The 57,194-nt window shown below is 62.9% G+C and carries 51 protein-coding genes; 26 read left to right on the top strand and 25 right to left on the bottom strand.

Features of this window, described 5'->3' with window-relative positions:
- The first annotated feature begins 25 nt into the window (after positions 1–25).
- The 5 genes from CO655_RS21030 to CO655_RS21010 all read left to right on the top strand — a co-directional run bounded on the left by CO655_RS21030 (position 26) and on the right by CO655_RS21010 (position 6,124).
- Positions 26–694 (top strand): methyltransferase domain-containing protein, encoded by a 669-nt coding sequence (locus CO655_RS21030; protein WP_010029318.1) that lies wholly within the window; start codon positions 26–28, stop codon positions 692–694.
- A gap of 291 nt (positions 695–985) precedes the next feature.
- Positions 986–1,867: an aldo/keto reductase gene (locus CO655_RS21025; protein WP_097666348.1), complete on the top strand. Its 882-nt coding sequence runs from the start codon at positions 986–988 to the stop codon at positions 1,865–1,867.
- 571 nt (positions 1,868–2,438) lie between these two features.
- Positions 2,439–3,716, top strand: coding sequence for an alpha/beta hydrolase (locus CO655_RS21020; protein ID WP_097666346.1), 1,278 nt, complete (start codon positions 2,439–2,441; stop codon positions 3,714–3,716).
- A gap of 84 nt (positions 3,717–3,800) precedes the next feature.
- Positions 3,801–5,051: an FAD-dependent oxidoreductase gene (locus CO655_RS21015; protein ID WP_097666344.1), complete on the top strand. Its 1,251-nt coding sequence runs from the start codon at positions 3,801–3,803 to the stop codon at positions 5,049–5,051.
- A gap of 35 nt (positions 5,052–5,086) precedes the next feature.
- The gene (locus tag CO655_RS21010) at positions 5,087–6,124 is read left to right on the top strand and encodes a proline racemase family protein (protein WP_097606908.1); all 1,038 of its coding nucleotides are present in this window, start codon (positions 5,087–5,089) and stop codon (positions 6,122–6,124) included.
- Between the two features lie 52 nt (positions 6,125–6,176).
- On the opposite strand, the gene CO655_RS21005 is transcribed toward CO655_RS21010, so the two are convergent.
- On the bottom strand, positions 6,177–7,709 hold the full coding sequence (locus CO655_RS21005) for a winged helix-turn-helix domain-containing protein (RefSeq protein ID WP_097606967.1): 1,533 nt from the start codon (positions 7,707–7,709) through the stop codon (positions 6,177–6,179).
- Between the two features lie 118 nt (positions 7,710–7,827).
- Between CO655_RS21005 and CO655_RS21000 the strand changes: the two genes are divergently transcribed.
- Positions 7,828–8,262, top strand: a complete 435-nt coding sequence (locus CO655_RS21000; protein ID WP_097606909.1) for a cupin domain-containing protein — start codon at positions 7,828–7,830, stop codon at positions 8,260–8,262.
- Between the two features lie 81 nt (positions 8,263–8,343).
- Entirely contained in the window at positions 8,344–8,826 is a 483-nt protein-coding gene (locus tag CO655_RS20995; protein WP_097606910.1) for a RidA family protein, read from the top strand.
- 61 nt (positions 8,827–8,887) lie between these two features.
- Here CO655_RS20995 and CO655_RS33495 read toward each other — a convergent pair whose 3' ends face one another.
- Both CO655_RS33495 and CO655_RS20990 read right to left on the bottom strand, forming a co-directional pair.
- On the bottom strand, positions 8,888–9,052 hold the full coding sequence (locus CO655_RS33495; protein WP_010027657.1) for a hypothetical protein: 165 nt from the start codon (positions 9,050–9,052) through the stop codon (positions 8,888–8,890).
- Positions 9,053–9,219: 167 nt separating this feature from the next.
- Positions 9,220–10,767, bottom strand: a complete 1,548-nt coding sequence (locus CO655_RS20990; protein ID WP_097666342.1) for an EAL domain-containing protein — start codon at positions 10,765–10,767, stop codon at positions 9,220–9,222.
- A gap of 593 nt (positions 10,768–11,360) precedes the next feature.
- On the opposite strand from CO655_RS20990, the gene CO655_RS20980 reads away from it, so the two are divergent.
- From CO655_RS20980 to CO655_RS20970, 3 genes are all read left to right on the top strand, one after another.
- Positions 11,361–12,221 (top strand): alpha/beta hydrolase, encoded by an 861-nt coding sequence (locus tag CO655_RS20980; RefSeq protein ID WP_097666340.1) that lies wholly within the window; start codon positions 11,361–11,363, stop codon positions 12,219–12,221.
- A gap of 33 nt (positions 12,222–12,254) precedes the next feature.
- Positions 12,255–13,259, top strand: coding sequence for an NADP-dependent oxidoreductase (locus CO655_RS20975; RefSeq protein ID WP_010030365.1), 1,005 nt, complete (start codon positions 12,255–12,257; stop codon positions 13,257–13,259).
- A gap of 76 nt (positions 13,260–13,335) precedes the next feature.
- Positions 13,336–14,457, top strand: a complete 1,122-nt coding sequence (locus tag CO655_RS20970) for an alkene reductase (RefSeq protein WP_097606913.1) — start codon at positions 13,336–13,338, stop codon at positions 14,455–14,457.
- Between the two features lie 113 nt (positions 14,458–14,570).
- Here the strand turns inward: CO655_RS20970 and CO655_RS20965 are convergent, their stop codons facing one another.
- From CO655_RS20965 to CO655_RS20955, 3 genes are all read right to left on the bottom strand, one after another.
- The gene (locus tag CO655_RS20965; RefSeq protein WP_010029896.1) at positions 14,571–15,152 is read right to left on the bottom strand and encodes a TetR/AcrR family transcriptional regulator; all 582 of its coding nucleotides are present in this window, start codon (positions 15,150–15,152) and stop codon (positions 14,571–14,573) included.
- A gap of 228 nt (positions 15,153–15,380) precedes the next feature.
- Complete coding sequence (locus tag CO655_RS20960; RefSeq protein ID WP_097666423.1) at positions 15,381–15,857, bottom strand: RbsD/FucU domain-containing protein; 477 nt, start codon at positions 15,855–15,857, stop codon at positions 15,381–15,383.
- A complete protein-coding gene (locus CO655_RS20955) occupies positions 15,841–17,088 on the bottom strand; it encodes an ROK family transcriptional regulator (protein ID WP_097606915.1) in 1,248 nt (415 codons plus the stop codon). Before CO655_RS20955 ends, CO655_RS20960 begins: the two co-directional genes overlap by 17 nt.
- A 327-nt stretch (positions 17,089–17,415) precedes the next feature.
- On the opposite strand from CO655_RS20955, the gene CO655_RS20950 reads away from it, so the two are divergent.
- From CO655_RS20950 to CO655_RS20920, 7 genes are all read left to right on the top strand, one after another.
- On the top strand, positions 17,416–18,435 hold the full coding sequence (locus CO655_RS20950) for a sugar ABC transporter substrate-binding protein (protein WP_097666338.1): 1,020 nt from the start codon (positions 17,416–17,418) through the stop codon (positions 18,433–18,435).
- Positions 18,436–18,587: 152 nt separating this feature from the next.
- Positions 18,588–19,652 (top strand): ABC transporter permease, encoded by a 1,065-nt coding sequence (locus CO655_RS20945; protein WP_097606917.1) that lies wholly within the window; start codon positions 18,588–18,590, stop codon positions 19,650–19,652.
- Between the two features lie 2 nt (positions 19,653–19,654).
- Positions 19,655–20,437, top strand: a complete 783-nt coding sequence (locus CO655_RS20940) for an ATP-binding cassette domain-containing protein (protein WP_010030521.1) — start codon at positions 19,655–19,657, stop codon at positions 20,435–20,437.
- Positions 20,434–21,066 carry a nucleoside triphosphate hydrolase gene (locus CO655_RS20935; protein WP_097666336.1) on the top strand — a complete coding sequence of 211 codons (633 nt, stop codon included), beginning with the start codon at positions 20,434–20,436 and terminating at the stop codon, positions 21,064–21,066. The genes CO655_RS20940 and CO655_RS20935 overlap by 4 nt, the downstream gene beginning before the upstream one ends.
- Positions 21,067–21,138: 72 nt before the next feature.
- A complete protein-coding gene (gene pyrC, locus CO655_RS20930; protein WP_097666334.1) occupies positions 21,139–22,185 on the top strand; it encodes a dihydroorotase in 1,047 nt (348 codons plus the stop codon).
- 178 nt (positions 22,186–22,363) lie between these two features.
- Positions 22,364–23,542, top strand: coding sequence for a GGDEF domain-containing protein (locus tag CO655_RS20925; RefSeq protein ID WP_097666332.1), 1,179 nt, complete (start codon positions 22,364–22,366; stop codon positions 23,540–23,542).
- A 190-nt stretch (positions 23,543–23,732) separates the two neighbouring features.
- Positions 23,733–24,269, top strand: a complete 537-nt coding sequence (locus CO655_RS20920) for a glyoxalase superfamily protein (protein WP_097666330.1) — start codon at positions 23,733–23,735, stop codon at positions 24,267–24,269.
- Positions 24,270–25,111: 842 nt separating this feature from the next.
- Here CO655_RS20920 and CO655_RS20910 read toward each other — a convergent pair.
- A complete protein-coding gene (locus CO655_RS20910) occupies positions 25,112–25,594 on the bottom strand; it encodes an anthrone oxygenase family protein (RefSeq protein ID WP_097666421.1) in 483 nt (160 codons plus the stop codon).
- 2 nt (positions 25,595–25,596) lie between these two features.
- Positions 25,597–26,421: an NmrA family NAD(P)-binding protein gene (locus CO655_RS20905; RefSeq protein WP_097666326.1), complete on the bottom strand. Its 825-nt coding sequence runs from the start codon at positions 26,419–26,421 to the stop codon at positions 25,597–25,599.
- A gap of 101 nt (positions 26,422–26,522) precedes the next feature.
- Between CO655_RS20905 and CO655_RS20900 the strand changes: the two genes are divergently transcribed.
- From CO655_RS20900 to CO655_RS20890, 3 genes are all read left to right on the top strand, one after another.
- A complete protein-coding gene (locus tag CO655_RS20900; RefSeq protein ID WP_010034042.1) occupies positions 26,523–27,179 on the top strand; it encodes a TetR/AcrR family transcriptional regulator in 657 nt (218 codons plus the stop codon).
- Between the two features lie 71 nt (positions 27,180–27,250).
- Positions 27,251–27,940, top strand: coding sequence for an orotate phosphoribosyltransferase (locus CO655_RS20895; RefSeq protein WP_097666324.1), 690 nt, complete (start codon positions 27,251–27,253; stop codon positions 27,938–27,940).
- 62 nt (positions 27,941–28,002) lie between these two features.
- Positions 28,003–28,929, top strand: a complete 927-nt coding sequence (locus tag CO655_RS20890) for a carbohydrate kinase (protein WP_097666322.1) — start codon at positions 28,003–28,005, stop codon at positions 28,927–28,929.
- Positions 28,930–29,194: 265 nt separating this feature from the next.
- Here CO655_RS20890 and otsA read toward each other — a convergent pair whose 3' ends face one another.
- The 3 genes from otsA to CO655_RS20875 form a co-directional block, all read right to left on the bottom strand.
- The gene (gene otsA / locus CO655_RS20885; RefSeq protein WP_097666320.1) at positions 29,195–30,598 is read right to left on the bottom strand and encodes an alpha,alpha-trehalose-phosphate synthase (UDP-forming); all 1,404 of its coding nucleotides are present in this window, start codon (positions 30,596–30,598) and stop codon (positions 29,195–29,197) included.
- A gap of 504 nt (positions 30,599–31,102) precedes the next feature.
- Positions 31,103–32,728 (bottom strand): glucose-6-phosphate isomerase, encoded by a 1,626-nt coding sequence (gene pgi, locus CO655_RS20880; RefSeq protein ID WP_097666318.1) that lies wholly within the window; start codon positions 32,726–32,728, stop codon positions 31,103–31,105.
- Between the two features lie 139 nt (positions 32,729–32,867).
- Entirely contained in the window at positions 32,868–34,568 is a 1,701-nt protein-coding gene (locus tag CO655_RS20875) for a long-chain fatty acid--CoA ligase (protein WP_097666316.1), read from the bottom strand.
- Between the two features lie 253 nt (positions 34,569–34,821).
- Here CO655_RS20875 and CO655_RS20870 point away from each other — a divergent pair, with 253 nt between their 5' ends.
- Positions 34,822–35,214: a PRC-barrel domain-containing protein gene (locus CO655_RS20870; RefSeq protein ID WP_097606928.1), complete on the top strand. Its 393-nt coding sequence runs from the start codon at positions 34,822–34,824 to the stop codon at positions 35,212–35,214.
- Positions 35,215–35,732: 518 nt separating this feature from the next.
- Here the strand turns inward: CO655_RS20870 and CO655_RS20865 are convergent.
- The 6 genes from CO655_RS20865 to CO655_RS20840 all read right to left on the bottom strand — a co-directional run bounded on the left by CO655_RS20865 (position 35,733) and on the right by CO655_RS20840 (position 40,446).
- Positions 35,733–36,128: a VOC family protein gene (locus CO655_RS20865; RefSeq protein WP_097666314.1), complete on the bottom strand. Its 396-nt coding sequence runs from the start codon at positions 36,126–36,128 to the stop codon at positions 35,733–35,735.
- Positions 36,129–36,172: 44 nt separating this feature from the next.
- Positions 36,173–36,922: an ABC transporter permease gene (locus tag CO655_RS20860; RefSeq protein ID WP_097666312.1), complete on the bottom strand. Its 750-nt coding sequence runs from the start codon at positions 36,920–36,922 to the stop codon at positions 36,173–36,175.
- Entirely contained in the window at positions 36,919–37,863 is a 945-nt protein-coding gene (locus tag CO655_RS20855; protein WP_097606931.1) for an ABC transporter ATP-binding protein, read from the bottom strand. The genes CO655_RS20860 and CO655_RS20855 overlap by 4 nt, the downstream gene beginning before the upstream one ends.
- The gene (locus CO655_RS20850) at positions 37,860–39,026 is read right to left on the bottom strand and encodes an ABC transporter permease (RefSeq protein WP_097606932.1); all 1,167 of its coding nucleotides are present in this window, start codon (positions 39,024–39,026) and stop codon (positions 37,860–37,862) included. The genes CO655_RS20855 and CO655_RS20850 overlap by 4 nt, the downstream gene beginning before the upstream one ends.
- Before the next feature lie 58 nt (positions 39,027–39,084).
- Positions 39,085–39,993, bottom strand: coding sequence for an ABC transporter substrate-binding protein (locus CO655_RS20845; RefSeq protein ID WP_010027117.1), 909 nt, complete (start codon positions 39,991–39,993; stop codon positions 39,085–39,087).
- A gap of 186 nt (positions 39,994–40,179) precedes the next feature.
- Positions 40,180–40,446 carry an acetyltransferase gene (locus CO655_RS20840; RefSeq protein ID WP_245423866.1) on the bottom strand — a complete coding sequence of 89 codons (267 nt, stop codon included), beginning with the start codon at positions 40,444–40,446 and terminating at the stop codon, positions 40,180–40,182.
- Here CO655_RS20840 and CO655_RS20835 point away from each other — a divergent pair.
- Both CO655_RS20835 and CO655_RS20830 read left to right on the top strand, forming a co-directional pair.
- A complete protein-coding gene (locus CO655_RS20835; RefSeq protein ID WP_097666308.1) occupies positions 40,414–41,643 on the top strand; it encodes a LysR family transcriptional regulator in 1,230 nt (409 codons plus the stop codon). The two genes, CO655_RS20840 and CO655_RS20835, sit on opposite strands and share 33 nt — an antisense overlap.
- On the top strand, positions 41,640–42,365 hold the full coding sequence (locus CO655_RS20830) for a copper homeostasis protein CutC (RefSeq protein ID WP_097666306.1): 726 nt from the start codon (positions 41,640–41,642) through the stop codon (positions 42,363–42,365). The genes CO655_RS20835 and CO655_RS20830 overlap by 4 nt, the downstream gene beginning before the upstream one ends.
- Positions 42,366–42,654: 289 nt before the next feature.
- On the opposite strand, the gene CO655_RS20825 is transcribed toward CO655_RS20830, so the two are convergent.
- The 7 genes from CO655_RS20825 to CO655_RS20795 form a co-directional block, all read right to left on the bottom strand.
- Positions 42,655–43,674, bottom strand: a complete 1,020-nt coding sequence (locus CO655_RS20825; protein ID WP_097666304.1) for a zinc-binding alcohol dehydrogenase family protein — start codon at positions 43,672–43,674, stop codon at positions 42,655–42,657.
- Positions 43,675–43,897: 223 nt separating this feature from the next.
- Complete coding sequence (locus CO655_RS20820) at positions 43,898–44,872, bottom strand: ABC transporter permease (protein ID WP_097606937.1); 975 nt, start codon at positions 44,870–44,872, stop codon at positions 43,898–43,900.
- Positions 44,873–44,899: 27 nt separating this feature from the next.
- A complete protein-coding gene (locus tag CO655_RS20815; RefSeq protein WP_097606938.1) occupies positions 44,900–46,453 on the bottom strand; it encodes a sugar ABC transporter ATP-binding protein in 1,554 nt (517 codons plus the stop codon).
- 117 nt (positions 46,454–46,570) lie between these two features.
- Positions 46,571–47,560 carry an ABC transporter substrate-binding protein gene (locus tag CO655_RS20810; RefSeq protein WP_097606939.1) on the bottom strand — a complete coding sequence of 330 codons (990 nt, stop codon included), beginning with the start codon at positions 47,558–47,560 and terminating at the stop codon, positions 46,571–46,573.
- Between the two features lie 208 nt (positions 47,561–47,768).
- Complete coding sequence (locus tag CO655_RS20805) at positions 47,769–48,215, bottom strand: RbsD/FucU domain-containing protein (protein WP_097666302.1); 447 nt, start codon at positions 48,213–48,215, stop codon at positions 47,769–47,771.
- Positions 48,216–48,225: 10 nt separating this feature from the next.
- Complete coding sequence (locus CO655_RS20800; RefSeq protein ID WP_097606941.1) at positions 48,226–49,245, bottom strand: aldo/keto reductase; 1,020 nt, start codon at positions 49,243–49,245, stop codon at positions 48,226–48,228.
- A gap of 40 nt (positions 49,246–49,285) precedes the next feature.
- Entirely contained in the window at positions 49,286–50,788 is a 1,503-nt protein-coding gene (locus tag CO655_RS20795; protein ID WP_097666419.1) for an altronate dehydratase family protein, read from the bottom strand.
- Between the two features lie 239 nt (positions 50,789–51,027).
- Here CO655_RS20795 and CO655_RS20790 point away from each other — a divergent pair, with 239 nt between their 5' ends.
- The 3 genes from CO655_RS20790 to CO655_RS20780 all read left to right on the top strand — a co-directional run bounded on the left by CO655_RS20790 (position 51,028) and on the right by CO655_RS20780 (position 55,562).
- Positions 51,028–51,927, top strand: coding sequence for a GntR family transcriptional regulator (locus tag CO655_RS20790; protein WP_097666300.1), 900 nt, complete (start codon positions 51,028–51,030; stop codon positions 51,925–51,927).
- Between the two features lie 445 nt (positions 51,928–52,372).
- Entirely contained in the window at positions 52,373–53,500 is a 1,128-nt protein-coding gene (locus tag CO655_RS20785) for a hypothetical protein (protein WP_097666418.1), read from the top strand.
- Positions 53,501–53,600: 100 nt separating this feature from the next.
- Positions 53,601–55,562, top strand: coding sequence for an ABC transporter ATP-binding protein/permease (locus tag CO655_RS20780; RefSeq protein WP_097666298.1), 1,962 nt, complete (start codon positions 53,601–53,603; stop codon positions 55,560–55,562).
- 12 nt (positions 55,563–55,574) lie between these two features.
- On the opposite strand, the gene CO655_RS20775 is transcribed toward CO655_RS20780, so the two are convergent.
- Positions 55,575–57,065 (bottom strand): MDR family MFS transporter, encoded by a 1,491-nt coding sequence (locus tag CO655_RS20775; protein ID WP_097666296.1) that lies wholly within the window; start codon positions 57,063–57,065, stop codon positions 55,575–55,577.
- Positions 57,066–57,194 lie beyond the last annotated feature (129 nt).

Raw genomic sequence — 57,194 nt, 5'->3', positions numbered from 1 at the left:
TGAATTTCAGACAGGTGGAACAGTCATGACCGCAAAGGCTGCATGCTCCGATTTCCTGCATTTTTTCCGCTCCTGGATCAGCAACCCGCTTCGGGTGGCGGCCATCGCGCCGTCGGGGGATTCCCTGGCCAGGATCATGACCAGCGAAATTGCCGCACTGGATGGGCCGATCATCGAGCTCGGCCCGGGCACCGGCGTGTTCACCCGGGCGCTGCTCGCCCGCGGCGTCAGCGAGGCGGATCTCACCCTGATCGAATATGGGCCTGAATTTATCGATGCGCTGCAGGCGCGGTTCCCGGCGGCGCGCGTATTGCAGATGGATGCCGCCCACCTTGCCCAGGCCGATATTTTCGAGGACGAACCGGTCGGCGCCGTCATCAGCGGCCTGCCGCTTCTGTCCATGTCACCGCGCAAGATCGCCTCGATCCTTGCCGGCGTCTTCACCTATATGCGGCCGGGTGGGGCGGTCTATCAGTTCACCTATGGCCCGCGCTGTCCGGTGCCGCGGCCGATCCTCGACCGCCTCGGCCTGAAGGCCGTGCGCATCGGCGGCACGGTGCGCAATCTGCCGCCCGCCTCCGTCTACCGCATTTCCCGCCGCAAGCCGCTGGACCTTTCCCGCGAGCGCCTGCGATACCGCGACAGCGACGCGGAACTCGACGTCGCCGCCTTTTCCGGCGAAACGGGCGCCTGAACGGCAGGCGTTAACATAGGAGCGCCGGCATCCGCTCCGGCGGCGCCTTGACACCATGTTTCCGGCGCCATCCCTGTTATGTCAGTGGCACCATCCTATATCTCAAGCGTTGCAGCGCCCGCATTGCCGATACCGCGGCGACGGGCGGCTCACCATCAGCTTGCCAGCGCCAAGGGCAGGGCGGACAGTCGTGCTTCGAAAGCCGCTTCCAGCCGCGGCAACCGGGGGGCGGGCAGCGTTCCGCCGTCCCGCAGACTTCAAACCATTTCATTGACCAAGAGAGGAAAGATCATGGCCAGTTACAACGCAGCCAAGTCAGGCACCTTCAGGATCGGCGGCGAGATCGAGGTCAATCGTCTCGGTTTCGGCGCCATGCGCGTCACCGGCAGGGGCATCTGGGGCGAGCCCGAAGATCACGCCGAATCGATCCGCACGCTGAAGCGCCTGCCGGAGCTTGGCGTCAATTTCATCGATACGGCCGATTCCTACGGTCCCGACGTCTCCGAATGGCTGATCAGGGAGGCGCTGCATCCCTATGGCGGCAAGTCGGTCGTCGCCACCAAGGGTGGCCTGACCCGGCACGGCCCCGACATCTGGCTGCCGGTCGGCCGTCCCGAATATCTGATCCAGCAGGTGCATAAGAGCCTGCGCAATCTCGGGCTCGAGCAGATCGCTCTCTGGCAGCTTCACCGCATCGATCCGAAAATCCCGGCCAGGGAACAGTTCGATGCGATCAGATCGCTGCTCGATGCCGGCCTGATCCGCCATGCGGGCTTGAGCGAAGTCTCCGTCGCCGAAATCGAGGCCGCCTCGAAACACTTCAAGGTCGCCACCGTCCAGAACCGCTACAATCTCGTCGATCGCACCAGCGAGGACGTGCTCGATTATTGCGCCAAGCACAATATCGGCTTCATCCCCTGGTATCCGCTGGCCGCTGGCGATCTTGCCAAGCCCGGCTCGCTGCTCGATACGATCGCCAGGAAGCACAATGCCGCGCCGAGCCAGATCGCGCTCGCCTGGGTGCTGAAGCGCAGCCCGGTGATGCTGCCAATCCCCGGCACGTCCAAGGTCAAGCATCTGGAAGAAAACGTCGCGGCCGTCGACATCGCGCTCACCGACGAGGAGTTTTCGGCGCTGGATGCCGAAGGCCGGAAGCTGTTCAAGGCGGCTTGAGGGGACGACGGCAGCCGATGAGAGTGCGCTTGGCTTGCCCCTCACCCTAACCCTCTCCCCGTTTTACGGGGAGAGGGACGTGCCCTGCGAGAGGTTGGTGGGGAACGGAGAGGTCGCGGCATATCCCCTTCGCCCCGCGAGCGGGGAGAAGGTGGCGGCAGCCGGGTGAGGGGCGCCCGTCGGCGATCAACGAGGCCACATTTTTCAGCAGAATTTGACCATCCGGTCAAACATGCCGCAAAATGAGGCGGCGATCTGTTATTTTAAGGGCAAGCATTGCGCTGAATGCATTGCTGCATTGCGGTATTTTCGCTATTCCCGATCAAATGAATGGGCTATCAATATCTCCGTAAGCAGCGCACTCCTCCTCCCAGCGCTCTTACATCGGACTGACAACACTCCTCCTCCCAGTTGTCAGTCAGGATCAAGAGCCTGGCGCACCTCCTCCCGCGCCAGGCTCTTTTCTTTTTCCGCTCAAGCTTTCCAGCGCATCCGGTTTGACTCGGCAGGCGTCGTCGGACTATTTGAATGGGCGCCGCCTGTCGGTGCGCGAACCGGTTGGAGTTTGATCATGATCGGCAAATGGCGCGCCTCGTATGCGGCCCTGACAGGTCTTCTGGCTGCAGCGCTTGTGCTCACCGGCTGTGGCGGCAGGCCGGTCGGCGTCATGCAGGCGGCCGGCACCGTGCCGCCCGGCACCTCGAAGGTCGATCTGCTCGTGGCGACGACACGCGCCCCCGACAACAATCCTGCGGTGCTTTTCTCCGGCGAGCGCGGCACGGGGCTTGCCGTCAACGCCGTCGATGTCTCCATCCCGCCGGATGCCAATCGCAAGATCGGCCAGGTGCAATGGCCAAGGCGGCTGCCGGCCGATCCCTTACGCGATTTCGTCACCGTTTCCGTCGATCCGCTCGAGGGCGAGCGGGCGGGCGAGACCTGGTTGAAAACCCATATGCCGAAGAGCCGCCGTGTGCTCGTCTTCGTGCACGGCTTCAACAATCGCTACGAGGACGCCGTCTACCGCTTCGCCCAGATCGTCCATGATTCCCATGCCGACGTCGCCCCCGTCGTCTTCACCTGGCCCTCACGCGCCAGCATCTTCGATTACAATTACGACAAGGAAAGCACCAACTATTCCCGCGACGCGCTGGAGGAGCTGCTGACCCGCACCGCCACCAACCCCGCCGTCAGCGATGTCACCATCATGGCGCATTCGATGGGCACCTGGCTCACCGTCGAAGCGCTCGGGCAGATGGCGATCCGCAACGGTCATGTGGCCTCCAAGATCAACAATGTCATCCTCGCTTCGCCCGATCTCGATGTCGACGTCTTCGGCCGCCAGTTCGTCAGCCTGGGCAAGGACAGGCCGCATTTCACCATCTTCGTCTCGCAGGACGATCGTGCCTTGGCGCTGTCGCGGCGCATCTCGGGGAATATCGATCGGCTCGGCCAGATCGACCCGTCGGCCGAGCCTTATCGCAGCAAGCTCGAAGCGGCCGGCATCACCGTTCTCGATCTCACCAAGCTCAAGGGCGGCGACCGGCTGAACCATGGCAAATTCGCCGAAAGCCCCGAAGTGGTGAAGCTGATCGGCGACCGGCTGATTGCCGGCCAGACGATCACCGATTCCAATGTCGGCCTTGGCGAAGCGGTCGGCGCGGTGGCGATGGGCGCTGCCCAGACCGCCGGAAGTGCCGTCAGCGTCGCCGTCAGCACACCGATCGCGATCTTCGATCCGCGCACCCGCCGAAATTACGATGCCCAGCTGAAACGTCTCGGCCAGTCGATGGACAATACCGTCGGCTCGGTCGGCGACAGCGTCGGTGCCGGCCTGCCCGCAAGCCAGTAAAAATTCCACCTCTAGGCATCGCCGCCGATGTGATATATCAGATTCGTGACGGCGCTCTTGTCTGCCGTGCGGGCGGGTGATGGCATGGCGGATGAGACGAAGAAGAGGGTTGTTGTTGTCGGCGCCGGCGTGATCGGCGCCTCGATCGCCTTCGAATTGCAGCGGCGCGGCTTTGCGGTGACGCTGGTCGACAAGGGTGAGCCGGGACGCGGCACCTCTTTCGGTAATATGGCGAGCATCGCGCTCGATTTTGCTGCCGGTTCCGGTCCTTCGACCTGGAAGAAAATGCCCGGCTGGCTACTCGATCCCGAAGGTCCGGTCTGGCTGCGGCCCTCCTATGCAGCGAGAATCCTGCCCTGGTTTCTGCGTTTCCTCGCCGCCGGCCGCCCGTCGCGCCTCAGAGAAATCGAAGATGCCGGCATGAGCCTGTCGCAGCGCGCGCTCGGCGATTTCAGGGAGATGCTGCAGGCGATCGGCGCCTCCGAACTGATGACGGAGGAGGGGTGTCTGGCGATCTACGAGACCGAAGCGGAATTTGCCGCCGACCGCGGCCATCTTGCCATGATGCAGCGTTACGGCTTCGAATTCGAGGTGTTGAGCAACGGCGCCATCCAATATTATGAGCCGGCTCTTTCGCCTGTCATCGCCAAGGCGGTGCTGCTGCCCGACAACAAGTCGATCCGCGATCCCTATGGACTGGTGGTCAAACTGGCCGAGGCGGCCAAAGCCGCGGGCGCGGCCTTTGTCTCCGGCGCCGTCAGGAACATCGAGCGCAAGGGCGATGGCGCCGTCGTCGTCCTCCTGGACGATGGCCGCCGTCTCGAGGCCGATTCCGTCGTGCTCGCCGCCGGCGTCCACACCCGTTTTCTGGCCGAAAAGCTCGGCGAGCCGATCCCGCTCGAAACCGAGCGCGGCTATCACACGCAAATCATGAAGCCGGGCATCTCCATGCGCTATTCGGTGATCTGGCCAGCGCGCGCCTTCATGGTGACGCCGACGGCCGGCGGCATCCGCGTCGGCGGCAATGTCGAACTCGCCGGTCTCGATGCCGCACCCGATTTCCGCCGCCCCCGCGTGCTGGTGCGCCACGCCCAGCGCGCACTGCCCGGGCTGAAACTCGAGGAGGCGACGGACTGGATGGGCCATCGCCCGGCGCTGCCCGATACGATCCCGATCATTTCGCCGTCGTCGAAGATGCCGGGTGTTTTCTATGCGACCGGCCACGGCCATCTCGGCCTGACCTATGCCGCGACGACAGCGCGGCTGATCGGCGATATGGTGACCGGCATTGAGCCGCCGGTCGACCTGACCCCGTTCCGCATCGACCGATACTGAATGAGAACCGCTACCTCGGAACCGGAGTTTTCGATATGAGATGGAAGCGCACGATCCAGCTGCTGGATGTCCACGCCGAAGGCGAAATCGGCCGCGTCGCGATCGGCGGCGTGCCGAAGATCCCGGGCGAGACCATCGCCGCCCAGCTGCATTGGCTGAACACCGATCCGAAGGGCGACGAGCTGCGCCGCTTCCTCTGCCTGGAGCCGCGCGGCGCCCCGATCGGCTCGGTCAATCTGCTGCTGCCGGCGCGTCATCCGGAAGCGGACGCCGCCTTCATCATCCTGCAGCCCGACCAGGCGCATGCGAGTTCCGGCTCGAACTCGATCTGCGTGACGACGGCGCTGCTCGAAGCCGGCATCGTCGAGATGCAGGAGCCGGAGACGATCGTGACGCTGGAAACCGCCGCCGGCCTCGTCAAGGCGACGGCGACCTGCCGCAACGGGCGCTGCGAGAAGGTCAAGCTCACCATGGTGCCGTCCTTCGTGCATGAACTCGACGTCGAGATCGACACGCCGCATTGGGGCAAGATCAAAGCCGATCTCTGCTATGGCGGCATCTTCTATGCGCTGGTCGATGTCGGCCAGATCAATCTCAAGATCGAGAAGGCCAATGCCGCCGGCCTCGTCCAGGCCGGCATGATCCTCAAGGAGCTGATCAACCGCGACATCAAGGTCGTCCATCCCGAAATCCCGGCAATTTCAGGCGTCGCCTATGTGATGTTTCGCGATACCGAGGCCGACGGCACGGTGCGCACCTGCACCACCATGTGGCCGGGCCGGGCGGACCGCTCGCCCTGCGGCACCGGCAATTCCGCCAACCTCGCCGCGTTGCATGCCCGCGGCAAGGCGAAGGCCGGCGACGTCTTCACCTCGAAATCGATCATCGGCTCTGAATTCGAAGTCGGGCTGCAGGCGCTGACCGAGGTCGCCGGCCGCCCCGCGGTCATCCCCACCATCACCGGCCGCGGCTTCACCTTCGGCCTCACCCAGGTGGCCCTCGACCCCTTCGACCCGCATCCCGCAGGCTTCGCGCTGACGGATGTCTGGGGGCCGTCGGCGGGGGAGATTTGAGTGGGCAGAGGCGTAATGACCTCGCCTGCAGCTCGCTCGCCAAAGGCCCCTTTTAGCGTTCCGCCTCTTGCAACAGCCCGTTGAGGCGGGTGGCCCAGAGTTTGTTGCCCTCTCGGAACGGTCCAAGCGCATCGCCGGCAGATTCCGGAAGGCTGCTGGCGGCAGCGGCAAGACGGCGAGCCTGCTGGATATTCCCCACGGCCATGTGGCAGCAGGCCTGAATGCGCATGAGCGCCGGCCAGTCGGGCCGCGCCTTCAGCGCAGCACGCCCCACGTCGAGCGCGCCCTCGATATCGTCCGAAAAGAACCGCGCGAGCATCAGCAGACTGAACCAGACCCCGTTCTGCGGATCATGCGGGTTGAGTTCGAGGCCGCGCGACAAAGGTTTGCGTGCGCCGGCCGCATCCCCGGAAAAGAGCCGGGCCATGCCGAGGACGAGATGCCCCAGGGCGAAGCTCGAACCGAGCTCGATCGACCGTTCCGCGGCGAGGATCGCCTGGTCGGCTCTGCCCGTATAGGCCGACACGATCGCCAGCGCATAATGCGAATAGGGGTTTCGCGCGTCGAGATAGATCGCCCGCAGGGCGGCACTCAATCCCTCCTGACCGTCCGCGGCGGGATCGTCCGTCCAGCCATAGGCGATGAGGCCGGCGTTTACCCGCGCCCGCCAGATCTGCGCCTCCGGAAGCATGGGGTCGAGTTCGGCGGCCTCGCGGAAAAATCGTCTTGCCAGAAGGTGGGTTGGCTGTGAGACCTTGTGGAAATTGAATGTGCCTTGCCGGACAAGGTCCCAGGCCGTGATGTTGCCGGTGTGCGGAGCGACCGCAAGCCCGTGGCGCAACAACAACTCCGGTTCGACCGCCGCGGCGATCCGCTCGGCGATGGCGTCTTGCACCGCAAATATCTCGGCCAGCTGAAGATCGTAGTGTTCGGACCAGACGGTCGCGCCCTTGGCCGCGTCGGCGAGGTGCACCGATATCCGGATCCGGTCGCCGGCATACCGGATCGCCCCGTCCACCAGAAAATTGACACCGAGTTCGTGCCCGACGGCGCGCGGATCCCTGGAGCCGTTCCATCTTGCGAAACTCGCTCCGCGTGACGCGACGCGCAGCCATCTGAACCGGGTGAGCGCGATGATCAGGTCGTCGGCGATACCGTCGGCCAGATATTGTTTCTCAGCATCGCCGCCCAGATTTTCAAAAGGCAGGACTGCAATCCCGGGGTTGGGTTCGGCTCGCGCATGCCATCCGCTGTCGGCTCCGTCGCTTGCACTCTCCACCCGGCCGGAAAACCTGTAGCCGAGCCGTGGGACGGTGACGATCCATTCGCCGCCGTCGGACGCGGGGCCGAGCAGCTTGCGAAGGGCCGCAATCTGAACCGAAAGGTTACTTTCCTCGACGGCCAATCCCGGCCAAACGGCATCCATCAGGGCCGATTTGGAGACGACACCCCCTTGTGCCGCAAGCAGAACGGCAAGCAGCGAAGCGCCGCGGGCGCCAATGGCGACAGGCCGGTCGTCACGAAGCAGGCATCCGTTCTCGGCAATGAACTCGAAGTGGCCGAATGCAAGGTGTGGGGTGTTCATGGCCGGCCATGATACGCCGATTTCGCAGTTTTTCGGAACTTTTCGGTCTCTCTTCAGGACTTGCGCCGGCTGAGCGCGCAGGGTCTGTTTCATCGCCGCGATGGAAAAGGTGAGCGCCATGAGGAACGAAGCAGCGCAACCGAAAAATCCTCCTGCATTAACCGCGAAAGTCGTAAGCGGGAGCGGCAGCCATGTCGCCAAGCAGGGATCCGTCTACCGGTCGGGCGTCTCCGCGCAGAGCGTCGGATCGACCATGCTGTGGCTCGGGGCGATTTCGCTGCCCGCAGGCAGGCGAACCGGCGCCCATCGCCATGAGGGACACGAGACCGCCCTTCTCATGACCGCAGGCCAGGAGATCGAGATCTGGTCAGGGCCGAAGCTCGAACGCTGCGAAATGGTCCGCCCCGGTGACTACCTGTTCATTCCGGCCGGCGTTCCGCACGTGGCCGTCAATCGCAGCACGGAGGACGCCGAATTCCTCGGAGCCCGCAACGATGCCGCGGCGAACGAGAGCGTCGTTCTGATGCCGGAGCTTGACCACATCGTACCCTAAGGCGCGTCGTCATCCTTGTTCGCTTGTCGCGCACGAAGTCTTTGCTTTTATCCACGCTCCAAACAGGTCGGGAGGTGCATTATGGCCATCATCGAACAACGTCTCGCCGAAATGGGCCTGGAATTGCCCGAGCCTCTAAAGGTTCGCGATGGCCTGCTGCTGCCCTTTGTCTGGGTTCGGGTGTGCGGCGCCCGCGCTTACATCTCGGGTCACGTCGCGTGCAACCGCGATGGCACATTGGCCAACCCTCTCGGCAAGGTCGGCGCCGAGGTTTCGCCGGAGCAGGGTTACGCGTCGGCGCGGCTGGTTGCCCTGGCCCATCTCGCAAGCCTCAAGCGGGCTCTCGGAGACCTCGATCGGGTCACGGCCTGGCTGCGCGTCTTCGCCATGGTGAATGTTGCTCCAGGTTTCAATGAGACGCCCCTGGTCACAAACGGCTATTCCGATCTGATCCTGGAACTGTATGGTCCCGACATCGGCGCGCACGCCCGCTCGTCCATCGGCATGGCCATCCCATTGAATGCGCCGGTAAACTGCGAAGCGGAAGTCGAAATTGACGGTTGATCCCTAGAGCATGATGCCGAAAAGCGTGAGCGGTTTTCGGACGACATCATGCTCTAACTCTTTAATTGAGGACGAAGGGATCGATCTCGGCCTGGTGCTCTCCCTGGGATAGATCACGCCCTTGCGCAGGATGATGCTGGTCATAGGGCCTGGTCTTGCTGGTCTGGATCAGCGCATGGGCGGCCCGCACCCGGTGCGATCCGCAGGATCGGTAGCCGCCAGCCATACGGCACACCGATCAGCCCTCATCCTTCGAGGCCCTTTGGGGCACCTCAGGATGAGGACGGAGAGAGGGCGGCGTTCCGGGGTGCGAGGGGCATCCGCACAATTCGCAAAGCGCTTGATGGGAAGCGCCAACTCTCCTTCCGCCTGATAGACGAACGGATCGTCCCATCAACGGCGCTGCCAAATCCTGTTGCTGACCTGATCCGCGGCGATCTCCTCGATCGGCGCCGGTCTGCCCAGCAGATATCCCTGGCCGATGTCGCAGCCGAGAGCCTGGAGCCGCTGAAGTTGGCTCTCCTCTTCGATGCCTTCGGCCGTTATCGTCACGCCAAGCCCGGTGCCGAGAGCGATGATGGCCTTGATCACCTTGTCCTGCTTGTCATTGGTCTCGAAGGAAGCGACGAAACTCCTGTCGATCTTGATCTTGTCGAACCGGTAGTTGGACAGTTGGGAGAGGCTGGAATAGCCTGTCCCAAAATCGTCGAGGGCGATCCTGACCCCCGCATTCACCAGATCGTCGAGGACAATGCGGGCCGTGACGGCGTCTTGAATGATGGCGCTCTCCGTTACCTCAAGCTCGACCCTGTGCGCGGGCAGGCCGACATCGCCCAGTATCTTGAGAATTCTGAGGCCCAGCAGCCGGTCGCTCAGTTGGATCGGAGAAAGGTTGAACGACAGAACAAGCTCGCTCGGCCAGGAAAGCGCATCGGTGCAGGCGCAGCGCAGCAGTTGGTCCGTCAATTCGACGATCAGACCGGCTTCCTCCGCCACCGGAATAAATTCGCTCGGCGGGATGAATTCGCCGGACGCCGTCTTCCAGCGCGCCAGCGCCTCGAAGCCGATGATCTTGTTCGCCTTCAGGTCCACGAGCGGTTGATAATAGGGAACGATTTCGCCCTTCCGGATGGCTGCGCGCAGATCCCCTTCTATTCTGACCCGTTTCGCCAGCTCGTCCTGCATCGACGGCACGAAGGGCTTCACCAGATTGCGCCCCTGCTTTTTCGCCACATACATCGCACAGTCCGAATGCCGGATGACCTGACCGAGCTCATCGCCGTCCTCCGGATAAAGCGCGAAGCCGACGCTGGCGCCGAGGTCGACGGCGACACCATTGAATGTGAACGGCTTGCCGATCGCGCTGACGATGCGGTTCCCCAAAGCGACAAGATCGGGATTTCCGATGCGCCGCGCCAGAACCATAAACTCGTCGCCACCAAGGCGAAAAACGTGCTCGCGGGGAAAGAGCGACGAGAGCCGCTGAGCAACGGTCTTCAGCACCGCATCACCGTGGTCGTGCCCCAGGAGATCATTGACCTTCTTGAAGCCGTCGAGATCGATGCTGAACACGGCATAGGTTTCCTGTGCCCTTTGATCGATCATCGCCTGCGCGCATATGGACTCCAGGAATCTGCGGTTCGGCAGTTCGGTCAGCGTGTCGTGACAGGCAATCCAATCGACGTTCTTTTCGGCCTGCAGCCTGCGATTAACCTCCCGCGAGAGATCCCGGATTCTCAGCGCGGAATAAATGAGTCCGAGAAACCCGGAGATATTCAGGGCAAGCAGCGCGTGGTCCAGTGGATAGTCGTGATGCTGGTCGACGAACCCGTCCAGCCCCTCATGCCAATCGAAGCGCCAGGAGAGGCCGAAGAGAAGCAGGAAGATCGCGAGCCAGCCCAATATCTCCATCTGGGGTCTGGTTGGTCGGATGCGAGGCATATGAACAGGCTCCCGTTGAGTGAAGAGCCATCATGGCCAGTTCGCAGGACCGCACCGTCCCTGGCGGTGATCGAAGTCCGCCACAACTCATTCGGGCGGAATTATAGAGAGCCGGCTTGCCGTCATCGATCAAGCGCGCACCGACACGTCCTAGAATTTCTGTGAACCTCGAAGGTTAACGTTGGGTTGCCCGGACGAAGGTGCGGGCATTTCGCTGCGCATAACGGATAGCTTTCCCGCAATTCGGATGGGCTTCGCCACGAACAGTCGCAGCGAACATGCACCGCGGATCCGGTTCGCACGGCTGAAACGACGCAAGGCGCTGTTCTCATTCGCCGGCCACGGCAAATCGCGCCAGGGGCCGGACGATCCAAGGGCGTCCGATTTCACTCAGAAAATTCCGCTTGACAATTTTGATGATGAGTATCATTAATCTTATATGATGATGATCGTCATTAAAACTAAAATGACAGAAGCAATGGCGATGGATTGGTGCGAAGCCGCAGCGGAAAATGGCGTTTCTCACCGGGACATCGAGCGGCACTGACAAGGCTCTCAAGCCTGCCGACTTGAGTGGGAGAATGGAGTAAACGATGAACACGTCTGGATACCTGCGGTCGGCTACCTGCTACGCCGAGGCGCCAAACCTCTGGATCAATGTGGGGAAAACCCCTTTCGTCTATCGCGATCTTGGCCCCCAAGGCGGCGTGCCGATCATTCTTCTCAACCACTGGGGCGCAGTGTTGGACAATTTCGATCCCCGGATCGTCGATGGTCTCGCTGCCAAACATCATGTCATTGCGACCAATTACCGGGGGATTGGCGCCTCGGGCGGCACGGCCCCTGTGACCATCGACGAGATGGCGCGTGACGCGATTGCGTTTATCCGGACGCTTGGCTTCGAAAAGGTCGATCTGCTCGGTTTTTCCCTTGGGGGATTTGTCGCGCAGGACATTGCGCTGAAGGCGCCGGAGCTTGTGCGGAAACTCATTCTGACTGGAACAGGCCCGGCCGGCGGCAAGGGGATCGAGAAGGTCGGGGCCATGTCCTGGCCGCTGATCGTCAAAGGCCTGCTGACGCTGCGCGACCCGAAAACCTATCTGTTTTTCACGTCGACGGCCAATGGCCGCCGAGCCGCGAAAGCCTTTCTCGATCGTCTGAAAGAGCGCAAGGCCGGAAGGGACAAGGGGCCGACTCCAAGGGCATTCCTGCGGCAACTCAAGGCGATCAAAGCCTGGGGGCGGCAGGCGCCTCAGGATCTCGGTCGCATCAATATCCCGGTCCTGATCGCCAATGGCGACAATGACATCATCGTCCCGACAATAAACAGCACCGATATGGCCCGGCGCATTCCGGGCGCGCAATTGGTGATCTACCAGGACGCCGGGCATGGCGGGATTTTCCAGAACCACGCCGATTTCGTGCCGAAGGCTTTATCGTTCCTTGGCGCCTGACGCCGCAACAGACTTCGAATTGGAGAAAGCCCCGTGAAGGCATTCGTCGTTGACAAGTACAAGAAGAAGGGCGCTTTGCGCCTGACCAGCCTGCCGGAACCGGAATTGCGGGACAATGATGTCCTTGTCCGGATTCAGGCCACGGCCGTGAACCTGCTGGACTCCAAGGTCCGGGATGGAGAGTTCAAGCTTATTCTCCCCTATCGTCCGCCCTTCGTCCTCGGGCACGACGTTGCCGGAACGGTTGTCAGGACTGGATCCAGGGTCAGGCGGTTCAAGGTGGGTGACGCGGTCTATGCACGGCCGCGCGATCATCGGGTCGGCACATTCGCCGAATTCATTGCCATCGATGAAGCCGATGTGGCGCTGAAGCCGAACAACCTCGGCATGAGCGAAGCGGCGTCCATTCCGCTGGTGGGGCTGACCGCCTGGCAGGCGCTGGTCGAGGTGGGCAAGGTCAAGCCTGGCCAGAAAGTCTTCATTCAGGCCGGTTCCGGCGGTGTCGGCACTTTCGCCATTCAGCTTGCCAAACATCTCGGCGCGACGGTTGCGACGACGACGAGCGCTAAAAATGCCGAGCTGGCGAGAAGTCTCGGGGCGGATGTGGTCATCGACTACAAGACCCAGGATTTCGAGAAGCTCTTGTCGGGTTACGATCTGGTGCTGAACAGTCAGGATCCGAAGACGCTTGAAAAATCTCTGGGCGTGCTGAAGCCGGGTGGCCGGCTGATTTCCATTTCCGGTCCGCCCGATCCCGCATTCGCCAGCGAGCTCGGCCTGAACCTGTTCCTGAAACTGGTGCTGCGCCTGCTGAGCCGAGGGGTCCGCAAAAAGGCGAAGCGTCTCGGCATCGCTTATTCATTCCTGTTCATGCGCGCCGACGGCCAGCAGCTGGGTGAGATTACCCGCCTGATCGAACAAGGCGTCATCCGGCCTGTCGTCGACAAGGTGTTCCCGTTTGAAAAGACCGGGGATGCACTGGCCTATGTCGAGACCGGGCGTACCAAGGGCAAGGTGGTCATTGCGGTCGCGGACTGAGGTCGACCTGCCCGACATGGCGTGCGTTGCGAGACGAACGCCAGCAATATTTCCAAACTCTCGATGAAAGTGACAAATGACCAGCAAGACACTCTTTGAGCCCTCCGTCCTCGGCTCTCTCACCCTATCCAACCGCATCGTCATGGCGCCATTGACGCGCAACCGAGCCGGCGCCGGCTTTGTGCCAGGTGATCTCATTGCCGAATATTATGCGCAACGGGCCTCGGCAGGCCTGATCATCTCGGAGGCGACCCAGATTTCGCAACAGGGTCAGGGTTACCAGGACACGCCCGGCATTTACACGCAGGCGCAGATCGACGGCTGGCGCAAGGTGACCGCCGCAGTGCATGCCAGGGGCGGCCACATCTTCCTCCAGCTTTGGCACGTCGGCCGGGTATCGCATGTCGATCTGCAGCCGTATTGCAAGGCGCCGGTCGCGCCTTCCGCCATCAGGGCCGAGACCAAGACCTTCGTGAACAACGCCTTCGTCGATGTGTCCGAACCTCGGGCGCTCGACCTGGACGAGATCCCCGGCATCGTCGAGAATTTTCGTCGCGCCGCCGCCAATGCGATTGCCGCCGGTTTCGATGGTGTCGAAGTTCATGGCGCCAACGGCTACCTGCTCGACCAGTTCGCCAGGGACGGAGCCAACAGCCGCACCGACGCCTATGGCGGGTCGATCGAAAACCGCGCCCGGCTGATGCTCGAAGTGACGGCTGCCGTCATCGCGGAAGTTGGAGCGGGGCGAACCGGCGTTCGGATTTCACCGGTGTCGCCGGCCAATGGGATATCGGCAACCGATCCGCAGGCGCAGTTCAACCACATCGTCGAAAAGCTCGACGCGATGGGCGTTGCCTATCTCCATGTCGTGGAGGGCGCCACCGGCGGGCCACGTGACATCGCACCCTTCGACTACGAGGCGCTTCGCCGCAGGTTTAAGAATACCTATATCGCCAACAACGGCTACGATCCGGAACTCGCAACGGCCAGGCTGGAGCAGGGGCTGGCGGATCTGTTCGCCTTCGGCAGGCCGTTTATCGCCAACCCGGATTTCGTCGAGCGCCTGAAGATCGGTGCGCCGCTCGCCAATCTCGATATGGCGACGCTCTATGGCGGCGGCGCGGCGGGCTATACGGACTATCCCACCATGGCTGCGCTAGAACAGGATGATTTTATGCCGGGACGACAAAAAATCTAAATCCTGTTCTCAATTAAAGAGTTAGAGCATGATGTCGCCCGAAAACCGCTTACACTTTTCGGCATCATGCTCTGGTAAACGCCTGACGACGATAGGGCCGCACATGCGCGGCCCTATCGTTCCCGCGTCCGGTTTTCGATGGCGTCACGGCAATCCGCCCGGCAGGCCTCGAGCAGTTCGTCCGCCAGCGGTGAATCGTCCGGGCAGGCCCTTGAAAGCACGATGGCGCCGACGGCCTGAGCGAGGATGGCGATGGCTTGCGCCCGCCCGCCGGCGCCGGAAGCGTGATGTTGCGCGATGCCGCCCTCCACCGCGCGCACGAGCTTGTCTATTCCTTCAGCAAAAACGGCCTTCGTTTCTTCAGGCTGGCGAGCGGCATCGCAACCGAGCGCTGCGGCCGTACATCCCTGGCCGCGCCCATCCCGGTGTTCGCGCGCGAGATAAAGTTCCATGACGGCGAGGACGTCATGACCGGCATAGCGCTTCAAGGTCTCGCTCAAACCATTCTCGGTCGACTCCGCGATCAACTCCTCCTTGGAGCGGAAGTGATTGTAGAAGCCGCCATGGGTAAGCCCCGCGCGCTCCATCAACTCCGCCACCCCCACGCCATCGAACCCGCGCTCGCGAAACAGCTCTGACGCGGTGGCGATAATCCGCTCGTAGTTTTCCTGCTTCTTTTCCTTGGTGATCCGCACGTTGCAGCCCTTTCGACGGCCATGCCCAAGCTATGATGTCGTTTATCATTATAGCTTGGTATATTGATGATGTATATCATTAATAACGGAGGCCGGCACAAGGAGTATTTATGGCATGCATAGCGCTTGGCAGGGAATAAGCATCACGGACCTTCCCCCTGCGCGTCCTTTCAGACGCGTAGGGGGAAGGCTGTAGTGCCTTGAATGAGTCAGGAGGGAGACTCCGAGCTAGTAGACGAACGGATCCACCCCGGCCGCCGACTGTGCGCCAGGCTCTTTCGGATAGATCACGCCCTTGCGCAGGATGATGTTGGCATAAAGCCTGGGCTCGCTGGTCTGGATCAGCGCATGGGCGGCCCGCACCCGGCCGTAGAAATCCTGGCCGACGAGCGGCACCACCTGCCGGTGCGGCTCGTGCAGCGCACAGCAGTCGATCATCTCCTCATGCACCGGATCGAGCTTGTCGCGCTCGGCCTTGACGGTCGAGCGGAAGATCGCCTCGGGCACGAAGTCGTCGATCGGCAGCACGCTGAGCACGGCGTTGAGCACCGGAATGAGGCGGTGGCCGTCGAGCCGGATCAGCCGGCGGGCATGTTCGACACCGGGATAATTGCCGTCGACGATGGCGATCTCGTCGCCGTGGCCCATGGCCCGAAGCGTGAAAAGCAGCTCCGGGCTCAACAGCGGATCAAGTCCCTTCAGCATGGTCTACCTCCTTGAAGAGTACGTTCTGGTCTGTGAGGTAACGCGCAAAGATCGGCAGGCTGGCGCCGCCGATGGCGCGCGCCTGCGCGCCGACCGCGCCCTCGATGATTTCGGGCATGACGACGCCCTGCAGGTCGAGCTTGGCGGCTTCGTCGATCGTCGCCTGCACGACGCGGCTGCGCACCCAATGGGGAAAGCCGCCATCGATGACGGCAGCGCTGAAATCGACGATCGAGGCGGCCGCGACGATCGCCTGGGCCAGCGCCTTGGCGCTATCCTGGATCCAGATCTCCATCGGCGCGCCGAAATCCACCCAGTCGTCGGCGGAATACCAGAGCGGCTCGGGATCGATGCCGCGTTCGCGCAGCATGTTTTCCAAAACGAAGATCGAGGCGATCTCGAGCAACTGCTTGGTTTCGCCGTTCCTGTCGCGCACCGGCAGCGGCCCGATGGCGCCCGCCGTGCCGGTACGGCCGGAAAAGATCGCCGAATTCAACACGATGCCGCCGCCGATGAAGGAGCCGATGAAGAAATAGACGAAGTCGGGATAGGAGGGGCCGACGCCGAAGACGAGCTCGGCGCCGCAGGCGCTGGTCGCGTCGTTCTGCAGGAAGACGGGATGGGAGACACGCGCGGCGATATCGGCCTGCAGGTCGACATCCCGCCAGACCTCCATGGCGCCCGGCGGTGCGCCGACTTCCTCGGCCCAGTTCCACAGCTCGAACGGGGCGGCGATGCCGAGGCCGGCAATGCGGCCGCGCTGCTTGTCGTCGAGCCGGCTTTCGATCTCCTCGATGCCAGCCGTGACGAAGGCGAGGATTTCGTGCGGCAGCGGATAGGCATAGGTCTGGTGCAGCTGCATGCGGATGCGGCCGACGAAATCCATCAGCACCAGATCGGCGCTGCGCCGGCCCATCTTCAGGCCGAAGGAATAGACGGCGTCGGGGTTGAGATGCATCGGGATCGACGGCTGGCCGACCCGGCCGCGCACCGGCGCCCCGCGCGACAGCAGCCCTTCTTTTTCCAGCACCCGCATGATGACCGAGACGGTCTGCGCCGACAGCCCGCTGCGGCGCGCGATATCGGCCTTCGACAGCGCGCCGTAGAGGCGCACCAGCGACAGCACGAGCCGTTCGTTATAGGCGCGCACCCTGACCTGGTTCGCGCCCCCGGCCGGATTGAGAATGGGCGGCGGGACCGGTGTGTGTTCCGGCCCATCCAAAGACGACATGGCCGCTCCTCCCGAGCGTTGGCCTCTTGCATGGTTCCCCGGATCGGAAGCGATCCAAGGGGGATTATGCAGCAGCTGAAAGCGGTACTGCGGCCTTGTCTGCGTTTGAAAAGGCGCGGGTACCGTACATCCTAATGCGATTGAGCATGCCACATCGAATTAATAATTCAATTGGATTTATTTATTGACAAGCCGATTTCTTTCGCTCTTAATTGCCCTCGTCAAGGGCACGAGGCGGCTTCGGAAGCGGCAGCGACCGAAGCGAAGTGTCACATCTCGAAAATTCCGGCCCGCACGGGCGGCGCCGGCAAACTCTGGGAGGAGTTCATGAAGAAATCAGTTCTCGCTTTCGGCGCGCTCGCACTCGGCGTCGCCTTTTCCGCGCCGGCCATGGCCGCCGACGTTTCCGCCTGCCTCATCACCAAGACCGACACCAATCCCTTCTTCGTCAAGATGAAGGAAGGTGCGACGGCCAAGGCCAAGGAACTCGGCGTTTCGCTGAAGTCCTATGCCGGCAAGGTCGACGGTGACAGCGAAAGCCAGGTTGCGGCGATCGAAAGCTGCATCGCCGACGGCGCCAAGGGCATTCTGCTGACCGCCTCGGACACCAAGGGCATTGTCTCTTCGGTCAAGAAGGCGCGTGATGCCGGCGTGCTGGTCATCGCACTCGACACGCCGCTCGAGCCGGCCGATGCCGCCGACGCCACCTTCGCCACCGACAACCTGCTCGCCGGCAAGCTGATCGGCCAGTGGGCCAAGGAAACGCTCGGCGACAAGGCCAAGGACGCCAAGGTCGGCTTCCTCGACCTGACGCCGTCGCAGCCGACGGTCGACGTCCTGCGCGACCAGGGCTTCATGATGGGCTTCGGCATCGACCCGAACAACCCGGACAAGATCGGCGACGAAGACGACAAGCGCATCGTCGGCCATGACGTGACCAACGGCAACGAGGAAGGCGGCCGCAAGGCCATGGAAAACCTTCTGCAGAAGGATCCTGGCATCAACGTCATCCACACGATCAACGAGCCGGCCGCTGTCGGCGCCTATCAGGCGCTGAAGGCTGTCGGCATGGAAAAGAACGTGCTGATCGTCTCGGTTGACGGCGGCTGCCCCGGCGTCAAGTCGGTCCAGGAAGGTGTCATCGGCGCCACCTCGCAGCAATACCCGCTGCTGATGGCGTCGCTCGGCATCGAGGCGATCAAGAAGTTCGCCGATAGCGGTGAAAAGCCGAAGCCGACCGAAGGCAAGTCCTTCTTCGACACCGGCGTCTCGCTCGTCACCGACAAGCCGGTTTCCGGCGTCAAGTCGATCGACACCAAGGAAGGCACCGACAAGTGCTGGGGCTAAGCCCGATCTATTGAAAGAGAAGCCGGCCGGGGCTTGATCCCCGGCCGGTTTGGACGGACGATGTGCCGTCACCCCACCGGCTAAGCAACGAACGGATGACTATGGGTGGCGGCCTCTGCGCGGGTTCGGCGCGCGGATGCGGAGGAGGAACCATGACCGGAGCACAGGAATTCGAACGCGTTCTCGACGGCAGCGACAAGAACGTCGCCTCCTTCGAGCACCAGAACGTCCCGCTGATCAAGCGTGCGCAGCATTTTCTGCACTCGACGCCGGCCGCCGTGCCGCTGATCGTGCTGGTGCTGGCGATCATCATCTTCGGGGCAACGCTCGGCGGACGGTTTTTCTCGTCCTACACCCTGACACTGATCCTGCAGCAGATCGCCATCGTCGGCATTCTCGGCGCCGCCCAGACGCTGGTCATCCTGACGGCCGGCATCGATCTTTCGATCGGCGTCATCATGGTGATCTCGGCCGTCATCATGGGCAATGTCGCCATTACCTATGGCATCCCGACGCCGATCGCGGTCGCAGCCGGCATGCTTGTCGGCGGTCTCTGTGGCTTGCTGAACGGCTTCCTCGTCGCCTTCATGAAGCTGCCGCCGTTCATCGTCACGCTCGGCACCTGGAACATCGTCATGGCGACGAATTTCATCTATTCCGCCAACGAGACGATCCGCGACGCCGATGTCGACGCACAGGCGCCGCTGCTGCATCTTTTCGCCATGAGCTTCAGGGCCGGCACCGCCGTGCTCACCCTCGGCGTCATCGCCATGGTGCTGCTCGTCCTGCTGCTCTGGTATGTGCTCAATCACACCGCCTGGGGCCGGCATGTCTATGCGGTCGGCGACGATCCGGAAGCGGCCAAGCTGTCCGGCATCCAGACCAAGAAGGTGCTGCTCACCGTCTATACATTGTCGGGCGTCATCGCCGCCTTCGCCGCCTGGGTCTCGATCGGCCGCAACGGCTCGATCTCGCCGTCCTCGGCGGTCACCGATTATAACCTCCAGGCGATTACCGCGACCGTGATCGGCGGCATCTCGCTCTTCGGCGGCCGCGGCTCCATCCTCGGCACCCTCTTCGGCGCCATGATCGTCGGCGTCGTGTCGATGGGTCTCAACATGCTCGGCGCCGATCCGCAATGGAAAGTCCTTTTGACAGGCGTGCTGATCATCGCCGCCGTCGCCATCGATCAGTGGATCAGAAAGGTTTCGGTGTGATCATGACTGTCGAACCCATTCTCACCGCCCGCGGTCTCGTCAAGCGCTATGGACGCGTGACCGCGCTCGACAATGCCGATTTCGACCTCTATCCGGGTGAAATCCTCGCCGTCATCGGCGATAACGGCGCCGGCAAGTCCTCGCTGATCAAGGCGATTTCAGGCGCCGTCACCCCCGACGAAGGGGTGATCACGCTCGAAGGCCGGCAGGTGCATTTCCGCTCGCCGATGGAAGCGCGTGAGGCCGGCATCGAGACTGTCTACCAGAACCTCGCCCTGTCGCCGGCGCTCTCGATCGCCGACAACATGTTCCTCGGCCGCGAGATCCGCAAAAAAGGCCCGCTCGGTTCGCTGTTCCGCATGCTTGACCGGCCGGCGATGGAAAAGCTGGCGCGCAACAAGCTTTCCGAACTGGGCCTGATGACCATCCAGAACATCAACCAGGCGGTGGAGACGCTGTCGGGCGGCCAGCGCCAGGGTGTCGCGGTCGCCCGCGCCGCCGCCTTCGGTTCGAAGGTCATTATCATGGATGAACCGACCGCGGCGCTCGGCGTCAAGGAAAGCCGCAAGGTGCTGGAACTGATCCTCGATGTGCGCGCCCGCGGCCTGCCGATCGTGCTGATCTCGCACAACATGCCGCATGTCTTCGAAGTGGCCGATCGGATCCATATTCACCGCCTCGGCCGGCGCCTGACGGTGATCAATCCGAAGGAATACACCATGTCGGACGCCGTCGCCTTCATGACCGGCGCCAAGGCGGTGCCGACGGAGCCCGTTGCTGCATGAGTGCACGCATCGACGAAATCGCCGGCGAGGTTCTTGGCCGCGCCGGCGATGCCAGACGTTTCCTGATCGGCATTGCCGGGCCGCCGGGTTCGGGCAAATCGACCATGGCCGACAATCTGGCGGCGGCGCTGAAAGCCAAGGGCGAAAGTGCTGCGGTCCTGCCGATGGACGGCTTCCACATGGACAATGCCATCTTGATCGAACGCGGGCTGCTGGCCCGCAAGGGCATTCCCGAAACCTTCGATGTCCGCGGCTTCCTCGATATCGTCCGCGCCGTCAGGCCGGCCGACCAGGAGGTTCTGGTGCCGGTCTTCGATCGCGCGCGCGAACTCGCCATCGCCTCGGCCCGGCCGATCGATCCCAAGGACCGGTTCATCATCATCGAAGGCAATTATCTGCTGTTCACGCAGGGCAAATGGGCCGAACTCGACGGCATCTTCGATTTCACCATCATGCTGGCGCCGCCGATCGAAGTGCTCGAGGAGCGCCTCTGGGAACGCTGGCGCGGCTATAATCTCAGCGAAGAGGCCGCCGGCGCCAAGGTCTACGGCAACGACCTGCCGAACGGAAGGCTGATCCTCGAAAACCGCCGCCCGGCCGACGTGACGCTGGAGATCGCGCTGGCGTGATTCCGCGACGATTGTTTTCAGCTGGGTTATAATGCTATCGAGGCCGCAGACGCATCGCTTCGGAGGCCTGCCATGCAATCGATCACCATCCGCCGTCCCGACGACTGGCACCTGCATCTGCGCGACGGCGCCATGTTGGAAGGCGTGATCGCCGATACGAGCCGCACCTTCGCTCGCGCCATCATCATGCCCAATCTGGTGCCGCCTGTTGTCACCACATCAGATGCGGCGGCCTATCGCGAGCGCATCCTCAAGGCCCTGCCGGACGGCCATCGCTTCCAGCCGCTGATGACGCTGTATCTCACCGAGCACACCAGCCCCGACGATGTCGAAGCCGGCGCCGAAAGCGGCCTCGTCACCGCCGTCAAGCTTTATCCGGCCGGCGCCACCACCAATTCGCATGGTGGCGTGCGCGACATGGAAAAGGCGATGCCGGTGCTGGAACGCATGGCGAAGATTGGCCTGCCGCTCTGCGTCCACGGCGAGGTAACGACGCCTGACGTCGATATTTTCGACCGCGAGGCCGTCTTCATCGACACCGTGCTCGATCCGCTGCGCCGGCGCCTGCCGGAGCTGAAGGTGACGATGGAGCATGTGACGACATCGGACGGCATCGATTACATCAAGGCCGCCAACGGCAATCTCGCCGGCTCGATCACCACCCACCATCTGATCATCAATCGCAACGCCATACTCGTCGGCGGCATCCGCCCGCATTATTACTGCCTGCCGGTCGCCAAGCGCGAAAACCACCGCCTGGCGCTGCGCGCCGCCGCCGTCAGCGGCGACGCCCGCTTCTTCCTCGGCACGGATTCCGCCCCGCATGTCGATCCCCTGAAGGAATGCGCCTGCGGCTGCGCCGGCATCTATACCTCGATCAATACGATGAGCTGCCTCGCCCATGTCTTCGAAGAGGAGGGCGCGCTCGACAAGCTCGAAGCCTTCGCGTCGCTGAACGGCCCGGCCTGGTACGGGCTTCAGCCAAACGAGGAGCGCATCACGCTCTCAAGGCAGGCCGAGCCGGTCGTCTTTCCCGCGAGGATTGAAACCGGTGCCGGACCGGTGACCGTCTTCGATCCGATGTTTCCCCTGCATTGGCAGGTGATGCCTGAGGCGTAAGCGCTCAGATTTCAATTTTAAATCGAAAATTCATTTTAAATTTCGGCGCGACGTTAAACGCGTAACATTTGCATTGTGCGATGCATCATTTGTTAACGGATGCGTAAGACAGTCCTCGTCGCGGACCCCATAAGCTGCCAATATTCCGGCGCGGCAACAGCTGCGGAGACTGAAGAGCATGACGCTTGACTATAACTCCCTCCTGCTGGCGCTCGGTGTTTCCGCGGCATGCCTTGCCGTGACCCTGATGGGCAGCTGGCTGGTCCGCCGGGCTGAAACCGTGCTGCTGACCGCCACCATCGGCCTTGTCCTCGTCGTCAGCGGCATCTTCGTCTACAGCGCCTATGTGAACACGCCGGAGAAATGGCTTGGAATCGCCAGCTTCGGCCTTTTCCACGCCGGTTTCGCCACCATCTGGGGCGCCGGCAAACAGTTCCTCACCAGTCGGCTGTCGATCCCGGCCATTGCCATCCGCGCGCTGGCCGCGATGATCTTTTCCGTCGTGCCGATGCTGGCGGGTTATGACGGCCTGGCCTTCATCGCCGATAATCTTGCGATCGCCCTCCTGCTCTTTGCCACCGCCCGGCAATATTGGCTCGCCCGCGCCGAGGCGCCGGCGCCGATCCTCGGCATCGCCGCACTCTATACACTGACGGCGATCTCTTTCGTGCTCTGTGCCGGCGTGCTGATCTCCGACGGCAAGCTGGTGCTCGGCGCTGCACCCAACAATTGGGCCGAAGATCTGAGCCTCGCCGTCTGCATCGCCGGCATGACCGGGATCGGCGCCCTGTCGCTGGCGCTGCATCAGTGGCGGCTTGCCGCGCGCCATCGTCTCGAGGCGATCACCGATCCGCTGACGGGCCTGCTCAACCGCCGCGCCATCTTCGACCAATACGGCACGCGCCCCATGGGCTCGACCACCGCCGTCATCGTCTTCGATATCGACCATTTCAAATCCGTCAACGACCGCTTCGGCCATGCTGCCGGCGACCGCGTGCTCACGGTCTTCGCCGAGCAACTCCAGGCCAGTTGCCACGCCGGCGACACCGCCGCCCGGCTCGGCGGCGAAGAGTTCGCGCTGGTGCTGAAAGAGATCATGCCCGGCCGGGCCGAACTGACCGCCGAGCGCATCCGCAGGGCCTTCGAGGCGCGCGAGATCGATATCGACGGCCAGATGCTGAAATGCACGGTCAGCATCGGCGTCGCGCCCGGCCGCGCGCAGATGCTGGATTTCGACACCATGCTGAGTGCTGCCGACAAGGCGCTCTACGCTGCCAAGCGCGGCGGCCGCAATCGCGTCGAGCTTGCTGCTTACCTCAGAGCGGTTCCGGCCGAGGTGGCGCGCACGGCGTCTTGATTCCGGATGCATCCTCTCATAACCTCGCCTTCGGCCGGATGCGGCCAGCCGCCCCGCGACGTTTCGGCGTTATGGTGAATGCATCCAGATACCATCCTTCACATCCCTTGCCGTTTGGCGATCGATGGCGAACGGGTCAGCAGACGCGGGCACTGATCTTCCTGTTTGCCGCCAACGGAAGGATGACATCATGCGCGATTTTCGCGATGCCAAGCTCATGGCAAAGACATTGCGGCGGGCCCTTGCCGACCGCAACATTTCCCTCACCCACAGTGAGACCCTCGAAATCGTCGCCCGGCAGTTCGGGCTCGAGCAATGGAATATCCTCTCGGCGAAGATCGATGCGGCGGGCGCTTCGCCCTCGGCGATCGGCATCGAGCCGCCGACGCCGATCTTCCGCATCTTCTCTGTGGAAAAGGCGATGGAATTCTATTGCGGCTTTCTCGGCTTCCATCTCGATTGGGAGCACCGCTTCGGCGAGAATTTCCCGCTCTATTGCCAGGTCTCGCGCGACGGCATGACGCTGCACCTGAGCGAACATTCCGGCGACGCCAGCCCCGGGGCCAAGGCCTTCGTCCGTGTCGCCAATGTCCGGGCCTACCATGCCGAACTCGCTGGCAAGGATTATCGCTACATGAAACCCGGTGTGGAGGAAGCGCCCTGGGGTCTGGAGATGACCGTCACCGATCCCTTCAGCAACCGCATCGCTTTCTGCGAGGAGAAATAAGGGGCGCTGACAAGGTCAGCCTCTTTGTCATATGCGCGGTGTCCACCCTCACCAAGTCAGGCCGTGACTGGCATTGTCTGGTTTCGCTAGCGGATGGCGTCGTGACACGGCGTCTGCGCTGTGAATGGGTTTCTCCTGCCCACCCCATCCTCCATCATGCTCGGCCTTGAGCCGAGCATCCACACCGCATTTATCAGCGGCAGTCGCATGGATCCCAGGCTCAGGGCCTGGGAAGACGGAGAGTGTGGTTGGCATTCTCGCCAAACGCGGCCGTCAGCGTACAGAGACACACAACAACGGGTGCTTCATCAGGCCGGCAATCATTATCCTCCTTCCTGTGACGGGCACAGGAATGGGGGTGGGTGATTGCGGCGCTTGCGTACGGGTACTTTAAACCTACAGTTACAACATCGGCATCTAGCCCGGTCTTTGATCGCTTGAGGCCAATTGTGACGGCGATTTTCAACTCGGAATAATTCCCAGACGGCGGCAGGCACAGATGAAATATGTTTCAGTCTTGGTTTCAGCGCTTCTGTCGATCTTTTTCGGATGGTTATTCTATGAAAGATACTGGAGGTTTCGAGATTGCATATCTCAAGCATCATCCAGTTGCCTCACGCCAGACGGTGACAACCTGACGCAAGGCGGCTCCCTATGGGGCGTTTTTGCGGGGTTGTTCCTGTTGCTCGCCATGATATCGGCCTGGCGTAATTTCCGAGGCCGGAATACGGACAGATAAACGGAAGGCGGCGGACGCGAAACCGCGGCACCCTCTGAGGGTCCTCGGTGCGATCCGCAGGATCGCCTTGAAGGACACGCCGCAGCGCCGCTCCCTGCACGCCTCAGACCAGCATCAGCGCCCTGACGAAGGCGACCGAAGCGAGCAGCGAGGCGATCGTCCTGACATGGTTCCACCACGTCCAATCCCTGAGATAGGTCGCCCATAGCTCGGCCGCTTGCGGCCCGTTGCCGCTCACCTTCTCCAGCGCATCGTTCATCGGCACGTTGAAGACGATGGTCGAGACGAAAGAGGCCAGGAGATAGAGGGCAGCACCTGCCAGCATCAGCCCCGACGCCCCGCCGCGCCAGTTGATCAGGGCGAGCACTGATATGACAAGGCAGAGGATCGCCGTCGGCACGAAGAGCGCCATGAACGGCGAGCGGACGATCGTCACGTTGATGGAGTTCATCGCGGCAATGCCCTGTTCCGCCGGGATCCTGGAAAAGGCGGTCATGATGAAGGTCGAGAAGGCGAAGAAGATGCCGGCGACGAGACCGCTGCCGATCGCCGCGGCGACGAGGGAGATGATGAGAGTGATCTGCATGGTCAGACGCTCCATATTCCGGTTGCCGCGGTCCGGCGGGCATATTCGCTGAAATCGGTGGCGGGGCGGCCAAGAATTTCGGCGACACCGCCCTTGGTGCCGGAGTTGCGCCCATCGAGCACCTGGCCGAAGAGCTCCTCCAGAAGATCGATCAGGCCCTGCGGCAGGCCGGCAGCCGCAAGCCCGCCGGTGAAATCCGCCATCGACACCTGCTCATATTCGATCGGCCGCCCAGTGGCTGCGGCGATTTCGGCGACCGCCTGGCGGAATGTCAGCGCTCGCGGGCCGGTCAGTTCGTAAATCTTGTTGCGGTGGCCGGGATCGGTCAAAGCGGCGACCGCCGCATCGGCAATGTCGTCGGCATTGATGAAAGGTTCCCCGATCTCGCCCGCCGGCAATTGCAGCCGGCCGCCAATGATCTGCTCGACAAAGGCGCCCTCGCTGAAATTCTGGCAGAACCAGGAGGCGCGCAGGATGGTGGCGTTGATGCCGGAAGCTTTCAGCGCCGCCTCGCTCCGCTGCGCGCCTTCTTCTCCGCGGCCAGAAAGCAGCACGATATGTTCGAGGCTGCATTCCACAGCGACCTTCGCGAGCGCTTCGATCGCTTCCGCCGCCCAGGCGACGGCAAGGTCCGGCTGGAATGCGACATAGGCGCTCGATGCGCCGTCAAGCGCGCCGCGCCAAGTCGACCTGTCCTCCCAGTCGAAGGGCCGTGCGCTTGAGCGTGATGCCGCACGAATGGTGAGGCCGCGCTCTTCCAGGCGCTTGATGATGCGGCCGCCGGTCTTTCCCGATCCACCGACGAGGACGATTTCGGAAGTCTGCATGTCAAAACTCCTCCCAAATTTTGCAAACAAGAGAAACTCTCTTATTTGCAAAATGAGATAATCTCTCTTATTTTGTTTGTCAATGTGGAAAAGGAGAGAGCATGTCGGAACAGCCGGTCGCAACGCGCAAACGCCAGCAGGAGTCTACCGGCCAGCTGCGCCGCATTCCCAGCCAGCAGCGCGGCCGCGAGCGCTTCGAAAAGATCCTCACGGTGGCCGCCGAGCTGATCGAAAGCCATGGCAGCGACGGCTTGAAAATGAGCGAGATCGTCGAAAAGGCCGGTCTCTCCTTCGGCGCCCTCTACCAGTATTTCCCGGACAAGACCTCAATCATCCGCACATTGGCTGAGCGCTTCAACGAAGAGGGCAGGCGGTGCGTCGAAGAGGAACTGTCGAAGGTGACCGAGGCTGCGGCCCTGCAGGGCGCACTCGCCAATATCGTCGACGAGTATTACGCCTTCTTCCGCCGCGAGCCCGTCATGCGCGACATCTGGCATGCGACCCATACCGACAAGCTGCTGCAACAGATCGATGCCGAGGACATGGAATTCCATGCCCAGGCATTTCTCGCGGTGCTTATCCGCCTATGGCCGGATCGCGACCGGAAGGAGCTGCTCGCGATCGCCCGGCTGACGATGCAGCTGCTTGCCGCCGCCGTGCGTTATGCCGTGTCACTGGATGCGGAGGAGGGCGCTCAGGCAATTGTTCTGTTCAAGAAGATGCAGATCGTTGATATCGGCCGCCTGCTGCAGCAATAGCCCCGCCTTGCGTCTGGAAACGGCGGGCTCTTGCTGCTATTGCCGGAGACGCAAAGCCGAAGGAGAGCCGCATGATCCAGACCACATTTCCCGACCGCGCCCTGATGGCCGAACTGGTGGCCAAGATGCTCTGGGAGATCAAGGCGGTGCATTTCAATGCCGCTCAGCCTTACAAGCTCTCCTCCGGCATGGCGAGCCCGGTCTATATCGATTGCCGCAAACTGCTCTCCTACCCGCGCATCCGTTCGACGGTGATGGATTTCGCCGCCAGCACGCTGATGCGCGACGCCGGTTTCGAGCAGTTCGACTGCATCGCCGGCGGCGAGACGGCCGGCATTCCCTTCGCCGCCCTGCTCGCCGACCGGCTCGGCCTGCCGATGATCTATGTCCGCAAGCAGCCGAAGGGCCATGGCCGCAATGCCCAGATCGAAGGCAATATGCCGGAAGGCTCGCGCGTGCTCGTCATCGAGGACCTGACGACGGCCGGCGGCAGCATGTTCAAGTTCATCGATGCGGTCCGCGCCGCCGGCGGCATCGTCGATCACGGCATCGCGCTGTTCTTCTACGACATCTTCGGCCAACAGCGCTTTAGCGACGGCAAGGTCCGGCTGCATCATATCGCCACCTGGCGCAATGTTCTGGCCGTCGCCAAGGCGCAGAAGCTGTTCGACGACAAGACGCTCGAAGAAGTCGAGGCCTTCCTCGACGCGCCGCTCGCCTGGTCGGGAAGGAATGGTGGCGTCAGTGAGCTTTCGCTCTAGCCTTTTGACAAAAGCTCGCTTAATCGATTGAAGAACGCGTAAGTCCTGTTGGGAGGAATCCGATGATTTTGTGTTGCGGCGAAGCCTTGATCGACATGCTGCCGAGGGACACCACCCTTGGCGAAAAGGGCTTTGCCCCCTATGCCGGCGGCGCGATCTTCAACACCGCGATCGCGCTCGGCCGCCTCGGCATACCGACGGCCTTCTTCACCGGCATTGCCGACGACATGATGGGTCAAATCCTGCTTGCGACGCTGAAGGCCGCCAATGTCGACTACAGCCCCTGCGCCATCACGCAGCGCCCCTCGACGATCGCCTTCGTCAAGCTCGTCAACGGCCAGGCGACCTATGCCTTCTACGACGAGGGTACGGCCGGCCGCATGATCACCGAGGCCGACCTGCCCGTCCTCGGCGATGATTGCGAAGCACTGCATTTCGGCGCGATAAGCCTGATCCCGAGCCCCTGCGGCGAAACCTACGAGGCGCTGCTCGACCGCGAAGCCGAAAAGCGCGTCATCTCGCTCGATCCCAACATCCGTCCCGGCTTCATCAAGGACAAGCCGGCGCATATGGCCCGCATCAAGCGCATGGCCGCCAAATCCGACATCGTCAAATTCTCTGATGAGGATCTCGACTGGTTCGGTCTTTCGGGCGATCACGACGCGCTCGCCGCCCACTGGCTCGCCCACGGCGCCAAGCTCGTCGTCATCACCAAGGGCGCCGAAGGCGCCTCCGGCTATACCCGGGAGCGCAAGGTGACGGTGCCGAGCCAGCGTGTCACGGTCGTCGACACGGTCGGCGCCGGCGACACTTTCGATGCCGGCGTGCTGGCCTCGCTGAAGAGGGATGGCCTGCTGACCAAGGCGCAGGTCGCCTCGCTCGACGAACAGGCGGTGCGCAACGCCCTGACGCTCGGCGCCAAAGCCGCCGCCGTCACCGTCTCCCGCGCTGGCGCCAACCCGCCCTGGGCGCATGAGATCGGGCTTTAGGGTCAGCCAGCGTCGGCCCCTCATCCGCCTGCCGGCACCTTCTCCCCGCTTGCGGGGCGAAGGGACATGCCGCAGCCTCTCCGTCCCTCGTCAACGTCTCGCAGGGCACGTCCCCTCGCCCCGTTTACGGGGAGAGGGTTAGGGTGAGGGGCATTTTTAGCGCTTACTTCGCCAAGCGCCGCAGCCAGCCCTTACGTCCATGGCCCGCCCGTGCGCCTTCGACGGCTCATGCGATGACGATGGATGCCGATCAATCAGGAGACTGTCAGTGAGCCCCGCTCCGGTCGGAGCTCGGAACAGCCACCAGGTCCCGCAGGAAGTTCTCGCACCAGAGCGAGACATCGTGCGAGAGCAGATGCTCCATCATCATGCTCCAGCGCTCGCGACGCTCCTCGAGCGACATGGCGAGACCCTTGGCGATGGCATTGGCGGTGCCTTCGACGTCGTAGGGATTGACCAGCAGCGCTCCCTTCAGCTCCCGTGCGGCGCCGGCGAAGCGTGATAGCACCAAGACACCAGGGCGATCCGGATCCTGGGCGGCGACATATTCCTTGGCGACGAGGTTCATGCCGTCGCGCAACGGCGTGACCAGCCCGATCGTCGCCAGCCGGAAAAGCCCGGCGAGCACGTTGCGGCTGATCGATCGGTTGACATAGCGGATCGGCACCCAGTCGACCGTTCCGATGGCGCCGTTGACGCGGCCGGCCTGTTCGGCGACCATTTTCTGCATCTGCTCGTATTCGGGAACTTCCGATCGCGATTTCGGCGTGATCTGCAGGAAAGTCACCTTGTTCTGGTAGGCCGGATTGCTGGTGATGAAACGCTCGAACGCTTCCAGCCGCTGAATGATGCCCTTCGAATAATCAAGACGATCGACGCCGATGATCATGTCGCGGCCTTCGATGCTGCGCCGGGTCTTCTGGACCATGACGTTGTTTGCGGCTTTTTCGGCGAATTCGGCGAAGGGTGCGGTCTCGATGCCGATCGGATAGGCGCCGGCCTTGAATATCCGCCCATGCGAATCGAACAAGCCGTTGCCGAGGTCGTCGCCAATGCCCTCCCGGCGCAGATAGCCGGCGAAGTTCTGGAGATCGTAGTCCGTCTGGAAGCCGACGAGATCGTAATGCGAGAGCCCACGCATGATTTCCTCGTGGACCGGCATGGTGACGAGAATGTCGGCCGGCGGCCAGGGAATGTGCAGAAAGAAGCCGATCCGGTTCTTCAGTCCCATCTGGCGCAGTTCGGCGGCCAGCGGGATGAGGTGATAATCGTGAACCCAGATAATGTCATCAGGCTCGATCAACGGCGCCAGCCGGTGCGCAAAGAAGCGGTTGACGCGGAAATAACCGGCCATTTCCTTCCGGCCATATTCGGCGAGATCCAGGCGGTAGTGGCAGATCGGCCAGAGAACGCGGTTTGCAAATCCGCGATAATATTCCTCGACGTCGGTGTCGGTGAGGTCGGTCAGGGCATAGGTGATGTTGCCCTTCTGCTGCAGCGACAGCGCGCCCGGTTCCCTGTCGCCGCTCGATTCTCCCGACCATCCCATCCAGATACCGCCGCGCTCCTGCAGGGCCGCCTGCAACGCGACGGCGAGACCGCCGGCAGCGGCACCCCCATCCTTGCTCGGCACGGGAACACGATTGGAAACAACGATAAGACGGCTCATAAGCTTCCTTCAGTTGAGATGAGGCATGAAAACCCGATGTGACGAGCGTCCTGGAGAACCTCCTGAATCTGACGGGGGCGATGCCGGGCAGGCACCGACATCGAACGAGCCATCCGCACGAGGGGCCGCCGTATAGGCCGGCGGGAACAATGGAACGAAGCGTCGTTCCGGGCTTGATAGGCCATGTCGTCGGAAATACCCATTGCACAGAATTTGCTTGAATCTAGGGCGATTCCGACGGAATGGAAGAATTCTTTCTACAATTTTCCATTAGAGGAACGTTTCATCCGGTTCCGCACGACAGCCCGTCGCGCGGCAGGGACCCAATCAGATCCCGCCGATGTCCGTTTTGGCAATGATGATGTTGGCGCCGATCGAGGCGTCGGCCGGTCAATGGGCGCCGGTCGCAGCCCACAGGCTCTAGCCACACGGACCGCCGGAGGACGGGCAGAGACACTTGCCCGGCCTCACGGATTAAGGGGCTGCGCGCTGCCCCTCGCGCGTCTACTTCGCGAGTTTCGCCAGCGCCGCGACCAGCCCTTGCGTCGAGGAATCATGGCCTGCCGCGCTCTCCTTGCCCTCGACGACAGGCAGCAGGCCCGTCGCCAGTTCCTTGCCGAGCTCGACGCCCCACTGGTCGAAGGAGTTGATGCGGAAGAGCACGCCTTCGACGAAGACGCGATGTTCGTAAAGCGCGATCAGCCGGCCGAGCGCGTAAGGCGTCAGCTTGTCGTAAACGAAGGTGATCGACGGCCGGTTGCCCTGGAAGACGCGGTGCGGGGCGATGAAATCGGCCTTCTTGTCGTCCATGCCCTTGTCGGTCAGCTGCTTCTTGGCTTCCGCGAAGGTGCGGCCCTTCATCAGCGCTTCCGACTGGGCGAGAACGTTGGAGATCAGCAACTGGTGCTGATGGCGCAGCTCTGGCTCGAAGGCATTGGCGGCGATCATGAACTCGGCCGGGATGATGCTCGTGCCCTGATGGATGAGCTGGTAGAAGGCATGCTGGCCGTTGGTGCCGGGTTCGCCCCAGACGACCGGGCCGGAATTGCCCTCGACCGGCGTGCCGTCGACGGTGACACCCTTGCCGTTCGATTCCATGTCGAGCTGCTGCAGATAGGCAGGAAAGCGCGACAGGCGCTGGTCGTAGGGCAGGATGGCGCGGGTGGGGTATCCTAGCACATTGCGGTGGTAGAAGCCGATCAGGCCGAGCAGCATCGGCAGGTTTTCGGCAATCGGCGCCTGACGGAAATGATTGTCGACGGCATGGGCGCCGTCGAGGAACTTGCCGAAATTCTCCGGGCCGATGGCGATCATCAGCGGCAGGCCGATCGCCGACCAGATCGAATAACGGCCGCCGACCCAGTCCCAGAAGCCGAAGACGCGGGCGCTGTCGATGCCGAAGGCGGCAACCTTGTCGAGCGCCGTCGAGACCGCGGCGAAGTGATGCTGGACGGCGGCTTCGCCGAGCGCCTTGGCGATGAAATTGCGCGCCGTCTGCGCATTGGTCATCGTTTCGACCGTGGTGAAGGTCTTCGAGGCGACGATGAACAGCGTCGTCTCGGGCTGAACCAGCTTGAGAATATCGGCGATATGAGCGCCGTCGATATTGGAGACGAAATGGGCGCGCGGCCCGTCATGGAAGGGGGCAAGCGCCAGCGTCGCCATGACGGGGCCGAGGTCCGAGCCGCCGATGCCGATATTGACGATGTCGGTGATCGCCTTGCCGGTGGCACCCTTCAGTGCGCCGGAGCGGATGCCGTCGGCAAACTTGCCCATGGCGGCAAGCACCACGTTGACATCGGGCATGACATCCTTGCCGTCGACCAGAACAGGCGTGTTGGAGCGGTTGCGCAGGGCCGTGTGCAGAACGGCGCGCTCCTCGGTGAAGTTGATCGCCTTGCCGGAGAACATCTCCTCGCGCTTCTTCTCGACACCGCCTTCGTCGGCGAGCTTGACCAGCAGCTTCAGGATGTCGTCATTCACCGCCGTTTTGGAAAAATCCATCAAGAGATCGTCGAGCGCGACGGAGAAGCGCGAAAAGCGCTGCGCATCGGCGGCGAAGGCGGCCCGGAGATCGGTCGCCTTGGTGGCGGCGGCCGTGCTTTTCAGCTGTTCGACGATGGCGTTCATGGGGAGGCTCCTTTGGAGGCGGAAAGGTTGCGGAAACTATTCGCTTTATCGCCCGCAAATCAAGTTCGGCCGCCGCTCCAATACGAAAAAAGCCACCCGCGGCAAGCGGATGGCCTTAAATTTCATGAGCTTGTCAAATTCAGCCGCGCAGGTCCTTGCGCAGGATCTTGCCGACAGGCGACTTCGGCAGCTCGGTGCGGAATTCGATGAAGCGCGGGCGCTTGTAGTTGGTGAGATTGGCGGTGCAATGGGCCTTCACCTCCGCCTCCGTCAGGTTCGGATCCTTCCTGACGACGAAGAGTTTGACCGCTTCGCCCGAATGCCCGTCCGGTACGCCGACCGCCGCGGCTTCGAGAATGCCGACATGCATGGCGGCGACTTCCTCGATCTCGTTCGGATAGACGTTGAAGCCCGAAACCAGGATCATGTCCTTCTTGCGGTCGACGATCTTGGTATAGCCGCGTTCGTCCATGAACCCCATGTCGCCGGAGCGGAAATAGCCGTCGGCCGTCATCACCCGCGCCGTTTCCTCCGGCTTCTGCCAATAGCCGGCCATCACCTGCGGCCCGCGGATGCAGATCTCGCCGATTTCGCCGAGCGGCAGCGGAAGGCCCTCCTCGTCGCGGATGTCGAGATCGGTGGAGGGCAGCGGCAGGCCGATCGAGCCGGTAAACTCGATCGAATCGAAGCGGTTGGCGGTGGCGACAGGCGAGGTCTCGGAAAGGCCGTAACCCTCGGTAATTGCCGTGCCGGTCATCTTCAGCCAGCGTTCGGCGACCGGGCGCTGGACGGCCATGCCGCCGCCGAGCGACATGATCAGCGAGGAGAAGTCGAGCTTGGCGAATTCGGCATTGTTCATCAGCGCGTTGAACAGCGTGTTGAGGCCCGGGAAGATATGCACATCGGACTTTTCGAATTCCTTGACCAGCCCCGGAATGTCGCGCGGATTGGCGATCAGGATATTGTGGGCGCCGAGCGACATGCCCATCAGCGAATTCACCGTCAGCGCGAAGATGTGGTAGAGCGGCAGCGCGCAGAGGAAATTCAGCACTTCGGGCTGTTTCTTGCGCTCGAAGGCCGATCGCAGCCAGAGCGACAGCTGCAGCTTGTTGGCGAGCAGGTTCTGATGGGTCAGCACCGCGCCCTTGGCAATGCCTGTCGTGCCGCCGGTATATTGCAGGAAGGCGACGTCGCCGCCGGTAAGCGCCACCGGCTGGAGGCTCTTTTTCGCGCCTTCGCGCAGCACCTGGCTGAAGCTCTTGTGCTGCGGGATCGACCAGGAGGGAACGAGCTTCTTCACCTTGCGCACGACGAAATTGACGATCAGCCCCTTGGGGCCAAGCATCTCCCCAAGCGAGGTGACGACGACGTGGCGCAGATCGGTCTTGTTCAGGACCTGCTCGACCGTGCGGGCGAAATTCTCCAGGACGAAGATCGCCTTGGCGCCGGAATCGCGCAGCTGGTGTTCGAGTTCACGCGGCGTATAGAGCGGGTTGACGTTGACGACGACGAAGCCGGCTCTGAGGATCGCATAGGTCGCGACCGGATTCTGCAAGACGTTCGGCATCATCACGGCGACGCGGTCGCCCTTGTCGAGCCCGATGCTCTGCAGCCAGGCGGCGACCTTGCGCGTCTGGTCGTCCAGCTCGCGGTAGCTCATCGCCTTGCCCATGCTGGAAAAAACCGTGCGATCGGCATAACGGGCGCAGGATTTTTCCAGGAGTTCGGCAAGCGAGGCATGTTCCGGCGGCGGGAGTTCGGCCGGAACCATATCGGGATAGGTGGTAAGCCAGGGCTTGCCGGCTTTTGCTCCGTTCGGATGGACGGAAATGCTGGTCATCGTATCTCTCTCTCCCTTGCGGCCGCCGCGCCGGCGCCGAGCCGCTGTCGGCTGGCCCCGCAATTGACCGGAAGCATCCTCCATCTTCCTGTCCGGCAGCTTATGCCATTGCCTGAACGGTTCAAGCTGAATGACGCTATACTAACCTTGACGTAAACGTCAACATTTGCGGATGGCTCGACCGGGAACTTTGAGTCCGCGGTGACGTTGATTCTGCATACTCACCATGAGGAAACACCAAAGGAGGTGCACAATGTTGAACGAGGAAACCGACGTCACCCGCCGCGATCCGAATGTGAAGGACACGCCTTCACTGATCGCCAGCGACCGTGTCGAAGGCACCCGCGTTTACGGCGCCGACGGCAGGCATATCGGCTCGATCGAACGCCTGATCATCGGCAAGCTCGATGGCCGCGTCGCCTATGCGGTGCTGAGCTTTGGCGGCTTCCTAGGCATCGGTGACGATCACTACCCGCTCCCCTGGGAAAAGCTGAACTACGACACCCAGCTGGACGGCTATCGCATCGACCTGACCAAGGAGCAGATCGAAGGCGCCCCGAGCTACTCGGACGATGACGACACCTGGTACAACGATAATGGCCGCCGGGTCTATGACTACTATGGCGTGCCGCCTTACTGGATGTAATCTCGTCCGATAGGCCGGACTGGAAGGGCCCCGTTGGAAACGGGGCCTTTTTGGTGTGTGCTGGACGTAACTTACAAAGATTGCGAGGAACTGGGAGGTTGCGACGATTCCTCTTCTCCCCAGCGGGGAGAAGATGCCGGCAGGCAGATGAGGGGGCCACACGGCACCCCCTCACATAAAACCTATTCTGGCGACCATTGCCAACGCCGTTTTCCAATATGTTGACTACGATTAACACGATGCAGCCGCTGCTCACATGGCGCTTATCTTCGATAGGCCGGAGTCTTCGGCCCCCTCATCCGCCCTACGGGCACCTTCGCCCCGAGGGGAGAAGAGGGAGTCGAGACGTTGCGGCGCCTTTATCGCCGCCCCGCGACAAGATCATTGGCCGACCGCAGCCGTAATCAGAGCACGATGCCGAAAAGTGTGAGCGGTTTTCGGACGACATCATGCTCTAACTCTTTAATTTGGAATAGGGTTCAGACTTTAGGCCGACCGGGCCTTAAAATCATCCTGTTCTAGAGAAACCGGCCGTGGCGCTGCAGCACTTCGATCTTGTAGCCGTCGGGATCGTTGACGAAAAAGAACAGGCCGAAGAGCCTGCCGTCGCGATTGAGCTCGACCAGCTCACCCGGTTTCAGCCCCAGTTTCAGCATGCGCTCACGCTCGACCGCCACCTCGTGGACCGAGACGGCGAGATGGCCATAGGCATTGCCGAGAGCGTAGGGCTCGGTCCGGCCCTTGTTGACGGTCAGTTCCAGTTCGAAGCCGGTCTCGGCATTGCTGAGATAGATCAGCGTGAAGGTTTCGAAATCGACACGGTCGGCGACCGAGAGGCCGAAGGCTTTGCTGTAGAATTCGACCGAACGCGCCTCGTCGAGAACACGGATCATGGAGTGGATCATCTTCGCCAATTCTGCCTCCCATTTTTTCGGTCACGCCTGTGGTAGCGGTCCCCTTACGCCGCGCGCAAGCCGATTCTTCGCGTGATCGCCGCTTCGACGAGGCCCATGGCGTCATAGATCAGCACCGCCATCAGGCCGACGATCAGCCCGCCCTGCAGGATGAAGGCGGTATTGTCCGATATCAGCCCGGCGATGATCACTTCGCCGAGCCCCTTCGCCGCCACCGTCGAGCCGATCGTCGCCGTGCCGATATTGATGACGGTCGCAACCTTCAGCCCTTCGAGGATCAGCGGCAGGGCAAGCGGCAGCTCGACCCGCAACAGCCGCTGCGTGGCGCTCATGCCCATGCCGTCGGCGGCATCGAGCACCTGCGGCGACACCTGCTTGAGACCGGCGACGGTGTTTTCGAAGATCGGCAAGAGGCCATAGAGAAAGAGTGCGATCAGCGTCGGCATGGCGCCGAAGCCGGTGGCGGGAACGGCAAGCGCCAGCACAGCGACCGGCGGAAAGGTCTGCCCGGCATTGGCAATCGCCCGCGACAGCGGCAGGAAGTCGGCGCCGCTGTCGCGGGTGACGAAGATGCCGCCGAGAACGGCAAGCACGGCGCTGCAGGCGATCGAGCCGATGACGAGCTGCAGATGTCCGAGCGCAAGCGAGACAAGGCTATTCTGCGTATAGACGGCGGGCGCATTGTTGCTGGTCAGCGGCGTCAGCAGGAAGGAAAGCCACTCGGTCCTGAACAGCAGGATCAAGAGCAGGGCGAGCGCCGCCAGGCGGAAGAGATTGGCGACGAGGAGTTTCATGCCTTGCGGCCCAGTTCGAGCAGCCGGCTCATCGAGATCGATCCGACAGCGGCCTTCTCGCCATCCTGCACGGCCGCCTCGTCGACCCCCTGCCAGATCATTTCGGCGAGCGCGTCGCGTAGGCTCAGCGACTGCGGCAGGGCATAGGCAAGCCCGCTTTTGGCCGGCTCCATGCTCTCCTTCAGCGGCAGCAGCGACATCAGCTTCAGCGCCCGGTCGGAGGTGCCGGTCAGTTGCTGGACGAAGGGATCGGCGGGTTCGGTGAGGATCTTTTCCGGCGTCGAGCATTGCAGCAAGCGGCCCTGGCTCATCACCGCGATCTGATTGCCGAGATGGAAGGCCTCGTCCATGTCGTGGGTGACGAGGATGATGGTGGTGCCGAACTGCTTCTGGATCGCCAGCAGGTCGTCCTGCGCCTTGCCGCGGATGACGGGATCGAGGGCGCCGAACGGCTCGTCCATCAGCAGCAGTTCCGGTTCGGCCGCCAGCGCCCGGGCGACGCCGACGCGCTGCTGCTGGCCGCCGGAAAGCTGGTGCGGATATTTGTCGGCGAAAGTTGCCGGATCGAGGTTGAACAGTCCAAGCAGTTCTTCGACGCGCGCTGCGATGCGCGTCGAATCCCATTCGAGCAACTGCGGCACGGTGGCGATATTCTGCGCGACGGTTCGGTGCGGGAAGAGGCCGTGCCCCTGGATGGCGTAGCCGATCCGGCGGCGAAGCTCGGTCACCTCGACGTCCATGACATTCTGGCCGCCGACGAAGATCTCGCCCTCGGTGATCGGCACCAGCCGGTTGATCATCCGCATCAGTGTCGATTTGCCGGAGCCCGACGTGCCGACGACGACGGTGATTGAGCCCTTTTCGACCTGCATCGAGACATTGTCGACGACGGTGGCAGCACCATAACGCTTGGTGACGTTGCGGATTTCGATCATGCTCATGCGGCAGGCCCCCGGATGCTGTCGATGACCGCATCGAGGATGACGGCCGATGAGAAGGCGAGGAAGACGGTCGGCACGGCGCCGAGCAGGACGAGATCCATCGCCGTCTGGCCGAGCCCCTGGAAGATGAAGATGCCGAAGCCGCCGCCGCCGATCAGCGCGGCGATCGTCACCATGCCGATCGCCTGCACCAGCACGATGCGGATGCCGGTGAGAATGACAGGAAAGGCGAGCGGCATGTCGATACGAACAAGGATCTGCCGGCGCGTCAGCCCCATGCCGGCCGCGGCGTCGCGCACCGAGGGATCGACGCCCTGCAGGCCGACAACGGTATTGGCGACGATCGGCAGCAGCGAATAGAGCACCAGTGCGATCAGCGCCGGCGCCGTGCCGATGCCGCGGATACCGGCAGCGGCGGCCAGCGGCACATGCGTGGCGAGATAACCGAGCGGCAGCATCAAGAGGCCGAAGAGCGCCAGACTCGGGATCGTCTGGATGAGGCTCAGGCCCTGCAGCACGACCGCGCGCAGCCTGGGCACCCAGAAGCAGAGGATGCCGAGCGGCAGGCCGAGGATAATGGCGATGGCAAGCGAGCCGAGCGCCAGCAGTAGATGCGAAATCGCTTCCGTCTCGAATTGCGGCGCCCGCGTCGAAAATTCCTTCATGATCGACAGGCTGTCGAGCAGGCCGGAGGCGAGCGAGATGAAGAGCAGCGCCGTATAGGCCGCAAGCGCCGCCACCCGCATCCATGGCGCCAGCCTTATCTTGACCAGCGCATCGGAGATGACGAGCCCGATCACCGCGAACAGCACCCAGAAGCCGCCGCCGGGCGTCATGCGCGCCACGGTGCTGCCGGGCGGCGTCGCCGCGCTCGAGACGAGACCGATCGCAACGACCAGCGCCGCAAGGCAGAGTGTCGCGATGACAAGCCGCGCCAAGGCGTTGCGGAGAAACAGCGTGGCGAAGGCCGTGAGAATGAGGAGGGCGGTCAGGATGACGACGGAAGGCTGGGGAAGCAGCTGAGCCAGCAGCATCGGCTTGCCGGCGGCGATGCGGTTCGCCTTGACGTAGATGAAGGGCATCAGTGCGGTGGCCGCAATGCCGCCGGCCACCAGAACCACGCCGAGCCGGTCCAGCCTGCGGACCGCTGAGGTTTCGTCCATCGATCCAACCTTATGGGGAAAGGACGCTCCGCCCGCTGCCGGGCGGAGCGGGCGATGATTACTTCAGGAAGCCTTTTTCCTTGAGATAGGCCTCGGCGACGGACTTTGCCGGCTCGCCGTCGACCTGGATCTTGGCGTTGAGCTTGCGCAGTTCGTCGGCGCTGAGGCTCTTGAAGATCGGCGAGAGGATTTCCTCGATCTTCGGATTGGCCTTCAACACCGCTTCGCGGATGATCGCGGTCGGCGCATAGACCTGCTGCACACCCTTGTCGTCTTCGAGAACGGTCAGTTCGGCCGCTTCGATCGCGCCGTCGGTGCCGTAGACCATGGCGGTGTTGACGCCGTTCGTCTGGTCGGCGGCTGCCTTGATCGTCGCCGCCGTGTCGCCGCCGGAGAGAACGACCATCTGGTCGGGCTTCAGCTGGAAGCCGTAGGTCGTCTGGAAGGCGGGAAGCGCGCCGGCCGAGTTGACGAATTCGGAAGACGCGGCAAGCTTGGCGGTGCCGCCGCCGGCAACCCATTTGCCGAAATCGGACATGGTCTTCAGCTTGTTCGGCTCGGCGACATCGTTGCGCACGGCAAGCGCCCAGGTGTTGTTGGCGGGTGACGGCGTCAGCCAGACGATCTTATTGGCGTCGTAATCGAGCTTCTTCGCCAGCTCATATCCCTGGTCGTTGTTCTTCCAGGCGGCGTCATCGGCCTTGTTGAAGAAGAAGCCGGCATTGCCGGTATATTCCGGGTAGATATCGATTTCGCCTGCGGTGATCGCTTTGCGCACGACGGGCGTGGCGCCGAGCGCAATGCGGTCCTGCGTCTTGATGCCGTTTGCTTCGAGCGCCAGTGCGATGACATTGCCGAGCAGCGTGCCTTCCGTGTCGATCTTCGACGAGACGACGACGTCTGCGGCCTGAACCGCACCCGCCGCAAAGGCGGAGAGCGAGACGGCAAGTGCGAGTTTCTTCAGCATGGAATATCCCCTGTTTTAACACCGTTGACGTGGCGCAAGCCCCCGGCGGGAGGCGTATGCGCAGGAAATCCGCCGGCGAAGGCGACAAGGCCGCCATCATGCCGGAATTGCGTGCGTCATGGAAATAGCGTGCACGCTCGAAAAATCGATGCAGGCCCCCTCCAGTATTTGCGTTCGCGCCCTTGATTATGGCGGCGAACGCGGTGCGGCGCGCGGAAAGCCATTCCCTTTTCCAGGGCCGGCGCGACTTGTTTTTGTTCCCTTGCGTGTTTCCGCGATGCTTCCGGTGCTCTTCTGCGGATAACTGCCGCCCGGATTTTTATGACGGCGACGATAGCCCGGCTCTGTCGAGGCAGGGATATCTTTTTTCGCGAACACATCATATCGTCCGGTTTTTAAAGCGCTTTCCGGAGCCAGCCTTTGCATCTCGGCGCCCTGTTCATAATCGGCCATGTCCTGACCTCGGCTTCGGTCCGCGAGACCGCGCGCCGTTTCCGGTTGTCGCCCTCCACCGTGTCCGCGGCCATCCGCAATGCCGAAACCGAGCTGGCGATGAAGCTGACGGAACGCGCCTCCGGCGAGCTGGTGACGCTGATCGCAAGCGGCGGCGTGCTCGAAGGCCTGGAGCCGATCACGGTCGCTATCGGCGAACTCTGCCAATTCGCCGGCCAAATCGGCGCCGGCGGGATCGATGAGGCCTGGGCCGCCCGCATTCCCGTCAAGATCGTCGCAATCGAGCGCTTTCTTGAGGTCGCCGACCAGGGCAGCATCAACCGCGCTGCCCGCCGCCTTCATCTCGGTCAGCCGCAGCTTTCGCTTCAGCTTGCCAATCTTGAGAAATTCCTCGGCCGTCGGCTGTTCGAGCGGCAGGCGCAGGGCTCGGTCCTGACGGAGGAGGGCAGGCGCGCCTACCAGATCTTCATGGCGATCAGCCAGGCGTGGAATGATCTGAAATCGGCGGCCGACGAACGCTATCGCCACACCGCCCGGTCGCTGCGCATCGGTTCGATCATCCCGACCGGATCGGAAAGCTGGGTGGCGCGCTGCCTCGGGCTGTTGGTCTCCGAATGGAATGCGCGCCGCAGCAACAATGCGATCTCGCTGGTCTCGATGACCGCCGACGATCTGCGCGAGGCGCTGAAGAGCGGCCGCATCGATGTAGCGATCCTGGATTCGGTCTTCGGCCTGGAAGACTTCCGCCATCGCGAACTGCTGCAGACCGATATGGTGGTGATCGCTCCGCCGCACAGCACGGAAACGACGGTCGCCGATCTCGTCGCCGGTCATGCGATCTGCATGCCGAGCCCGCGCACCGGCCTCGGCCATGCGGCCATGGCCTTCAGCGCCGAGCGTGCACCCGACCGGCGCCTGCGCAGCCGCGATATCACCGCGGCGGATTCGCTGCCCGTGATCGTCGACCTCGTCGCCAATCACGGTTACGTTTCCTTCCTCGGCCGCGTCAGCGCCATGCCGATCGCCGGCAAGGTGCGCATCGTCGATCTCGACGAGCACCTGCCGATGTCCTATCACGTCGCCTTCAACCATCGCAAAGCCGCCGCCGATGCCTGCGCCGTCATCATCGCGGCGGCGGCAAGAATAACGTCGGAAGCCGTCGCGAAAACCGACGCAGTCAGGGAGAGCGCAGCATGACGATCCTGCTGGAAGTCTGCGTCGATAGCGTCGAGGGCCTTGCCGCCGCGATCGAAGGCGGCGCCGGCCGCATCGAGCTCTGCTCGGCGCTGGAGCTCGGCGGCCTGACGCCGCTGCCGAGCCTGATGCGGATCGCCGCCCGGGCGCCCATTCCGGTTTACGCGATGATCCGCCCGCACGCCGGTCCCTTCATCTTCGACAGGGCGGACGAGGAAGCGATGCTGCTCGATATCGACGCCGTGCGCGCCGCCGGCCTCGCCGGCGTCGTCATCGGCGCCAACCGGCCGGACGGCAGGCTCGACACGCCGCTGATCCACCGCCTGAAGGCGCATGCTTCCAGCCTCGGCTCGACGCTGCACCGGGCTTTCGACCTGGTGCCGGATGCCGATGAGGCGCTGGAGCAGGCGGTCGAGCTCGGCTGCGAACGCATCCTCACCTCCGGCTGCGCGCTGAAGGCCGCCGACGGCATCGAAACCCTGAAACGCCTCTCGGCAAAGGCGGCCGGCCGCATTGCGATCATGCCCGGCAGCGGCATCCGCCCCGCCAATGTCGCCGCGATCTTGCAGACGACCGGCGCCCGCGAGGTGCATGGTTCCTGCAGCTCGCCGGTCGACAGCGTCGATCCACGTGCGGTCGCCTTTGGTTTCGAGGCGAAGAGCAGCAACAGGACGGATGTCGCGGTGGTCAGGGAGATGTGCAGAGTGATTGCGGCGGCGGGTTAGCGAGCGGCGCCGACACGAGCGCAGCGCTCGACAGCGGCCCCTCACCCTAACCCTCTCCCCGTTCTGACGGGGAGAGGGGACTTGCCATGCGAGAGATCTGTGGGAACGGAGAGCTCACGGCTTCCCCCCTTCGCCCCGCGAGCGGGGAGAAGGTGCCGGCAGGCGGATGAGGGGCTGGTCTCACATCCGATGCCGCTTCTTGCCGCACGGGTTTCCCCACCCTCCGTCATACTCGGGCTTGACCCGAGTATCCACGCCGAGCACTCCACGCGCATTTAGGCGTTGTCTCCTAACCCTCAACCCGGATCACCGCCTTGATCAGCCCGCTCTTCTCATGCGCCCAGCGAGCGAGATCGCGCGGCGCATCGGCAAGCGTGGTGCGATGGGTGATCAGTTTATCCACCGGCACCAGCCCTTTGGCGATCGAAGCCGCCACATGTTCGAAGTCGGCGCGGGTGGCGTTGCGGCTGCCGATCAGCATCATTTCCCGCTTGTGGAATTCCGGGTCGGAGAAGCGGATATCGTCCTTGACGACGCTGACCAGCACCAGCGCGCCGCCATGGGCGACGAAGGAGAAGGCTTTTTCCATCGACGGCCCGTAACCGGTCGCGTCGAAGACCACGTCGAAACCGTCGCCGTCGGTTTTTTCCCGCACGGCCTCGGCTGTCCCTTCATTGGCGACGATGCCGGAGGTGAAGCCGAAACGTTCGGCCGCCATCTGCAGCCGCTCGGTGCTGGTATCGAGCAGCGTCACCTCGTGACCGGCGATGCGCGAAAAGATCGCGGTCCCGAGCCCGATCGGCCCGGCGCCGATGACGAGTGCGCGCGCGCCTGCGCCGGTCAGCGAGCGGCGCACCGCATGGGCACCGATCGCCAGGAACTCGACTGTGGCCACCGCCTCAAGGCTCAGCCCCTCGGCGGGATAGAGATTGCCTGCGGGTACCGAAATCTCCTCGCAAAAGGCGCCGTCGGTATGGACGCCGAGCACCTTGATGTTGGTGCAGCAGTTCGGCTTGCCCTGGCGGCAGGCGATGCATTGGCCGCAGGAGAGATAGGGATTGACGATAACAGGCGTGCCGGCCGTCAAATCCACGCCGACGCCGGCTTCCAGCACGGTTGCGGAGATCTCGTGCCCCATCACCCGGGGATATTCGAGGAAAGGGTGTTTGCCCTCGAAGATATGATAATCCGTGCCGCAGATGCCGACATGGCTGACGGCGAGCCGCACCCAGCCGGGCGCCGGTGCGGCGGGGGATGGCCGTTCGACGAACTCGAGCACGCCGGGCTCCCGGCAAACAACTGCTTTCATGACAGGTCTCGCATTCTTTGTTCTTTACTCTGCGTCGTACCGCTGCTGTTCTGTTCGTGTGGATAGCTGCCCCTCACCCTAACCCTCTCCCCGTAAACGGGGCGAGGGGACTTGCCCTGCGCGACGTCAATGGGCACGGAGAGGTTTGCGGCGTTTGCCCTTCTCCCCGCGAGCGGGGAGAAGGTGGCGGCAGCCGGATGAGGGGCGCTCTCCTGCTCGCCTTTCAACTGCTCTTGCGGCGGCGCAGCTGGTCGAAGAAGACGATCACGATGATCAGCAGACCGGTGATGATGCGCTGCCAGAAGGAGTTGACGTTCAGAAGGTTGGCGCCGTTGTTGATGGTGGCGAGGATGAAGGCGCCGATCAGCGGCCCGTGCACCGAGCCGACCGCGCCGAACAGGCTGGTGCCGCCGATGACCGAGGAGGCGATCGCCTGCAGTTCCCAGCCGTCGGCCTGCGTCGCGTTGCCGATGGCGATGCGCGAGGCGAGCAGCACGCCGACGAAGGCGGCGAAGCCGGCCGACAGGATATAGGCAAGGTAGATCATGCCCTTGACGTTGACGCCGGAAAGGCGCGCCGCTTCGGCATTCGAGCCGACGGCGAAGAGATAACGCCCCCAGCGGCTCAAATGCAGGAAGACGAAGGACGGCACCGCCACCAGGATGACCATCCAGAACAGGCTCGGAATGCCGAGGAAATCGGCGCGGGCGAAGTTGCTGAAACTCTCGTCGGTGATGCTGATCGTCGAGCCGTTGGTGATCAGCAGGCCGATGCCGCGCAGCGACGTCAGGGTTGCCAGCGTGATGATGAAGGGCGGCAGGCCCATATGCACGATGCCGAAGCCGTGGAAGGCGCCGATCGCCACACCGATGGCAAGCGTGAGCAGGATCGCTGCCCAGAGCGGCACGCCCGCCTGCAAGAGCCAGGCGATGATGACGGTGCAGAAGCCGACGATCGCGCCGACCGACAGGTCGATGCCGGCGGTGATGATGACGAAGGTCTGGCCGAGCGCCAGGATCGCCGTCATCGCCCCTTGACGCAGCAGGTTGGAAATGTTGAGCGGCGTCCAGAAGCTGGCGGTGACGAAGCCGAGCACGATCCAGAGGAAGATCAGCAGGCCGATCAGGGTCAGGCCGAACAGGATGTTCATCTTCCGGCGTGGCGGCGGCGCGACGATTTCGGTGGGGGTGGCAGTCATGAATTTTCTCCCTCTTATTCTTCTGGCTCAGACGCCGATCGCTTCGCTGAGCACTTGTTCATGCGTCGCTGCATGGAAATCATGGCTGGCGACGATCTTGCCGCCGCGGAAGACGTGCAGCCGGTCGGCCAGTTCGTAAACCTCGGGCAGGTAGGAGGAGATCAGGATGATGCCGGCCCCCTCCTTCAGAAGCTTGGCGAACAGCCGGTAGATTTCCGCCTTGGTGCCGACATCGACGCCGACGGTCGGTTCGTCGAAGATGAACAGCCTTGCGCCGTGGCTCAGCCACTTGCCGATGACGATCTTCTGCTGGTTGCCGCCCGACATGCTGGAGGCCGGAACCCGTCGGCTCGGTGTCTTGATGCTGAGATCGCGGATCTGCCTGTCGGCATTGGCCGATTCCCGCGCGTGGTTGATGACGGGCCCATGGCTCAGCCGCCCGAACACCGGCAGGTTGATGTTGAGGCCGATCGGCAGGTTGAGGCAGAGCCCCTGGTCGCGTCGGCTTTCCGGCGCCAGCGCAATGCCGAGTTCCATCGCGGTGCGTTCGTTGCGGATATCGACACGTTTGCCCATCCACTCGATCTCGCCTGATCTGATCGGCTGGCGTCCGTAGAGGCCGAGCGCGAATTCGCTGCGTCCGGCGCCGATCAGCCCGTAGAGACCGACGATCTGTCCGGCTTTGACGCTGAGCGACACGTCCTCGAAGCCCGGACCCGAAAGACCCTTGACGGCGACGATCGTCTCGCCGATCGCAATCTCTTCCTTGTGGTAGATCTGCTCGATCGAGCGGTTGATCATCAAAGCGATCAGCTCAGCATCGTTGGTCTCGCCGATCAGCCGCGTGCCGACATGCGTGCCGTCGCGCAGCACCGAGACACGGTCGGCCAGTTCGAACACTTCCTCCATGCGGTGGCTGATATAGACGATGGTGACGCCTTCGCCCTGCAGCCGGCGGATCAGCTTGAACAGCTGCGCCGATTCCTGGCGCGTCAGATAGGCCGTGGGTTCGTCGAAGATCAGGAACTGCGTGCCGCGCATCGCCGCCCGCGCCGTCGCCACCAGCTGCTGCTGGCCGATCGTCAGCGAGCTTAAGAGCGCGCCCGCCGGCAGGCCGAAGCCGAGATCGTCGAGCACGGCCTGCGCCATCTTCTCCATCTGTTTCTTGCGCATCAGGCCGTAACGGTTGACCTCGTCGCCGAGGAAGAGGTTGGCGGCGACCGTCAGGTGCGGGCAGAGCACGACTTCCTGGTGCACGGCGTTGATGCCGCGGGCGATCGCCTCGTTCGGCGTCGACAGCCCGACGGGATGGCCGCACCACAGCACCTCGCCGGCCGTGCGGGTGATGACGCCGGTGAGCAATTTGATGAGGGTGGATTTTCCGGCGCCGTTTTCGCCGACGATGGCGTGGATTTCACCGGCCAGAAAGGTCAGCGTCGCCGGCTTCAGCGCCTGCACATGACCGTAGTTCTTCTGCAGGCCTTTGAGTTCGAGGATAGGCGACCCCGTGGGGATTCGATTGGCTTCTTTCAGCGTGGCGCTGTCATCGTGGCGATGACTGACCTCTTCCAGTCCGATCATGGACCTCTCCTCCTCTTGTGTCTCTCGCTCCATCCCTGCTGAACCATACCATGGCCCCTGATAACCTGGATAGAAAAGGCCGCGCCGGTTTTTGAGCCGGCGCGGCCGTTTGTCGTCTTACTTGATCTTCGGGTTCAGGAGCGCGTCGATCTTCGGATCGGCCATGTTCGCCTTGGTGACGAGGTTGGCGCCGGTATCGACATTCTCAGGAACCTTTTCGCCCTTGGAGACGGCAAGCGCGGTCTTGATGCCGTCATAGCCCATGCGATAGGGGTCCTGAACGACGAGGCCGGCGATCGCGCCGTCCTTGAGGAAGCCGACCGTCTTGTCGTCGCTGTCGAAGCCGATGACCTTGATCTTGTCGCCGAGCTTGTTTTCGGCGATCGCCTGGCCAACGCCCTGCGCCAGGATGAGGTTCGAGGCGAAGACGCCGACGAGGTTCGGATTGGCGGTGATCAGGTCGGTCATCATGTTGAGGCCGGTCGTCGCCTGGCCGTCACCATACTTGTCGGCGATGACCTTCAGGCCGGGATGCTTGGTCTTGATCTGATCCAGGAAGCCTTCGCGTCGCTGCTCGAGCGAGCCGACACCGGGAAGATTGGTGAGGATGACGATGTCGCCTTCTTCCTTGCCGGTCATCTCCTTGATGGCGGCGGCAAGACCGTCGGCGGCGATGCGGCCGCCCTGGACGTTGTCGGTCGTCAGGAACGACTTGAACGCCTTGGAGTCGGCGCCTGAGTCGATGCCGATGATCGGAACCGACTTGGCGGCTTCATCGATCGGCTTGCCGAGCGCCTTGAATTCCGTCGGCGAGATGACGATGGCCGCCGGCTTGCCGGCAACGGCGTTCTCGAGAATGCTGATCTGGCCGTTGATGTCGGATTCGGCCTGGGCGCCGAGTTCCGGCACGTTGACGCCGAGATCCGTGCCGGCCTTGCGGGCGCCGGCCAGAACGATCTGCCAATAGAAGGACGTCGTGTCTTTGACGATGATCGGGATCGTCACATCGGCGGCAAAGGACGTGACCGGCATCGCCGTGGCGATGACGGCGGCGCCTGCCAGCGCGGTAAAGGCGCGGCGGGACAGAAGGGATTTCACGATGCTCATTAGGGTTCTCCTCTCAGGATGCGTTCTCCTCCAATAAACCGGACCGCTGAACGCTGGCGGATGGTTTTTATCGATAAAAAACATTTGCAGGGAGAAGCTAGCCGAGGCGCAAGCAAATTGCAAGTGCGTCAATCGGGCTTTTTTGCTTCCGTAAACTCCCTACAAATAGCTGATTTCATTTCAATACAACCATAACCTAAAATAGGTGTCAGGCGAGATCGACCTCGTGCGGATGCACGACGCCCTTTTTCAGAATCAGGTTGCCATAAAGCCGGAATTCCGTCGTCGCGACGATATAGGTGGCCTTGCGGGCCATCGCATAGAAGGCGAAGCGCTCCATCGGCACGATGGAAAAATCGCCGGCGCGCCTGGAGACGATCTCTTGGAACTCGGCGCAGACCTCGGGCACGGCCTGGGGATCGCCGACCACCTCCATCCGCCATGCGGTTTCCGGCACGAACGTGTCGAGCGGCATATGGGTCAGGATGGCCTCGGCCATGTCAGTGGCGCTGACGCCATCGGCGCGGATGACCGGCGGGCCCATCGAGCCCGAAGGAAAATTGGCGTCCGCTATGACGATATCGTCGCCGTGGCCCATGGTCTTCAGCGCATGGAGCAGGTCGGGACCGAGCAGCGGATGAATACCCTTGAGCATGGCGTCTCCTTCAGACTCTGACCGCATCGGCGCCGAGCGGCGGCGCGACCAGCGTATAGGGCTCAAATTCGCCGTAGATGCTATCGGGCAGCGGCGGCTCGACGGTCTCCATGTTGCGTGTCAGGCTCGAAGGCTTCGCCGTGCCGATCAGCACCGAGGCGACGATCGGATCGCGCAGCGGAAACTGCATGGCGGCAGCGGCGAGCGGCGCCCCATGACGCTTGGCGATCGCCTCCATCGCGCCGACCTTGGCAAGCACGTCCTCGCTTGCAGGCATATAGTCGAAATGCGAGCCGGGCACAGGGCCGGTGGCGAGAATGCCGGAGTTGAAGACGCCGCCGATGACGAGCGAGGTGCCCTTCTGCCGGCAGAGCGGCAGCAATTCGGCGACCGCCGAACGGTCGAGCAGCGTATAGCGGCCGGCCAGCAGGATGCAGTCGAGATCGGCATGGCGCATGACGTCGAGGCAGACCGGCACTTCGTTGACGCCGAGGCCGAAGGCGGAGATCGCGCCGGAGGATTTCAGCTCTTCCAGCGCCTTCACGCCGGAATCGAGCAGCTGCTTCTGGTAGACCGCGTTCTTTGCCGCACCATGCGTATAGACGCCGATATCGTGCACATAGAGAATGTCGATGCGATTGAGGCCGAGGCGGGCATAGCTGAACTCGACCGAGCGCATGATGCCGTCATACGAATAGTCGTAATCGGCATCGAAGGAGAGCGGGTCGACATAGCTATAATCCGGCACCGTTCCCGTCGGCACCGGCCGCAGCAGCCGGCCGACCTTGGTGGAGAGCACGTAGGACCGATCCGGCTGATCGCGCAGGAAATCGCCGACCCGCCGTTCCGCAAGGCCGAGCCCGTACCAGGGGGCGACATCGAAATAGCGGATGCCGCTGTCCCAGGCTGCCTGCAGGGTTTCCATCGCCTGCTCGCGCGGGCAGGCCCGGTAAAGACCGCCCAAGGGCGCCGCCCCATAGCTGATTTCGGTCACTTCGAGCTTGGTCCTGCCGATCCGTCTCGTCTTCATCACGCCTCCTCGCCAAGCTTTCGGGATTTTCTATTTCAGATCAGAGCGTTGCGCCGAGATGCCAGGGCACGAATTCATTGTCGCCGTAGCCGAAGAGTTCGCTCTTCGTCCTTTTGCCGGAGGCCGTATCGATGATCAGGTCGAAGATCTCGCGGCCCTTGCCGCTGATCGTCGCATCGCCGGTGGCGATCGTGCCGCAATCGATGTCCATGTCTTCTTCCATCGCCGCATAGAGCGCCGAATTGCTGGAGAGCTTCAGCGACGGCGCCGGCCGACAGCCGAAGCAGCTGCCGCGGCCGGTGGTGAAGGCGATCATATTCGCCCCGCCGGCAACCTGGCCGGTCGCCGAGACCGGGTCGTAGCCGGGTGTGTCCATGAAGACGAGGCCGGGGGCGGTGACCCGCTCGGCATAACCATAGACCGCCGTCAGCGGCGAGCGTCCGCCCTTGGCGACGGCGCCGAGCGATTTTTCCAGGATGGTGGTCAGGCCGCCGCGCTTGTTGCCGGGCGAGGGGTTGTTGTCGAGCGAGGCGCCGTGCAGCGCCACATACTCCTCCCACCAGGCGATTTTCTCATCGAGCTTCTTCGCCACGTCGTCGGTGACGGCGCGGCTGCGCAGCAGATGTTCCGCACCATAGATTTCCGAGGTTTCCGACAGGATCGCCGTGCCGCCGGCCGCCGCCAGGAGATCGGCCGCCACACCGAGCGCCGGATTGGCGGTGATGCCGGAAAACCCGTCCGAGCCGCCACATTGCAGGCCGATGATGATCTCGCCGATCAGGATCGGCACGCGTTTTTCCCGGCCGACATCGGCGGCGATTTCGCGCAGCACGCCCATGGCGCGCTCGACCGCCCGGCGCGAGCCGCCGGCATCCTGGATGTTGAAATGTCGTTTCGAGGCGCCCGCACCGCTCTGGCCGTACAGCGTCAGCTGGTTGACCTCGCAGCCGAGGCCGATCATCAGCACGCCGCCGAAATTCACATGCCTGGTGTAGCCGGCCAGTGTCCGGTGCAGCACGTTCATGCCGTCGCCGGTCGAGCTCATGCCGCAGCCCTGGTCGTGCACGATCGGCACGAATCCGTCGATGCCGTCATAATGCGGCAGGATCGTCCGGTTCGCCTCGTCGGCGATCGCCCGGCAGACCGTGGTGGAACAGTTCACGCTGGCGATGATGCCGATATAGTTGCGCGTCGCTGCCCGCCCGTCGGCCCGGCGATAGCCCATGAAGCTGCGCGCCTTGTCTTCGCTGGTCGCTGCTTCCGGCGCCGAATTGGCGGTCGCGGCAAGCCGGTCGTTTTCGAAATGCAGATTGTGGCTGTGCACATGGTCGCCGGCCTTGACCTCGGCCGTGGTGCGGCCGATCGCCTGGCCGTATTTCACGACAGGAGACCCGAGCGGAATATCCGCGATCGCCACCTTGTGGCCGGGATCGATTTTCTGAGAGGCCACGATGCCGGCAACCGTCGAACCCGGCGCGATGGCGGCCGTCGCGACCGCGACATTGTCGCCGGCCGAAAGGATGATCCAAGGCTGTTTGTCCAAACTCATCTCTCCAGAAGCATCACGCGGTTTGCGAATGGCACATGCGCATTGATTTTGTTTTTTATCTACAATAAACATTTTCAAGTCAACGGGAATATTGATCCTGTGGACGAGGACGGCGATGCGCCGCAGGCGTGCGGAAATACGCTAATGGTCGTTTGAATACGCTCCGGTCTGACTCTCTTCTGCCTTTCGGCGGAATGGCGGTTTTGGCCCGCGGGCGGAAAGCGGGGGGTCTGATGGCACGGCAGAACACGGTCTTCAAGGAAGCCTATAACAGGTATGCCGCGGCCCTGCGCACGGATACCGCGCTGCCCTCGGAGCCGGAGATCGCCGCCCAGCTCGGCGTCAGCCGTTCCACCGCGCGCGCCATCCTGACGCGTCTGAGCGACGAAGGCATCATCCGCTGGAACAAGCGCCAGAAGACCGTGCTGCGCCAGCCGACCGACCGCGACCTCTTTCCCTCCGAAGAAACGGATTCCCTGCACGACATCATCGAGCGCAGTTTCATGCAGCGCATCCTTTCGGATGATGCCGCGCCCGGCATGCAGATCAACGAGCTGGAGCTTGCCCGCGAGATCGGCACCGGCACAACAAGCGTGCGCGAATTCCTGATCCGCTTCTCCCGCTTCGGCCTCATCGAGAAGCGGCCGAACAGCCATTGGACGCTGAAAGGCTTCACCCGCGAATTCGCGCTCGAACTCGCCGATGTGCGCGAGATGTTCGAGCTGCATTCGGCTGCCGAATTCGGCCGGCTTTCCCGCGACAATCAGGCCTGGACCGATCTTGCCGCCATGCGCGAGGAGCATCTCGCCATGCTCGCCGACATCAACGAGCGCTTCAAGGATTTCTCCGTCCTCGACGAGCGTTTCCACCTCTTGATCCACCGCGCCTCGAAGAACCGCTTCATCGCCGATTTCTACGATGCGATCGCCATCATCTTCCATTATCACTACCAGTGGAACAAGACTGCCGCCCGCGAACGCAACGAGCGCGCCATCCACGAACATCTGGATTACATCGCCGCACTCGAATCCGGCGACCAGGCGGCCATCGTGAGAGCCTGCCGCGTCCACCTGCGCTCCGCCCGCCAGACCCTGCTGCAATCCCTGCCGCAGAATGCGACGGAGAGTGCGTGAGGTAAGAGAAGGGCGAGAAGCGTCGTGCCTGTGGCCCCCTCATCCGACCCTTTGGGCCACCTTCTCCCCGCTGGGGAGAAGAGGAAGCAAGGCGCGCCGGCACTGCCCAAACGAACCGCCTGCTTGAAGGCGCTCCGCCAAATGGAGTCGATGGCAATGCGGCATTCTCCCTCTTCTCCCCCAGCGGGGAGAAGGTGGCCCGAAGGGCCGGATGAGGGGGCCACACGGCAGGACCAACGACGATTAGTCTATCCGGACGCAGCGTCGCTGCAAATGTCTGCTGGCACTACGGCTCGTAGCGCACATTTATAAATCCATCTATGTCGGCAAAACTCTGGGTTGATCCCACTGCGGCGTCAAAGCTATTGAAATAATTCCTCGATGCGCCTGGTCAACGCATCCACGCCCGCGATCAGCGATGGTCGTCAATGGAAAGCAGGTTCCGATGGAAAACACCTCTGCCCCCGCCAGCGATATCGAATGGACGCTGGCTGATTTCCTCAGCACCTATCGCTATTGGGCCGTCTTCCTTTCCTCGCTTCTCATTGCCGTCGGCGGCCAGGGTCTGAGCACGGTCTTTCCCTTGATCTCGCAAATGGCGGACAGCAGTGTTCAGACGATCGGGATCTTCTATTTCGGCTCCACCCTCGGCTGGGTCGTCGGCGCCTTTCTGGCCTTTATCGTCGCGGGCCGCCATGGCCGGTCGGCACTGATCTCTCCGATTCTCGTCTGTGCCGTCGTCGCCGTCGCTTTTCTGCCGGTGCCTGCCTTGTGGGGGTCGCCGGGCTTTCTGCTCTTCTTCGGCCTGGTTCTCGGTGCCCTTCGGGCGGTCTTCCCGCTCGCGAGCGCGATATTCCTGGTGGGCGGGCGACCGGGCAAAATCGACTTCGGCTGCGCTCTGACGCTGATGTCGACGACGATCCTGATCTCGGCCTTTGCGCCGCTCGGCGCGTCGTGGCTATACGGGCTCGATCTCGGCGCCGTGCCTGTCGTTTCAGCCTTTCTGGCCTGCCTGCTCCTCGCGGTCATCTTGCTGGTGCCGGCCGGCAACCTCGCCTTCGACGACGCGCCGCGTCCCCGCCACAAGCCGCTTGCGCCGCGGCAGCGCTCGCCTCTCCTCGTTGCCGTCATCCTGATCACCCCGCCGATCCTGATTCTGCTGGCGGCGGTCGGCATTCGTCTGTTTCAGGCAACCGATGCCGGCGTCAGCGGTTCTTCGATCGCGCTGCTCCTGGCACTTCTGGTCTTCGCCATTGCCGTGGCCGGTTTTATCTATCTCGCCTATTGGGTCTATCGCATCCACGGCGAGCTGGCGGGCGCAGCACCATCGCAGCGCCTGCTGACGCCGCTTGCAGCCATGCTGATCGCGATCCTCGTACCGCTCGGATTGCCGGTTCTCGTCATGACCCTTGGCGATCTCCTCAACGAGCGGGCTCGCGACAGAGGCCGGGGAAACGTCGTTTCGATTGCCTGGCTCGGCATCTGGAGTTTCATCGTTCCGCCGGTCGCCATCGCGATGATCCAGAACGCGGCGAATGACAGCTATGTCGTTGGCGCGGACAGGGCGGCGTAACAGCGCCCGCGCGGCTGCGCCTCATCGCCGTGAGACCTGCGATGCCGCGTCCGGCGCCGGCCGCATGAAACCTTTTGATTTGTAAGCCGTTGTCAGGCTTATGACCGACGCTAAACTCAACCCGAAATCGGTCGACGGCACCGAGGAGCACGGTGCCGAGAAGTCGCGCCCCGAGGAGGCATCGACTGTCGAGGCCGCGCCGCCGCCAGATCCCATCGAACCCAGTCCGGAGCTTACGCCCGAGGAGGCCGAGCAGGCGCGCAAGCGATATTTGCTGAGGCGTTTCTGGATCAGCGCCCGCCGCTACTGGGGCAGCAGTGGCGACAGGCTTGCCTGGCCATGCTCGATTGGCCTGCTGGCGATGATCTGCATGAATGTCGGTTTCCAATATGGGATCAATCGCTGGAACCGCGGGATCTTCGACGCCATCGAGCGGCACGATGCGGCCACCGTCTATTATCTGAGCGCCGTCTTCGTGCCGCTCGTGCTCGGAAGCGTCGCCCTTGTCACCGCCCAAGTCTTCGTGCGCATGATGATCCAGCGCCGCTGGCGCTCCTGGCTGACGGCGGCGGTGATCGCGCGCTGGCTCGCCAATGGCCGTTATTATCAGCTGAACCTGATCGGCGGCGATCACAAGAATCCCGAGGCGCGCATCTCGGAGGATTTGCGCATTGCCACCGAAGCGCCGGTGGATTTCATCGCCGGCGTCATTGCCGCATTCCTGTCGGCCTCGACCTTCATCGTCGTGCTGTGGACGATCGGCGGAGCGCTCGAGCTGCCGGTCGCAGGGGCGACTATCACCATTCCCGGCTTTCTCGTCGTCACTGCGGTTATCTATGCCGTGATCACGTCAACCGTGATCGCGATCATCGGCCGTCACTTCGTAAAGGTCTCCGAGGTCAAGAACCAGGTGGAGGCCGAGCTCCGCTACACGCTGACCCGTGTGCGCGAAAATGGCGAGAGCATCGCCTTGCTCGGCGGCGAGGAGGAGGAGCGCAGCGATCTCGACAAGACGTTTTCCAACGTGCTCAAGCAATGGGCGCTGCTTGCGCGCCAGCACATGCGCACGACCTTCGTGTCGCACGGGTCGATGCTGATTGCGCCCGTCGTGCCGCTCCTGCTCTGCGCGCCGAAGTTTCTTGCCGGCGGCATGACGCTCGGCGAGGTCATGCAGGCGGCTTCCGCCTTCGCCATCGTTCAGCACGCCTTCGGCTGGCTGGTCGACAACTACCCGCGTCTTGCCGACTGGAACGCCTGTGCGCGGCGCATCGCCTCGCTGATGACGTCGCTCGACGGCCTCGAGCGCGCCGAACAGAACGATGCCCTGAGACGCATCAAGCACAGCGAAACCCAAGGCAATGCGATCCTCAATCTGAACGATCTCTCCGTGTCGCTCGACGACGGCACCGCCGTGGTCAAGGAGACCCATGTCGAGATCGTGCCGGGCGAGCGGGTGCTGGTGGCCGGAGAATCCGGCTCGGGCAAGAGCACGCTGGTGCGCGCCATCGCCGGTCTCTGGCCGTGGGGCCACGGCAGCGTCGATTTCCACGCCGACCGGCGCTTGTTCATGCTGCCGCAGCGGCCCTATATCCCGTCCGGCACGCTTCGCCGCGCCGTCGCCTATCCCCGCGCCGCCGACAGTTGGACGCCGGAGGAGATCACCGCGGCGCTGACCAAGGTGGGACTGGATTATCTCAACGAAAAGCTCGAGGAAGAGGCGCCATGGGATCAGATCCTGTCGGGCGGCGAAAAGCAGCGGCTCGCCTTTGCCCGGCTGCTGCTGCACAATCCTGATATCATCGTCCTCGATGAAGCCACCTCGGCGCTCGATGAGAAGAGCCAGGACAGGATGATGGAGATGGTGATCGACGAAATGCCGACCGTGACCATCATCAGCGTCGCCCATCGCGCCGAGCTCGAAGCCTTCCATAGCCGCAAGATCACCCTGGAACGGCGCGAGGGCGGCGCGAAGCTCGTCAGCGATATCGATCTTGGCCCACGCAAGGGAAGGCGCAACCTGATCCTGCGCGTTCTGGACAGCCGCCGCTCGGCGCTGCCGTGAACAACGCAGCGGTCAATGCGAGGCCGCTTCGCTGGCCACCGCCGGCTCTTCGCGTTTGCGGCCATGGCCGACCGGGATCAGCCAGGTGGTGAAGAAGGTCAGCACCGCGACGACGACCACGCCCCAGAAGCTCCAGTGCAGGGCCGCATCGAAGACGCTTCGGATATCAGGATCGGCGGCGAGCGCCGAGAGCCCGGTCGGCTGATTCAGCGCATTGTGCAGGGCCGCCGCCGTCTCGCCGCTCGCATGGTGGTTGATGCCGGCGTTGAGGATGGCGCCGAGCACGGTGGCGCCGAGCGTATTGCCGAGGCTGCGGGCGAAGATGATCGAGGCGGTGGCGCTGCCGCGCATCGACCACTCGACGCTGTCCTGCACCAGCACGATGCTGGTCAGGCTGATCAGGCCCATGCCGAAGCCCATGAAGAAGGAGCCGGCGCCGGCCAGAACCGGCGAGCTTTCCGGCGTCAGGAACAGCAGGAAACAGGCGCCGAACGGAAACATCAGGCTGCCGACGCGCAGCGTCCGGCGAATGCCGAAAGCCTTGTAGAAGCGGCCGGAAAGTATGACCGCCAAGGGCCAGCCGACGATCAGCATGGTGAGCGTGAAGCCGGCAACAACAGGCGAGCGGCCTAGCACGCCCTGCACATAGATCGGCAGGATGGTGGAAAGCCCGATCAGCGCCATGCCGGCAAGCAGCGTCGCCGCATTGCTGGTGGCGATCAGCCGGCGGCTCCAGAGCGCGATCGAAATGATCGGCTCCGGCGCCCGCTTCTCCTGGGCGAGGAAGAGCAGCCCCGCGACCACGAAGACGGCAAAAAGTGTGAGTAGGATCCAGGCGCTGGCAGCCGTTTCCGTCAGCATGACGAGCAGCGCCACGATCGAGACCGAAAACAGCACCGATCCGAGATAATCGATCCTTGCCTGCTTGTGCGCGACGTCCTCCTTCAGGAAGACCATGAAGGCGACGATCGAGACGATGCCGATCGGCAGGTTGATCCAGAAGATCCAGGCCCAGGAGATATTGTCGACGATGATGCCGCCGGCAAGCGGCCCGACGACGGCCGAGGTCGCCCAGACGGTCGCCATCGCGCCCTGCACCCGGCCGCGTTCCTCGAGCTTGAAGAGATCGCCGATGATGGTCATCGTCACCGGCTGGATGGCGCCGGCACCTAGCCCCTGCAGCAGCCGGAACAGCACCAGCGACATCATCGACCAGGCAAAGCCGCAGAGCGCCGAGCCGGCGAGGAAGATGATAATGCCGCCGATCAGCACCGGCTTGCGCCCGAAAATATCGGAAAGCTTGCCGTAGATGACCGTCGTCGTCGACTGCGCCAGCAGGAAGGCCGAAAACACCCAGCTGTAATAGGAAAAGCCGCCGAGCTGGCCGACGATGCGCGGCATGGCGGTCGCCACGATCGTCGCCTCGATGGCAACCATGAAGGTCGCGACCATGATGGTCGCGACGACAAGCACGCGGTTCGAGCGATGCGCAGCATTCGACATGACGATCCTCTTCGGGTGCTCCGCGGACGCCGGAATAACGGCAGGCTGGCTGAGATGTGGGGCGATGCGCCATGTGCGGAGGGATCCAGTCGTTCGTGAGCGTACGGTGAGCTGTTTTTGCTGATCGGC

The organism is Rhizobium sp. M1, assembly GCF_002531805.1.
Taxonomy (GTDB): domain Bacteria; phylum Pseudomonadota; class Alphaproteobacteria; order Rhizobiales; family Rhizobiaceae; genus Rhizobium; species Rhizobium etli_C.
This window is presented reverse-complemented; position numbering and strand designations above follow the sequence as displayed.

Excerpts from the sequence above, each read along its gene's own strand:
- CO655_RS21030 (WP_010029318.1), top strand. The coding sequence starts at position 26 with ATGACCGCAAAGGCTGCATGCTCCGATTTCCTGCATTTTTTCCGCTCC.
- CO655_RS21025 (WP_097666348.1), top strand. The coding sequence starts at position 986 with ATGGCCAGTTACAACGCAGCCAAGTCAGGCACCTTCAGGATCGGCGGC.
- CO655_RS21020 (WP_097666346.1), top strand. The coding sequence starts at position 2,439 with ATGATCGGCAAATGGCGCGCCTCGTATGCGGCCCTGACAGGTCTTCTG.
- CO655_RS21015 (WP_097666344.1), top strand. The coding sequence starts at position 3,801 with ATGGCGGATGAGACGAAGAAGAGGGTTGTTGTTGTCGGCGCCGGCGTG.
- CO655_RS21010 (WP_097606908.1), top strand. The coding sequence starts at position 5,087 with ATGAGATGGAAGCGCACGATCCAGCTGCTGGATGTCCACGCCGAAGGC.
- CO655_RS21005 (WP_097606967.1), bottom strand. The coding sequence starts at position 7,709 with ATGAACACCCCACACCTTGCATTCGGCCACTTCGAGTTCATTGCCGAG.
- CO655_RS21000 (WP_097606909.1), top strand. The coding sequence starts at position 7,828 with ATGAGGAACGAAGCAGCGCAACCGAAAAATCCTCCTGCATTAACCGCG.
- CO655_RS20995 (WP_097606910.1), top strand. The coding sequence starts at position 8,344 with ATGGCCATCATCGAACAACGTCTCGCCGAAATGGGCCTGGAATTGCCC.
- CO655_RS33495 (WP_010027657.1), bottom strand. The coding sequence starts at position 9,052 with ATGGCTGGCGGCTACCGATCCTGCGGATCGCACCGGGTGCGGGCCGCC.
- CO655_RS20990 (WP_097666342.1), bottom strand. The coding sequence starts at position 10,767 with ATGCCTCGCATCCGACCAACCAGACCCCAGATGGAGATATTGGGCTGG.
- CO655_RS20980 (WP_097666340.1), top strand. The coding sequence starts at position 11,361 with ATGAACACGTCTGGATACCTGCGGTCGGCTACCTGCTACGCCGAGGCG.
- CO655_RS20970 (WP_097606913.1), top strand. The coding sequence starts at position 13,336 with ATGACCAGCAAGACACTCTTTGAGCCCTCCGTCCTCGGCTCTCTCACC.
- CO655_RS20960 (WP_097666423.1), bottom strand. The coding sequence starts at position 15,857 with ATGCTGAAGGGACTTGATCCGCTGTTGAGCCCGGAGCTGCTTTTCACG.
- CO655_RS20955 (WP_097606915.1), bottom strand. The coding sequence starts at position 17,088 with ATGTCGTCTTTGGATGGGCCGGAACACACACCGGTCCCGCCGCCCATT.
- CO655_RS20950 (WP_097666338.1), top strand. The coding sequence starts at position 17,416 with ATGAAGAAATCAGTTCTCGCTTTCGGCGCGCTCGCACTCGGCGTCGCC.
- CO655_RS20945 (WP_097606917.1), top strand. The coding sequence starts at position 18,588 with ATGACCGGAGCACAGGAATTCGAACGCGTTCTCGACGGCAGCGACAAG.
- CO655_RS20940 (WP_010030521.1), top strand. The coding sequence starts at position 19,655 with ATGACTGTCGAACCCATTCTCACCGCCCGCGGTCTCGTCAAGCGCTAT.
- CO655_RS20935 (WP_097666336.1), top strand. The coding sequence starts at position 20,434 with ATGAGTGCACGCATCGACGAAATCGCCGGCGAGGTTCTTGGCCGCGCC.
- pyrC (WP_097666334.1), top strand. The coding sequence starts at position 21,139 with ATGCAATCGATCACCATCCGCCGTCCCGACGACTGGCACCTGCATCTG.
- CO655_RS20925 (WP_097666332.1), top strand. The coding sequence starts at position 22,364 with ATGACGCTTGACTATAACTCCCTCCTGCTGGCGCTCGGTGTTTCCGCG.
- CO655_RS20920 (WP_097666330.1), top strand. The coding sequence starts at position 23,733 with ATGCGCGATTTTCGCGATGCCAAGCTCATGGCAAAGACATTGCGGCGG.
- CO655_RS20910 (WP_097666421.1), bottom strand. The coding sequence starts at position 25,594 with ATGCAGATCACTCTCATCATCTCCCTCGTCGCCGCGGCGATCGGCAGC.
- CO655_RS20905 (WP_097666326.1), bottom strand. The coding sequence starts at position 26,421 with ATGCAGACTTCCGAAATCGTCCTCGTCGGTGGATCGGGAAAGACCGGC.
- CO655_RS20900 (WP_010034042.1), top strand. The coding sequence starts at position 26,523 with ATGTCGGAACAGCCGGTCGCAACGCGCAAACGCCAGCAGGAGTCTACC.
- CO655_RS20895 (WP_097666324.1), top strand. The coding sequence starts at position 27,251 with ATGATCCAGACCACATTTCCCGACCGCGCCCTGATGGCCGAACTGGTG.
- CO655_RS20890 (WP_097666322.1), top strand. The coding sequence starts at position 28,003 with ATGATTTTGTGTTGCGGCGAAGCCTTGATCGACATGCTGCCGAGGGAC.
- otsA (WP_097666320.1), bottom strand. The coding sequence starts at position 30,598 with ATGAGCCGTCTTATCGTTGTTTCCAATCGTGTTCCCGTGCCGAGCAAG.
- pgi (WP_097666318.1), bottom strand. The coding sequence starts at position 32,728 with ATGAACGCCATCGTCGAACAGCTGAAAAGCACGGCCGCCGCCACCAAG.
- CO655_RS20875 (WP_097666316.1), bottom strand. The coding sequence starts at position 34,568 with ATGACCAGCATTTCCGTCCATCCGAACGGAGCAAAAGCCGGCAAGCCC.
- CO655_RS20870 (WP_097606928.1), top strand. The coding sequence starts at position 34,822 with ATGTTGAACGAGGAAACCGACGTCACCCGCCGCGATCCGAATGTGAAG.
- CO655_RS20860 (WP_097666312.1), bottom strand. The coding sequence starts at position 36,922 with ATGAAACTCCTCGTCGCCAATCTCTTCCGCCTGGCGGCGCTCGCCCTG.
- CO655_RS20855 (WP_097606931.1), bottom strand. The coding sequence starts at position 37,863 with ATGAGCATGATCGAAATCCGCAACGTCACCAAGCGTTATGGTGCTGCC.
- CO655_RS20850 (WP_097606932.1), bottom strand. The coding sequence starts at position 39,026 with ATGGACGAAACCTCAGCGGTCCGCAGGCTGGACCGGCTCGGCGTGGTT.
- CO655_RS20845 (WP_010027117.1), bottom strand. The coding sequence starts at position 39,993 with ATGCTGAAGAAACTCGCACTTGCCGTCTCGCTCTCCGCCTTTGCGGCG.
- CO655_RS20840 (WP_245423866.1), bottom strand. The coding sequence starts at position 40,446 with ATGGCCGATTATGAACAGGGCGCCGAGATGCAAAGGCTGGCTCCGGAA.
- CO655_RS20830 (WP_097666306.1), top strand. The coding sequence starts at position 41,640 with ATGACGATCCTGCTGGAAGTCTGCGTCGATAGCGTCGAGGGCCTTGCC.
- CO655_RS20825 (WP_097666304.1), bottom strand. The coding sequence starts at position 43,674 with ATGAAAGCAGTTGTTTGCCGGGAGCCCGGCGTGCTCGAGTTCGTCGAA.
- CO655_RS20820 (WP_097606937.1), bottom strand. The coding sequence starts at position 44,872 with ATGACTGCCACCCCCACCGAAATCGTCGCGCCGCCGCCACGCCGGAAG.
- CO655_RS20815 (WP_097606938.1), bottom strand. The coding sequence starts at position 46,453 with ATGATCGGACTGGAAGAGGTCAGTCATCGCCACGATGACAGCGCCACG.
- CO655_RS20810 (WP_097606939.1), bottom strand. The coding sequence starts at position 47,560 with ATGAGCATCGTGAAATCCCTTCTGTCCCGCCGCGCCTTTACCGCGCTG.
- CO655_RS20805 (WP_097666302.1), bottom strand. The coding sequence starts at position 48,215 with ATGCTCAAGGGTATTCATCCGCTGCTCGGTCCCGACCTGCTCCATGCG.
- CO655_RS20800 (WP_097606941.1), bottom strand. The coding sequence starts at position 49,245 with ATGAAGACGAGACGGATCGGCAGGACCAAGCTCGAAGTGACCGAAATC.
- CO655_RS20790 (WP_097666300.1), top strand. The coding sequence starts at position 51,028 with ATGGCACGGCAGAACACGGTCTTCAAGGAAGCCTATAACAGGTATGCC.
- CO655_RS20785 (WP_097666418.1), top strand. The coding sequence starts at position 52,373 with ATGGAAAACACCTCTGCCCCCGCCAGCGATATCGAATGGACGCTGGCT.
- CO655_RS20780 (WP_097666298.1), top strand. The coding sequence starts at position 53,601 with ATGACCGACGCTAAACTCAACCCGAAATCGGTCGACGGCACCGAGGAG.
- CO655_RS20775 (WP_097666296.1), bottom strand. The coding sequence starts at position 57,065 with ATGTCGAATGCTGCGCATCGCTCGAACCGCGTGCTTGTCGTCGCGACC.